The sequence below is a fragment of the Streptomyces sp. 4N509B genome (genome assembly GCF_052245655.1).
GTDB lineage: Bacteria > Actinomycetota > Actinomycetes > Streptomycetales > Streptomycetaceae > Streptomyces.
Window position 1 is genome coordinate 56,745 of record NZ_JBQQBZ010000007.1, and the last position, 56,685, is coordinate 113,429.

The window sequence follows — 56,685 nt, forward strand, 5'->3', positions numbered from 1 at the left end:
GGTCGGTGACGCTCATCTCGTACAGCCCGGAGATGCGTCGGGTTTCGCGTACGCCGACGTGGTTCGCTATCTGGGCGAGGAAGCAGTGCTCGTACCCGGGCACGTGCGCCCGTAGGAACGACTCCACGAACTCCTCGATCTGTTTCCTGCCCTCCAGTTCGGCCAGGGCCAGCAGTCTGTTGTCGGTGCCCTTGGGGACGTGGATCCGGGTGGCGATGAACGAACGCCATCCCGGCCGGTTGATCACGCTGTTGATCGAGGGGTTGCGCCGCTGGTTCCGCCGGACCACGCCGGACTCCTGCAGGCCGTGCCACAGGTCCACGACCGCGCCGTCGGGTGGCGTTCGGCGTTCGTCGATTCCGGCCACCGAGAAGACCAGCGACATGGTCTGCGTGCGTCCGTCGCGATGGCGGCCCATGGGGGTGGTGAGCCCGGCGAGGCGCGCCACCTGCGCGTCTCCGGTGGTGTCGACGAACATCTCCGCGCGGTAGCGCAGAGCCCGCCCGTCCTTGTTGTAGAAAACGGCGTCGCTGATCCGAACGCCGGCGCGGACCGCGGCGAGCAGCGGAGAGTACGTGAGGAGGGAAACACCGGCCGACTCCAGAAGGTCCCCGAGAACCAGCTGCAACTGTTCGGCGTCCACCGCGATCCAGTCGTGACGCGCGAAGTCGTCGCTGACCGCGTTGCGGTGACGCATCACGTCGAGAATCTCGGTGACGAGACCGCGAACGACCAGGAGGTCGGAGTTCCTGGCGCGTAGCCCGCTGACGGGCAGCCCGGTGGTTCCGTTGCCGCCGACGAACGGAAGGGCCTCGGCCAGCAGCGTGCGCGCCCCCGTCCTGGCCGAGGCGACGGCGGCGCACACCCCGCTCAGCCCGCCACCGACGACGATCACCTGGTAGCTTCCGGCCTCCTCGACGGGAACCTCGACGGCGTGACTGCGCTGCGCTGCGGCATGAGCCGCGGAATGTTGTGTCATCTCCCCATGCCCTGGAACGGAGTAGTTTTCGGGACGTGGAATCACGTCAGCCCTTGATGGCGCCCGCGGTCATTCCGGCGATGAAGTAGCGCTGTAGGAAGACGTAGGCCAGCACCACGGGCGCCGAGGCGATGATCACGCCCGTGAACAGCAGGGGGTAGTTCGTGAGGTATTCGCCCTGGAAGTCGAGCAGGGCGAGCGGCAGCGTCTTCTTGTCCGGATCCGTGACGAGCAGCAACGGATAGAGCACGTCGTTCCAGTGAATAACGAACAGGAAGATGGCGGTCGCCGCCAGGGACGGCTTCGACAGCGGCATGACGATCTGCCGGTAGGTTCGCCACGGTCCGGAGCCGTCGAGGGATGCCGCCTCGAAGATCTCGCGGGGCAGCGACCGCATGAATCCGGTCAGGATGAAGACCGCGATGGGCAGGGTGACGACGATGTGGACCAGCACGAGCCCGACGCGGCTGTCGGTCAGTCCGAGGGAGTGGAACAGCACGTACTGCGGGACCATGTTCGTCTGCGCCGGCACGGCCATGCCGAGGATGAGGAAGGCGTAGACCACGCCTATCAGCCACCCGGTGATCCGCGTGGCGGCATAGGCGGCCAGGCTGGCGAGGAAGAGCGTCAGGACCACGGAGCACAGGGTCACCAGCACGCTGTTGACGAAGGCCGTCGTGAGATCGTCCTTGCCGACGAGTTCCGCGTAGTTGTCGAGCCGCAGCGAGGAGGGCAGCCCGTAGGGAGAGGAGAACAACTCGGGTGTGGTCTTGAAGCTGCCGAGCAGCACGACCGTGAGCGGCACGATCACGATCACCGCGTAGGTGAACAGCATGCCTCGGCGGATCAGTTGATAGCCCATTGCGTATCCTTCACGTCCCTGCCTGGAGGATGCGGACGGCGCGACGCTGTAGGAGTGTGACCAGCGCGATCACGATCATGAACAGGACCGACTCCGCGGCGGCGTAGCCGTACTCCGAGTTGGAGAAGGTGCTGAAGATGCGGGTGGACAGAATGTCCAGGGACGGCTTCGGCGGATTGCCGCTGAGGCCCAGGATCAGGTCGAACGCCTTGAACGACTGGATCGTGGTGTAGGCGACGACGATCGCCGTCGCCGGCGCCAGCAGCGGCCACGTCACGAACCGGAACTGCTGCCAGCGGGAGGCGCCGTCCACCTCCGCCGCCTCGTACAGCTCGCGAGGGATGACCTGAAGGCCGGCGATGTAGATCACCATCATCTGGCCGGTGTGGAACCACACCTGTGTCAGGGCGACGAAGTAGATCGCCTGCTGCGGGTCTCCCAGGTACGAACTGCGCAGGCCGTCCAGCCCCACCGCGTCCAGGCCCCGGTTCGCCAGCCCGAAGCCGGGGTCGTAGACGAACCGCCAGACGAAGGCCACCGAGACCGAGGACAGGATGGTGGGAAAGAAGAACAGCGCCCGCAGGAGGACGGAGGCCCGTGACGTTGCCGCCAGGTACACGGCGAACACCAGCGCGAACAGCGTCTGGAGGACTACCACGGTGAACATGAACCTGAGGTTGTTGCCGAGGGCCCGGGAGAACAGGTCGTCGTCGGTGGCCAGCTGGGAGAAGTTCTCCATCCCGACGTCGCGGTAGGTGTCCTCGTATCCGTTCCAGTCCGTGAGCGCGTACTGGAACGCCTGGACCGTCGGTCCGGCGAAGAAGACGACGTACAACACCAGCGCGGGAATCGGGAACAGCCACAGCGCCGGATGCGTCCGCATCGGCCCACGGGTTCTCCCGAATCCGGCCGTTCGCCGCGGCCGTGGCAGCCGTGGCAGCCGCGCGCGGCGCGGCGTGGTGCGCGGCGGGCCGTCGGCGAGGTGCCGGCCCGTCTCCGGCTCTCCCGAGGGGCGGGGGGTCAACGAGGTCGTCATCGCTGCTGCTCGATCAGATCCTGCGCCTGCTGGGCCGCCTGTTCGGGGTCGGCCCCGCCGAGCACCTCGATGCTCGCGTTGTCCAGGACGCGCCGGATCTCCAGACTGCGCACGGGTACGTGCGGGGCCAGCATCGTCTCGGCGGTGAGCCAGTGCGCCGTCGTCCGCAGGTCGGGGTTGTCGTACTCGACTCCGGTGACGCAGCTGTGCTGCACCGTGCCGTCCGCGTAGGTCTTCGCCACCTCCGGCTCGGTGAGGAACTCCACGAACCTCAACGCCGTGTCCATCTCCTCCGTGTCGGACCGGACCCCGACGACGAAGGACTGGTTGTGCACGCCGACGTACCTCACCTCCTCCCGGGAGACCGTGATGGGGGCGACGAGATCGATGGGGAACTCGGCGCCGGCGTGGCGCACCGCACCGATGTGGAACGACCCGGTGGCGAGCATCCCGGCGTCCCCCCGGGCGAACGACTGCTGGAGCGGCTCGGTGGTGGCTCCCAGGGCCTGCGGCTGCACGTAGGGACGCAGCTCCACGAACTGTTCGAGGGTGCGGAGGAACCAGTCGTCGGTGGCCGCCGCCGTGCCGGCCTCGACACGGGCGAAGCTGTCGGGCCAGGGCGCGTTGTTCATCACCATGGTCTTCAGCAGTTGCCCGGCATTGGCCGGCTCGCCGCCGGGCCAGGCGATCGGCACCACACCCAGCCCGAGCAGCGCCTCGCACAGGCTGAGGAAGCCGTCCCAGTCCGCGGGCTGCTCCGAGACGCCCGCGCGCTCCAGCAGGTCCATGTTCGCCAGGGGCATGTGGAAGATGTGCTGGTACGGCAGACCGAGACGGCGGCCGGCGTCGTCGGTGCTCAGGTCGAGCGCGGACGTGCTCACGCGCGACAGGAAGGTCTGCCGGGAGAGGTCCGTGAACAGTCCCGCACGCGTCATGTCCTGGAACTGAGCGCCCACGAACGCGGCGAACACGTCGCCGACGTTGCCGCTGCGAATGCGTTGTAGCGCGGTCGTGAGGTACGAGCCCGAGGACAGGACGTCCTGGCGTACGGCGGATCCCGGGTTGCGCTCCTGGAAGAGCCCGACGAGGTCGTCGAAGACCTCCTTGTCCTCGGCACGCCAGTGCGCGAACGACAGGGAGCCGTCCACGGGACCGGATCCCACGGGACGGGGAGCGGAGGTCTGCGACGAGGGCTCCTCGCCGGTCGTGCCGGGGGGCGCGCATCCGGCGAACGCGCCGGCGGTGAGTATGCCGGCGCTCATGAGGAAGGCGCGGCGGGTCTGCGGTGACCCGTCAGGTGCGGACATGGCGATCTCCTGTGCTGTGTGGGTCAGTAGCCGTGGACACGGGGCCAGGCGAGCTCCACGCCGGCCGCGACGAGACGTTGCTGGAAGGCGTCGAGATGCTCGGGGCTGGCGCGGACCGCGCGCGGCGGCATCCGATGGGTGGTGCAGTGGGAGACGAGATGTGCCGCGACCTCGCCGACGTTCCACTCCACGAGCGGCATGCGGTACGCGCCGTTGGTGATGTGGGTCGTTCCGATGTTCTTCGCCGCGGGCAGCAGGTTGTCGACCCGGACGGGGAGCAACGCGCCGAGCGGGAGCTGGAACGGGCAGCATCCGATGTCGATGTACGGATCGCCGCCCGTGGAGGGGTGCAGGTCGATGCGGTAGGAGCCGACGCCGACGGTGTCGGGGAAGACGACCGCGCCGTGGTCGCCTCGCACGTCGAGGGCGATGTCCTGTTCGACGACGGTGCGCTCGGCCCTGATGCGTCTGGACTCGCGGACGTAGGGCGCTTTGGCGAGGCCGTCCCTGGTGCCGCCCACGACGTCGCCCCGCAGCCGGAGGCCGGGCCAGCCGGTTCCGCCGTCCGGTCGAGGCGCCGCCGTCTGCAACCAGTACAACAGGCTCAGGCTCAGCGCCCTGGCGCGGCGGAGGTGCTCAGCGGCCTGTTCCTCGGCCACCCCGATGATCGGTCCGCCCCAGTAGTCCGTCTGCGGCCAGTTCACCAGCGTGATGTCGGAGTCGTAGGCGCCGGGTGTGAAGTTGTGCCGGTTGGCGATGCGTCGGAACAGCCACAGCTCCCGGTCGCCCTCGCGGGCGGCGTCGGGTGGCGGGTTCGGGCGAAAGCCGCGTGCGACCGGCCGGCGGGTCTTCGGCTCGGGGGCCACAAAGCTCAGCTGGCCCTCCGGCCAGTCGAGCCACCGTCGGGCGAGGAACTCCTCGTACCCGTCCGGCCTGTCGATGGTGAAGTCCCGCCCGGGGAGATGGTCCAGCGCGAAACACACCGACACGGGCTGCATGTTGAGGGGATCGGCACGCTCCGCGGCGTGCGGCTCCCCGGTGTCGGCGCGTGCTTCAGCGCCCGTCACGTGCTCGACCCCGCACAGGGGGAGCAACTCGCCGGTGTCCGTGGCGTCGACGAACCAGTCCGCCACCACGCTCACCCGCTCGCCGCTGCGGGCGTCGGTCAGGACGACCTCCGCCACGCGGTCGCCGTCCGTGTGGGCGGCGGTGGGCCGGTGCTCCCGCAGCACGCGCAGCCGCCCCGAGGAGAGGAAGGGCGCCAGCATCGCCTCGATCACCGCCACACCGACGCGGGGCTCGAAACACAGGGCGGACACCCGGCCGTCGCCGGGGTTCAGATCCGGCCGCCGACGAGCCGAGTCGACGAGTGGGTAATGTCGCCGATAGTAGTCACGGACGTCGTCCCGCAGCCGGCGATACGTCCGGGTGCAGCCGAACTGCTCGATCCACGGGTGTTCGTCCGGCGGCACCGCCTGGCTGGTCAGGACGCCGCCGAGCCAGTCGGTCTCTTCGGTCACTATGACATTGATCCCCTGCTCGGCGGCGGTCAGCGCGGCGGCCACGCCCCCGAGCCCTCCGCCGACCACCAGCAGGTCTGTACGCAGCGTTAGCATGGCGGTAACCGTAGCGACACCGACAAGGCGGACCAATGGCTGAAATGCGTGATTCCATGTCTGAGCTTGATGTCGGTGTCAGCGGCCCGTTCGGCGTCCTCGGGGCTCGTTTCGGCGAGATCACCTATCCCGCGGGCACCGCGACCACTCCGCAGACGCTGCACGAGGTCCTGTTCGTCATCACCCACCGTGGCGCGATGCGCGCCGAGTTGACGGACATGACGTTCCGGGCCGGGACGGGCGAGGTCGCCCTGTTCCTCCCAGGGGACGTCAGCAGGCTGCGGTTCGACGACGACCAGCTCACCCGGCAGTCCTGGTTCGCCGGTCGGCTGCGGGGGCTCACTCCCGCCATGCGCGCACGCCTGTGGCGCCTGCCACGGAGAAAGGCCGCGTCCTCCGCCGTCACCTATCTCGTCCGCGAGGCGTTGACCTGCGAGCTCACCCACCTCACCGCCGACGGCGCCCTGCTCGACGCGCTCGCCACCGCGATTCTGTTGCGCTTTCTGGCCGAGGTGGAATCCGACCCGAAGCGGTTTCCGCAGTCACTCGAACTGGCCCGCCTGCACATCCACACGAACGTGGAACAGCGGCTCACCCTCGCGGACATCGCGCAGGCCGCCGGCGTCACGCCGCCACACCTCATTCGGTTGTTCCGCGCGCATCTCGGCACGACGCCCATGCAGTACCTGTGGAGCAGACGGATCACGCTCGGAATCGAACTGCTCTCGTCCACCGACCTGTCGGTGGGCGCCGTCGCCGCGCACTGCGGCTTCAGCACCAGCTTTCACTTCTCCCGTCGCATCCGCGAAGCGACCGGGTTGAGTCCGACGCAGCTGCGCCAGGGGCTGACCAGGACGGGTCCGGTGCTGGGGGAACCCGGTTCGCCACCGCCGCACTGACACGGCACGGGCCGGGGTCCGCCCGCCCCCCGAGCGGCTGGGGAGGACGTCGCAGGAGTCGCGGGGCGCCGCAGGCCCGCAGGTCATGGCGGGAGAGCCGTTAGCACAGCGGCCACCGTCGGGAGGCGGGTTCCAGCGGATTCCGCCCGTTGGGGCGCTTTGACCACCCGTTCGCGGCACCTTGCTGACGGAACATCAGCTAGCATCGGCTGCTTCACGGGTGGCGACGGCGGCAGGGGGCCTTCCTCATGACACTTTCCGGCACGGGTCTCGTCTGGGTGCTGGCAGGAGCGATTCTGCTCAGCGGCGCCGCGGTGTCCGCGACACTGCTGGCACGCGGCAGGAAGGAGACGGCGCCACGCGCGGAGGCCGGCGACTCGTGGGAGCGGCTGGAGGCCAGGCGCCTGCGCAGGGAACGCGCCTACGCGGCCGTCTCGTACACGCTGCTGTTCTGCTGCGCCGGGGTGGCCGCGGCCCTGTCGTTCCAGGGCCTGGTGGGCTTCGGCCGGGAGAACCTCAACCTCAGCGGCGGCTGGGAGTACCTGGTTCCCGTGGGGCTCGACGGGGCCGCGATGTTCTGCGCCGTGATCGCGGTGCGCGAGGCCAGCCACGGTGACTCCTCGCTGGGTTCGCGCCTGCTGGTGTGGCTGTTCGCCGGCGCCGCGGCCTGGTTCAACTGGGTCCACGCGCCGCGCGGTGGCGGCCACGCGGGTGCGCCGCAGTTCTTCGCGGGGATGTCCCTGTCGGCCGCCGTCCTCTTCGACCGCGCGTTGCGGCAGACCCGCAGGGCCGCCCTGCGCGAGCAGGGCCTGGTGCCGCGACCGTTGCCGCAGATCAGGCTCGCGCGCTGGCTGCGGGCGCCCCGCGAGACGTACGGCGCCTGGTCGCTGATGCTGCTGGAGGGCGTGCGCACGCTCGACGAGGCGGTGGAGGAGGTGCGCGAGGAGCGGCGCACCAAGCGGGTGCGGCAGGACCGGAAGCGCGAGCAGCGCAGGCTGGAGCGGTCGCGGCTGCGGGCCCTGCGCCGTGGGCACCGCGGGTGGGGGCGGTCGCGGGGGCGGCACGTCGACCTCGCGACGGCGTCTTCGAGCGCCGGGCAGGGCGGCGAGCAGCCGGCGCTGGAGGCCGCGGCGATGCGGCCGGCGCTGCACGGCGGCAGCGGCGCCGGGAGCGGCGGCGGCACGGGGGGCGAGGCGGCGGTCGGTGGCTCCGCGGGGACGAGCGCGGGCCTCGGCGACTCGGGTTCGCTCGGGTACGGCGCCGGCCGGCTCGACTCCCTGGAGGAGAAACTGGCCCGCATCGAGCGGCAGTTCAGCTAGCCGACGGGCGGCCTGAACGCGACGTGCCGGCCGGCCGGCCGACGAGGCGCCGGCCGGCCGTCGCGCGCCTCAGGCCGGGTGGGGCAGCACCCCTTCGAGGGCGAGCAGCCGCCGCTTGCGGTCGAGGCCTCCCGCGTAGCCGGTCAGCGCCCCGTTCGCGCCGACGACCCGGTGGCAGGGGCGGACGACGGTCAACGGGTTGGCGCCGACGGCGCCGCCGACGGCGCGGGCGGAGCGGGCCGGCAGGCCGGCCAGGGCGGCGAGTTCGCCGTAGGTCAGGGTGCGGCCGTAGGGCACGCGGTCCAGCGCGGCCCAGACCCGCTCCCTGAAGTCGGAGCCGCGGGCCGCCAGCGGCAGGGTGAACTCCCTGAGCTCGCCGGCGAAGTAGGCGTCGAGCTGGCGGACGGCCTCGCCGAACGCGGCGGGGTCGCGGCGCCAGCCCGCGGCGACGCGGGCGCCGCCCTTCTGTCCCGGCACCGTCACCGAGGCCAGGGTGCCGGGCTCGGGCGCGGCCAGCAGCAGCTCGCCGAGCGGGCTCGGGTGGGTGGTGTAGAGCGTGGTGGCGTCGGTGCTGATCGTGCTCATCGGGTCTCCGTCGTGAGGTGCGCGGAAGGGGTGGGGGCGGTGCGGACGGTGGGGATCGCGGGGACTGCGGGAACTGTGGGGACTGCGGGACCTGCTGGGGCGTCGAGGGCCGTGGCGAGCCACAGCAGGTGCACGGCGTAGGAGCGCCAGGGGCGCCACGCCTCGGTGGATGCGGCGTCGGCGACGGCGTCGAGGCGGCGCAGCCCGTGGCGGATCCCGGCGTCGCCCGGGAGGAAGACGTCGGGGTCGCCCAGCGCCCGCATCCGCACGTAGCCGGCCGTCCACGGGCCGATGCCGGGCAGCGACAGCAGCGCGCGTTCGACCTCCTCGCGGTCGGCGCCGGGGTCGAGGCGGACCACGCCGTCGCGCAGCGCGGCGCACAGGGTGGTGACGGTCCGGCCGCGGGCGGCCGGCATGCCGAGCCCGGTGAGGTCCGCCCGCGCCAGGGCCGTGACGTCGGGGAAGAGGTGGGTGAGCCCGCCGTCGGGCGCGGGCAGCGGGGAGCCGTGGGCGGCGACGATCCGCGCGGCGAGGGTGCGGGCCGCGGCGACCGTGACCTGTTGGCCGAGGACGGCGCGGACGGCCAACTCCTCCGGCTGCGCGGCGCCCGGGGACCTCAGCCCGGGGTGGGCGGCGACCAGGGGCGCGAGCGTGGGGTCCTCGCCGAGGCGCTCGGCGACGGCGTACGGGTCGGCGTCGAGGTCGAACAGCCGCCGCGTCCGCTGCACGGCGGTCGTGAGGTCCCGCGGGTCGGTCAGCCGCAGCCGGCACGGCAGCCAGCGCGACGCCGGGTGCCGCCGGCCGGCCCCGGGTGGGGCCTCGCCGACCTCGACGACGCCGCTGCCGTGGGGCAGCGCGAGGGTGCGGCGGTAGAGCCGGGCTCCGGGCTCACCCCGCATCTCCTCGACGCCGGGGATGGCCCGCAGCCCGAGGAAGTCGAAGACCTGACGGGCGTCGTACGGGCCCCGGTGGGCCAGGCGCAGCTCGATCAAGCCGGCCGGCGCGCCTCCGTCGTCCGCGCCACCCGCGCCACCCGCGCGGCCCTGGCCGCTCGTGCCGTTGGCGGCGCGGGGACGGCCGGTGGCGGCGCGGAGCTCGCTCGGGGTGCGGTCGTAGACGGCCCGCACCGTGTCGTTGAACTGCCGGATGCTCGCGAAACCCGCCGCGAAGGCGACCTCGGTCACCGGCAGCGCCGTCGTCTGGAGCAGCAGTCGCGCGGTGTGGGCGCGCTGCGCCCGCGCCAGCGCCACCGGGCCCGCGCCCACCTCGGCGGTGAGCTGCCGGTGGACGTGCCGGGCGCTGTAGCCCAGCCGGTCGGCGAGCCCCGCGACGCCCTCGCGGTCCACGACGCCGTCGCCGATCAGCCGCATGGCCCTGCCCACGGAGTCGGCCCGCGCGTTCCACTCGGCGGAGCCGGGCACGGTGTCCGGGCGGCAGCGTCGGCAGGCGCGGAAGCCGGCGGACTGGGCGGCGGCGGCCGAGGGGTGGAAGCGGACGTTCTCCCGCTTCGGTGTCATCGCGGGGCAGCTGGGGCGGCAGTAGATGCCGGTGCTGAGGACGGCGACGAAGAAGACCCCGTCGAACCGCTCGTCCCGGCTGCGCACCGCCTCGTACCTGCTGTCATCGTCCATCACGCCGTCCAGTCTGCGCCGTCGGCTCGGCGGTTCCTAGCGGGAATCGGACATGACGGTCGGCGGGGTCGGCCGGGCCGGCGGCGCCGCTGCGCCCGGGGTCAGGAGGGCGCGAGCCGTGCCGGGAAACCACCGGTGGCGACGGGCCCCCAGCGGCGCGGGGTGACGCGGATCAGCGCCTTGCCCTGCCGGACCATGGCCTCACGGTACTCGTCCCAGTCCGGGTGCTCGCCGGCGATGGTGCGGTAGTACGCGACGAGCGGCTCGACCGCCTCGGGCACGTCGAGCACCTCGGCCGTGCCGTCGATCTGCACCCACGGGCCGTCCCACTCGTCGGACAGCACGATGACGCTGACCTCGGCGTCGCGGCGGGCGTTGCGGGTCTTGGCGCGCTCGGGATAGGTGGAGACGACCACCCGGCCCTCGTCGTCCACGCCACAGGTCAGCGGCGATCCCTGGACCGATCCGTCGGCGCGGTGGGTGAGCAGGATCGCGCGGTGGCGGGGACGCACGAACTCCAGCAGCTGCTCCCGGTCGACCCGGGTGGTGGTGGCGATCGAAGGACTCATGGTCGAGAGCCTAGGCTCTCGCGGCCCGCCCGGGGGTGGCGCCCTCCGGGCGGGCCGCTCGGCGTCACGCCGCGACCGTGATCTCGGTCGGCGCCTTCGCCGGCGTGAGCGCCAGCTCCAGCACCTGCCGGACGTCGGTGACGGGGTGCACCTCCAGCGTGGCGAGGATCTCCTCCGGCACGTCGTCGAGGTCCGGCTCGTTCCGCTTCGGGATGATGACCGTGGTCAGGCCGGCCCGGTGAGCGGCGAGCAGCTTCTGCTTGACGCCGCCGATCGGCAGCACCCGGCCGGTCAGCGAGACCTCACCCGTCATCGCCACGTCCGGCCGCACCTGCCGGCCGCTGAGCAGCGAGGCGAGTGCCGTGGTCATGGTGATGCCGGCGCTGGGCCCGTCCTTGGGCACCGCCCCCGCGGGGACGTGCAGGTGGACGCCGCGCTCCTTGAGGTCACCCACCGGCAGCTCCAGCTCGGCGCCCCGCGACCGCAGGTAGGAGAGGGCGATCTGGCCGGACTCCTTCATCACGTCGCCCAGCTGACCGGTGAGCGTCAGCCCCGCCCCGCCCGTCTCCGGGTCGGCCAGCGACGCCTCGATGTGGAGCACGTCCCCGCCGACGCCGGTCACGGCCAGCCCGGTGGCCACGCCCGGCACGGCGGTGCGCCGCACCTCCGGGTCCTGGGCCGCCTCCGGGGTGTGGTGCGGGCGGCCGATCAGCTCGCGCAGGCCGTCCGCCGTGAGGGTGAACGGACTGCCGGGTGTCAGCTCCAGCTCGCCCAGCTCGTGCCGGGCGGCGACCTTCCGCAGCAGCCGCGCGATGGACCGCTCCAGGGCGCGCACGCCCGCCTCGCGGGTGTACTCCCCGGCCAGCCGGCGCAGCGCCTCGTCCTCGATGACCACCTCGTCGGCACTCAGCCCGGCCCGCTCCAGCTGCCGGGGAACGAGGTGGTCACGGGCGATGGTGACCTTCTCGTCCTCGGTGTACCCGTCGAGCGTGACCAGCTCCATGCGGTCGAGCAGGGGCTGCGGGATGGCCTCCAGGACGTTGGCGGTGGCCAGGAAGACCACGTCGGAGAGGTCGAGCTCGACCTCCAGGTAGTGGTCGCGGAAGGTGTGGTTCTGCGCCGGGTCGAGGACCTCCAGCAGCGCGGCGGCCGGATCGCCCCGGTAGTCGCTGCCGACCTTGTCGATCTCGTCGAGCAGCACCACGGGGTTCATCGAGCCGGCCTCCCTGACGGCCCGCACGACGCGGCCCGGCAGCGCGCCGACGTACGTCCGCCGGTGACCGCGGATCTCCGCCTCGTCCCGGACGCCGCCGAGCGCGACGCGGACGAACTTCCGGCCCATGGCGCGCGCCACGGACTCGCCGAGCGAGGTCTTGCCGACGCCGGGCGGGCCGACGAGCGCGAGCACGGCACCGCCCCGCCGACCGCCGACGACGCCGAGGCCCCGCTCACCGCGGCGCTTGCGCACGGCGAGGTACTCGACGATGCGCTCCTTGACGTCCGTCAGGCCCGCGTGGTCGGCGTCCAGCACGGCACGGGCGCCGGGGACGTCGTAGGAGTCCTCGGTGCGGACCTGCCAGGGCAGGTCGAGGACGGTGTCCAGCCAGGTGCGGATCCAGCCGCCCTCGGGGCTGGCGTCGGAGGTCCGCTCCAGCTTGTCGACCTCCTTCAGCGCCGCCTCGCGCACCTTCTCGGGAAGCTCCGCGGCCTCCACCCGCGCGCGGTAGTCCTCGCTCTCGTCGGCGGCGTCCCCGTTGAGCTCGGCCAGCTCCTTGCGCACCGCCTCCAGCTGGCGACGCAGCAGGAACTCGCGCTGCTGGCGGTCGACCCCGTCCTGCACGTCCTTCGCGATGGACTCGGCGACGTCCTCCTCCGCGAGGTGCTCGCTCAGCCACCCCTCGGCCAGGCGCAGCCGCTCGACCGGGTCGACGGTCTCCAGCAGCGTGACGCGCTGCTCCGGCCTCAGGAACGGCAGGTACCCGGCGTTGTCCGCCAGGGCGGGGACCTCCTCGATCTGCTGCACGCGGTCCACGACCTGCCAGGCGCCGCGCTTGCGCAGCCAGCTGGTGGTCAGGGCCTTGTACTCCCTGACGAGCTCGGCGACCTCGGCGGGCAGCGGGGTGGGAACGGACTCCGTGACGGCGGTGCCCTCCACCCACAGGGCCGCGCCGGGGCCGGTCGTGCCGGATCCGATGCGCACCCTGCCAAGGCCCCGCACCAGCGCCCCCGGGTCCCCGCCGGAGAGGCGTCCGACCTGCTCGACCCGACCGATCACACCGATGCCGGCGTAGCTTCCCGCGAGCCGCGGCACGAGCAGCACGCGCGGCTTCTCCCCCCTGGGCGCGGCCGCCTGTGCGGCCTCGACGGCGGCGCGCACCTCGGGCTGGGACAACTCGAGCGGCACCACCATCCCGGGCAGCACAACCTCGTCGTCGAGCGGCAGCACCGGCAGGGTGAGCACATCGAGCGATGAAGACATGACCTCTCCCTCTGCAGGCAACTTGAGTCAGTGAGACTCAAAGACTGCTCTCTCAATGCCCTGGGGGCGGGGGATGTTCCCTCCGGGCGGCGGTGTTCGCTGTGAGCGATCGGGGCACCATGGGCGCGGGGCGCGCCCGCCTCGTACGGTCCCCTCAGCCTCACCGGACCACCACGGCCCGGCCGGGGCCAGCCCAGCGACCGACAAGCCACCGACGAACCACCGACCAGCCACCGACACACACGCCAGCGACCAGCACCGGCGACCGGCCCGTTGCCGGCCGGCAGCCGGCGCGGCGCAGAAGGAGCCCCATGACGACGTCGTCGCCCGTCAGCTTCGGACTCAACGTCGACCCGCACGCCGCCGGCCTCCCGGCCGCGGCGCGGATCACGGAGATCGCCCAGACCACGGGCCTGGAGTACGTCGGTGTACAGGACCACCCCTACGTCTCCGAGTTCGTCGACACCCTCTCCCTGATCACCTGGCTCGCGGCCACGACCGACACGGTGCGCTTCTTCCCCAACGTCGCCAACCTGCCGCTGCGTCCCCCGGCGATGCTGGCCCAGCAGGCCGCCACCATCGACGTCCTCTCGGGGGGCCGCTTCGAGCTGGGCCTGGGCGCCGGCGCCTTCGCCGACCGGATCGCCGCCATGGGCGGCCCCCACCGGTCCCACGGCGCCGCGCGGGCGGCGTTGAGCGAGGCCATCGACGTCATCCGTGCCAGCTGGGCGGGCGAGCCGTTCCGCCACGACGGCACGCACTACCAGGTGCCCGGGGCGCACCCCGGCCCGCGTCCGGCGCACGACATCGGCGTCTGGCTCGGCGTCGGCGGTCCCCGGGCGCTGCGGCTGCTGGGCGAGAAGGCCGACGGCTGGTCGGTCTCCAGCGCCTACGTGCCGCCGGAGGCGCTGCCGGGCATGAACGGCGTCATCTCCGACGCCGCACGCGAGGCCGGCCGCGACCCTGACGCGATCCTGCGCCTGTACAACGTGGCCGGCCTCGTCACCGCCGAGGAGGACGAGGCCGGCGAGAAGGCCGGAGACCCCTTCCACGGGTTCGTCGACCACTGGGTGGACACGCTGGTGCGGCTGCACACCGAGTGCGGGATGAACGCCTTCGTCTTCTGGCCCACCCGCGACCGCGAGCGGCAGTCGCTGCTCTTCGCCCGGGAGGTCGTCCCCGCCGCCCGCGACCGCCTGCGGCGCTGAGCGCCGCCCGGCCGCGGCCGACCGGCTGCCCGCCCGCCCCGGACCGGACCGGGGCGGGCGAGGTGCCCCCCGCCACGGAGCAGCGTGAGGGGGCGAAGCCACGGGAACGTGGCCCCCGGGCCGACAGGGAGGCGGCGAGCGCCTCAGACCTCCCGCAGCATCCGCAGCATCATGTCGCGGCTGCGGTCCGGCGGCGTGGCGTCGACGACGACGCGGTTCATGACGTGCTGGTAGTGCTCGATCTCCGCGTGCTTGTCCGGGTAGACGCCGCCGGTCAGCTGCTCCAGGTAGACCACGTCCGGCAGCTCGTCCCCCGGCGGTCGCAGCACGGTCACCGAGCCGCCGAGCCCGGCGTGGCCCCCCGAGGCGAACGGCATGACCTGGATCGTCACGTGCGGCAGCTCGCTCATCTCCAGCAGGTACGCGAGCTGGCGCCGCATCTCCCCCGAGCCGCCCACCGGCCGGCGCAGCGCCGCCTCGTCGATCACCACCCACAGCCGCGGGGGCGCGTCCCGTCGCAGGACCCACTGGCGCGCCAGCCGCAGCTCCAACCGCCGTTCCAGCACCTCGGGGTCGTCCTCGACTAGGTGGACGACGGCGCGGGCGTAGCCGGGGGTCTGGAGGAGGCCGGGCACGAACTGCAGTTCGTAGGAGCGGATCAGGACGGCCGCCTGCTCCAGCCCGAGATAAACGTTCAACCACACGGGGACGATGTCGTGGTAGATGTGCCACCAGCCCAGGCTGGTGGACTGCTTGGCCAGCGCCAGCAGGGTGGCGCGCTCGCCGTCGTCGGTGACGCCGTAGAGGTTGAGCAGCTCCTCGACGTCCTTGGTCTTGAAGCCGGTGCGGCCCATCTCCAGCCGGCTGATCTTGGAGTGGGAGGCCCGGATCTCCTCCCCGGCCTCCCCGCCCGTGATCCGGCGGGCCTCCCGCAGCTGCCGCAGCCTGGCACCCAGGATCATCCGGGACACGGTGGGCCCGGTGAGCTGGTAGTCCGGGCGGGGGCGCCCGCCTGCCCGGGGGCTCGTTCCCTGACGCCGACGGCGGTGGCCAGGCCGGCCCCCCGAGCGGTGTGCCCGACGTCCTCGACGGCTTCATCCATTTTCATGACTGCATCCATGACTGCTCACGAGTCCGAAGTCGTCCGTCGCCCTGATACGGCCACGCGAACGGCCAACTGTACTAAAAGCCTTCCCTCCGTGACTCCCCCTCAGCGGCGCGTCCCGCATACCGTGGCGTCATGACGCTCCCCACCCCCGGCTCGGGCACGAGCACGCACACCGTGACGAACCAGCCCCCGCCCCTGCGGGGATACGACGTCTTCACCGAGGACGCGGCGCTGCGGGAGGCCGTCGTCCGGCACGTCGACCCGGGCCTGGCGGACGAGGTCACGGCGGAGCTCTCCGAGCTGGGCCGGCTGGCCGGCTCTGCCGAGGCGCAGGAGTGGGGCGTGCGGGCCAACACCCACCCGCCGGTGCTGCACACCCACGACCGGTACGGCCACCGCGTCGACGAGGTCAGCTTCGACCCCGCGTGGCACCGGCTGATGGAGCGGGCCGTGGCCGCCGGCCTGACGGCGGCCTGGGTCCGCCCGGCCGGACAGCTGCGGCGGTCGGCGGCGTTCCTCGTCTGGAGCCAGGTCGAGGCCGGGCACGGCTGCCCGATGTCGATGACGCACTCCGCGGTGCCGGCGCTGCGCGCGGCGCCGGACCTCGCGGCGGTGTGGGAGCCGGCGCTCACCTCCCGCCGCTACGACCCGGGCCTGCGGCCGGTCGCCGAGAAGGCCGGCGCGCTGGCCGGCATGGGCATGACGGAGAAGCACGGCGGCTCCGACGTGCGGGCCAACACCACCCGCGCCGAGCCGCTGGCCGAGCCCGGCACCTACGCCCTCACCGGCCACAAGTGGTTCTGCTCGGCGCCGATGTCGGACGCCTTCCTGGTGCTGGCGCAGGCACCGGGCGGCCTCAGCTGCTTCCTGCTGCCGAGGGTGCTGCCCGACGGCTCGCGCAACGCGTTCCGTATCCAGCGGCTGAAGGACAAGCTGGGCAACCGCGCCAACGCCTCCAGCGAGGTGGAGTTCGACGGCACGACGCTGGCCTGGCTGGTGGGCGAGGAGGGCCGTGGCGTCGCGACGATCATCGGGATGGTGGCGGCCACCCGGCTGGACTGCGTGACGGGCTCGGCCGCGGTGATGCGCCAGGCCGTCGCCCAGGCCGTCCACCACGCCGCGTACCGGGAGGCGTTCGGCGGCCCGCTGATCGACAAGCCGCTGATGCGCAACGTGCTGGCGGACCTGGCGCTGGAGTCCGAGGCCGCCACCACGCTCGCGATGCGGCTGGCCGCGGCCGCCGACGCCGCCGCCTCGGGCGACGAGGGCGAGCGGATGCTGCTGCGGCTGGCGGTCCCGGCGGCGAAGTACTGGGTCACCAAGCGCTGCACCCCGCTCACCGCCGAGGCGCTGGAGTGCCTGGGCGGCAACGGCTACGTGGAGGAGTCGGGGATGCCGCGGCTGCTGCGCGAGGCCCCGCTGAACTCGGTCTGGGAGGGCTCGGGCAACGTCCAGGCGCTGGACCTGCTGCGGGCGCTGCGCCGGGAGCCGCGGGCGCTCACCGCGTACCTGACGGAGGTCGGCCGGGCCGCGGGCGGCGACCACCGGCTGGACGCGGCGATCAAGGAGCTGCTGACGCAGCTGGCCGACCTGGACGGCATCGAGGCCGGGGCCCGCCGGCTGGTGGAGCGCATGGCGCTGGTGCTCCAGGGCTCGCTGCTGGTGCGGTACGCGCCGGCGCCGGTCGCCGACGCGTTCTGCGCCTCGCGGCTCGGCGGCGACTGGGGCGGGGCGTTCGGCACCCTGCCGCACACCCTCGACCTGGCCGCCGTCGTGGAGCGCGCCCGTCCGCTGCCGGCCGGCGCCGCCTGACGCCCGCGCGGGCGCGGCCGTCGGGCGACCCGACCCCGGCGCGACTCGGCCGCCGGTCCGGCTCCGGCCGCCCCGGCGGCCCTACGCGTCGCTCGTGCTCGGCCGGCCGCCGCCGCTCAGCTCGGCCATCCCCGCCGCCGTCAGCCGGCGCGGCTCGCGGCCGGGCTCGACGAGCACCACCGGGCAGGGCGCGGCGTGGGTGAGCGCCGAGGTGAAGCCGCCCTCGGCGAACTGCGCCACCGGCCCGCGCGGCGAACGGCCGACCGCGACGGCCCGCGCCCCGAGTTCGGCGGCGTGCCGGGCCAGCGCCCGGCCGGCGGCGGCGTGGTCGCCGACGCTGGTCAGCACCTGCCCACAGGCGGCGACGCCGTCGGCGGCGAGCCGGTCGAGGTGGGCGGTGACCGCCCGCCGCGCGTCCGCGGCGTCCTCCGGCTCGATGGCGAGTTCCTCCACCACGACCGTCTCGCGGACGTGGACGACCTCCAGCGTGCTTCCCTCGTCGCGGGCGAGGGCGGCGGCGGCGTCCACGGCCGCGGCGGCGTCGCCCGCGGGGCCGACCGCGACGATGACCGGCCGGCCCTCGGGCGCGGGGGCCGGGCCGACGGGTTCGAGGAGGCCGAGGTCCTGCGGCACCGCCTCGCCCGCCGCCGCCCGCCGCTCCGCCGCGCTGATCAGCCGGTGTCCGGAGGCGAGGACGGGGATGGCCAGCAGGAAGGTCACGGCGCCGAGGAGGAAGGGGACGCCGAGGTCGGTGGCGTCGGCGAGCCTGCCCGCGGCGTACGGCGCGAGGCCGCCGCCGACGAAGCGGACGAAGCCGTACGCCGAGGAGGCGACCGGCCGCTCGACCGGCGCGACCAGCATGACGGCCTGTGTGGTGAGGGTGTTGTTGACGCCGATGAACGCGCCGCTGACGATCACCGCCGCGATGACGGTGGAGGGGCTGTCCACGCCGGCCGCGATGACTGCCATCACGACGGCGAGGCCGGCCATGGCGGCGTACAGCACCGGGGCGGTGCCGAACCTGGCCTGGAGGCGGGGGGCGACCAGGACGCTGAAGGCCGCCACCAGCAGGCCCCAGGCGGTGAAGACCAGCCCGATCTCGTGGGCGTCCAGCTCCATCGGGTAGGGCGCGTAGCCGAGCATGGTGAAGAAGCCCCAGTTGTACAGCAGCGCCATGACGCCCATGGTCGCCAGCCCACGGTGGCGCAGCGCCCGCAGCGGCGCGGACAGCGGGGTGCGCCGCCGCGGCCTGGGGAGCGAGGGCACGAACGCGACGGTGGCCAGGAGGGCGACGGCCATCAGGACGGCGACGCCGAAGAAGGGGCCACGCCAGCTGACGCTGCCCAGCTCGCCCCCGAGGAGGGGCCCGACGGCGATACCGAGGCCGAGCGCGGTCTCGTAGAGGATGATCGCGCCTGCGAAGCCTCCGCTGGCGGAGGCGACGATGACGGCGAGGCTGGTGGCGATGAACAGCGCGTTGCCGAGGCCCCAGCCGCCGCGGAATGCGACGATGCCGTCGACGGAGCCGGCGGCGCCGGCGAGCGCGGAGAAGACGACGATGATCGCCAGGCCCGCGATGAGGGTGGGCTTGGCGCCGAGGCGGCTGGAGACCCAGCCGACGCCGAGCATCGCGACGGCGGTGACGACGAGGTAGCTGGTGAACAGCAGCGACACCTGGCTCGGCGTGGCGTCGAGGTTCTCCGCGAGCGAGGGAAGGATCGGGTCGACCAGCCCGATGCCCATGAAGGAGATGACGCAGGCGAACGCCACGGCCCAGACGGCCTTGGGCTGCCGGAAGGGGCTCGCGGCGGGGCGGGGGTGTGGGGCGGTGGAGCGGGTGGACATGTGGGGGGTGCCTCCCGGGCGGACTGCGGTGGTGGAGCGGCGGCGCTGCCGTGTGGGGACGTGGATCGGCTCGGCCGGACGTGTCAGCCGGGCGGCTCGGGTCCGACGAGTCGGGCGAGGGCCGGGAGCGCGGCGGCCAGCGCGGCCCGCTGGTCGGGGTCGAGCCGGTCGATCCGCCGTCGCAGCGCGGCGGCGCGCTCGGCGCGGCGGCGGGCGAGGAGGTCGAGGCCGGCGTCGGTCGCCTCCACCAGCACGCCCCTGCGGTCGCCGGCGCTCGCGCCGCGGCGCACGAGGCCCTCGCGCTCCATGCGGGTGACGAGTTGCGTCATGCCCGGCTGGGAGACGCCCTCGGCGCGGGCGAGCTCGGTCAGCCGCTGCGGGCCCTCGCGCCTGAGGCGACTGAGCGCCGAGGAGGCGGCCGTGCTGAGGCCCCCGAGGGTGGACACCTGGCGCAGGAACCGCACGAGCTGTTCGAGGATCGCGAGAAGCTCCTCGACCGGTTCCCCGTCCTCGCTCCGATCGCTCGCCCAGGTGTCCATAATGCGATTATGTAAATCCGTTCACCCTCCGGCAACGTGACGCCGGTCTCACGGAAGCAAACACACCGGACGTGTGACGCTCACCACGCGAGTCTCGCATTTCGAGACCAGCACGTCCGCATGGTGGTTATTGGTGGACTCGAACGTCACCGCGTGCCACTCTGCCATCATGTTGCGAGCTGGAATTGCCCTGGTGAGTCGGCGCGATGTCGACCTCGGTCGAATGTCCAGCGCCATCTGTCCGGGGTGCTGAGAGCCGCGGCATCGCCGCTCGTGCGCGCCCCCGCCCTCGCGCCGGGTGCCCACCCCCACGCGTCCCTTGACTGATCTCTGCCCTGACGCCTGCGAAAAAGCGCGGGTCAGAGCCCTGCAGCCCGCGGAAGGACTCCGTAGACCATGTCCGAGACCCCGAGGAAGCCCGCCGCTCCCGCCCGTCGCAAGGCCGGACGTCACCGCGGCGAGGGCCAGTGGGCCGCAGGTCACTTCACCCCGCTCAACGGCAACGAGCAGTTCAAGAAGGACGACGACGGTCTCAACGTTCGGACACGCATTGAGACGATCTACGCACAGCGCGGGTTCGACGCGATCGACGCACAGGACCTGCGCGGGCGGATGCGCTGGTGGGGCCTGTACACCCAGCGGCGCCCCGGCATCGACGGCGGCAAGACCGCGATCCTGGAGCCCGAGGAGCTGGACGACGAGTTCTTCATGCTCCGGGTGCGGATCGACGGCGGTCAGCTCACCACCCAGCAGCTGCGCACCATCGCGGAGATCTCCCAGGAGTTCGCGCGCGGCACGGCCGACATCACCGACCGGCAGAACATCCAGTACCACTGGATCCGGATCGAGGACATGCCCGAGATCTGGCGCCGGCTGGAGTCCGTGGGCCTGTCCACCACCGAGGCGTGCGGCGACACCCCGCGCGTCATCATCGGCTCGCCCGTCGCCGGCATCGACGCCAGGGAGATCATCGACGGCACCCCCGCCCTGGAGGAGATCCAGCGCCGTGTGGTGGGGAACAAGGCGTACTCGAACCTTCCGCGGAAGTTCAAGTCGGCCATCTCCGGATCGCCGCTGCTGGACGTCGCGCACGAGATCAACGACGTCTCCTTCGTCGGCGTCGTCCACCCCGAGTTCGGCCCCGGCTTCGACGTCTGGGTCGGCGGCGGGCTGTCGACGAACCCCCGCCTCGGCGTCCGGCTCGGCGCCTGGGTGCCGCTGGAGGACGTCGCCGACGTTCACGAGGGCGTGGTCGGCATCTTCCGCGACTACGGCTACCGCCGGCTGCGCACCCGCGCCCGCCTGAAGTTCCTCGTCGCCGACTGGGGACCGGAGAGATTCCGCCAGGTGCTGGAGGACGAGTACCTGCTGCGGCGGATGGCCGACGGACCCGCGCCCGAGCAGCCGCCGCACGCCTGGCGCGACCACGTCGGCGTCCACCGCCAGCAGGACGGGCGGTACTACGTCGGCTTCGCGCCGCGCGTCGGCCGGGTCGACGGCACCACGCTGGCCAAGATCGCCGATCTCGCCGAGGCCCACGGCTCGACACGGGTCCGCACCACCGTCGAGCAGAAGATGATCATCCTGGACGTGGCCGAGGAGCAGGTCACCGCGCTCACCGAGGGCCTCCAGGCGCTGGACCTCACCACCACGCCCTCGGCCTTCCGGCGCGGCACCATGGCCTGCACCGGCATCGAGTTCTGCAAGCTCGCCATCGTCGAGACCAAGGCGCGCGGCTCCTGGCTCATCGAGGAGATGGAGCGCCGCCTGCCCGCCTTCGACGAGCCGCTCACCATCAACATCAACGGCTGTCCCAACTCCTGCGCCCGTATCCAGATCGCGGACATCGGTCTCAAGGGCCAGCTGGTCACCGACGCCGACGGCCGCCAGGTCGAGGGCTTCCAGGTTCACCTCGGCGGCTCCCTCGGCCTCGACGCCGGCTTCGGCCGCAAGGTCCGTGGCCTGAAGGTCACCGCGGAGGGCCTCGCCGACTACGTGGAGCGGGTGCTCAGGGCCTACCTGGACCAGCGCGAGGAGGGCGAGCGCTTCGCCCAGTGGGTCGCGCGCGCCGACGAAGGATCACTGACATGAGCGAGCGGGCGGCCCCGTTCTACTGCCCCTACTGCGGGGAGGAGGACCTGCGCCCGAGCGAGGCCGGACACGGCACCTGGGAGTGCGCGGCGTGCAACCGCGCCTTCCGCCTGTCGTTCCTCGGCCTGCTGGCCAGCGGGCTCGCCCGCCCGGCCGCCGGAGGAGCTGTCAGCGACGACAGCGACTCCGACGGAAGCGGAGAAGGAAGCTGAGGGAGCTCCTTGAACACCACCGCAGCAGTCACCACCGTCCCCACCGCCACCCCCACCCCCACGAGCGGCGCCACGCCGGAGTCCCGCACCCCCGAGGAGCTGCGCGCGCTCGCCGAGCGCGCCGGCAGGGAGCTGGAGGACGCGCCCGCGCTGGAGATCATCCGCTGGGCCGCCGACACCTTCGGCCCGCGGCTGTGCGTCACCTCCTCCATGGAGGACGCCGTCGTCTCCCACCTCGCCTCCCGCGTGCTGCCCGGCGTCGACGTGCTCTTCCTCGACACCGGCTACCACTTCCCCGAGACCCTGGGCACCCGGGACGCCGTCGCGGCCGTGATGGACGTGAACGTCATCACACTCAGCCCTCGCCTGAGTGTGGCCGAGCAGGACGCCAGGTACGGCCCCAGGCTGTACGAGCGCGACCCCGACCTGTGCTGCGCCATGCGCAAGGTGAAGGTGCTGGAGGAGGGACTGCGCGAGTACGATGCCTGGGCCACCGGGCTTCGCCGCGACGAGTCCCCCACCCGCGCCAACACCCCCGTCGTGGGATGGGACGCCCGACGTGAAAAGGTGAAGGTCGCCCCGATCGCACGGTGGACCAGCGCCGACGTGGAGGCGTACGTCGCCGAGCACGGTGTCCTCACCAACCCCCTGCTACAGGAGGGCTACACCTCCATAGGGTGCGCCCCCTGCACACGCCGTATAGCGGAGGGCGAGGACCCCCGTGCCGGCCGCTGGGCCGGGCTGGCGAAGACCGAATGCGGTCTGCACACCTGACCGGAGAACCCCTAGGGTTCACCCAGAGCCCGGCAACACGGGGCAACACAAGGACATCAATCTACGGATAGCGAGGACGCCGGAGATGAGCGAGACCGGCCAGGGTGCCACCATCTGGCTCACCGGCCTGCCCAGCGCGGGGAAGACCACCATCGCCCGCGCCCTGGCGAAGCGGCTGGAGAGCGACGGACAGCGGGTGGAGGTGCTGGACGGCGACGAGATCCGCGAGTTTCTCTCCGCCGGACTGGGCTTCGCCCGTGAGGACCGGCACACCAACGTGCAGCGCATCGGCTTCGTCGCCGAGTTGCTCTCCTCTCACGGCGTGAAGACGCTGGTCCCGGTCATCGCGCCGTACGCCGCGAGCAGGGAGGCGGTGCGCAAGCGCCACCAGGAGGCCGGCACCGGGTACGTGGAGGTCCACGTGGCCACGCCGGTCGACGTCTGCTCCCAGCGCGACGTGAAGGGCCTCTACGCCAAGCAGGCCGCCGGCGAGCTCTCCGGTCTGACCGGCGTGGACGACCCCTACGAGGTGCCGACCGATCCCGACCTGCGGATCGCCACCCACGAGCAGACAATCGAAGAATCCGCCGAGATGCTCCACAGGCTCCTCGCCGAGCGAGGTCTGTTGTGAGCGGAGCGTACGAGAAGGCCCACCACCCGGGCATGACCGTGACGCCGGTGACGGCGGTGGTTACAGTATCGAGGCTGCGGGGGTGCAGGAGCGAGCGAAGGGAAGACGCAGCATGACGGCAGCCCAACCATCCCCCGAGGACGTGAACGCCTTCGCGCTCTCGCACCTTGACGTGCTGGAGTCGGAGGCGGTGCACATCTTCCGCGAGGTGGCAGGCGAGTTCGAGCGGCCGGTGATCCTCTTCTCCGGCGGCAAGGACTCCATCGTCATGCTGCACCTCGCGTTGAAGGCGTTCGCCCCCGCCCCGCTGCCCTTCGGGCTGCTGCACGTGGACACGGGACACAACTTCCCCGAGGTGATCGCGTACCGCGACCGCGTCGTGGAGCGTCACGGCCTGCGACTGCACGTGGCCTCCGTGCAGGAGTTCATCGACCGCGGCCAGCTGCGCGAGCGCCCCGACGGCACGCGCAACCCGCTCCAGACCGTGCCGCTGCTGGACGCCATCGAGAGGAACCGCTTCGACGCGGTCTTCGGCGGCGGCCGGCGGGACGAGGAGAAGGCCCGCGCCAAGGAGCGCGTCTTCTCGCTGCGCGACGAGTTCGGCGGCTGGGACCCGCGCCGGCAGCGCCCCGAGCTGTGGCAGCTGTACAACGGCCGCCACGCGCCGGGCGAGCACGTGCGCGTCTTCCCGCTCTCCAACTGGACCGAGCTGGACGTCTGGCAGTACATCGCCCGCGAGCGGATCGAGATCCCCGAGATCTACTTCGCCCACGAGCGGGAGCTGTTCCTGCGCAGCGGCATGTGGCTGGCCCCCGGCGAGTGGGGCGGCCCGAAGGACGACGAGACCGTCGAGACGCGCCTGGTGCGGTACCGCACGGTAGGTGATATGTCTTGTACGGGAGCGGTCGAGTCCGACGCGAAGTCGATCGATCAGATCATCGCCGAGATCGCCACCTCCCGCCTGACCGAGCGCGGCGCGACCCGTGCTGACGACAAGATGTCGGAGGCTGCGATGGAAGACCGCAAGCGCGAGGGGTACTTCTGAGCATGACCAGTCCAACCATCGAGATCAACGACACCTCGCTGCTGCGCTTCGCCACCGCCGGCTCGGTCGACGACGGCAAGTCCACGCTCGTGGGGCGGCTGCTGCACGACTCCAAGTCCGTGCTGGCCGACCAGCTGGAGGCCGTCGAGCTCGCCTCGCGCAACCGCGGCCAGGCCGCCCCGGACCTCGCGCTGCTGACCGACGGCCTGCGGGCCGAGCGCGAGCAGGGCATCACCATCGACGTCGCCTACCGGTACTTCGCGACACCCCGCCGCCGGTTCATCCTCGCGGACACCCCGGGCCACGTGCAGTACACGCGGAACATGGTCACCGGCGCCTCCACCGCCGAGCTCGCCATCATCCTCGTCGACGCGCGCAACGGCGTGGTCGAGCAGACCCGCCGGCACGCCGCCGTCGCCGCGCTGCTGCGCGTGCCGCACGTGGTGCTCGCGGTCAACAAGATGGACCTGGTGGACTACGCCGAGACGGTCTTCGCGGCGATCGCCGAGGAGTTCACCCGGTACGCCACCTCCCTCGGCGTCCCCGAGGTCACCACCATCCCGATCTCCGCCCTCGCCGGGGACAACGTCGTGACTCCCTCGTCCGTCATGGACTGGTACGGCGGCCCGACGGTGCTGGAGCACCTGGAGACCGTCCCGGTCAGCCACGACCCGGCTCCGGACCCGGCGCGCTTCCCGGTGCAGTACGTGATCCGACCGCAGACGACCGAGCACCACGACTTCCGCGGGTATGCCGGGCAGATCGCCTCCGGCGTGCTGCGGGTCGGCCAGCAGGTCGTCGCGTTGCCGTCGGGCCGGACCAGCACCATCGAGAGCATCGACGTCCTCGGGCGGCCGGTGACGGTGGCCGCGGCCCCGCAGTCGGTGACGATCACCCTCGCCGACGACCTCGACATCTCCCGTGGCGACATGATCGCCCCGGCCGAGGGCGCGGCCGAGCCGGTGCGGGACATCACCGCCACGGTCTGCCACCTGCACGACCGGCCGCTGACCCCGGGCGCCCGGGTGCTGCTGAAGCACACCACGCGCACGGTGAAGGCGATCGTGAAGGAGATCCCCTCCCGGCTGACGCTGGACGACCTGTCCCAGCATCCGGAGCCGGGACAGCTGGTGGCCAACGACATCGGCCGCGTGGTGATCCGCACCGCGGAGCCGCTGGCGCTGGACGCCTACGCGGACTCCCGTCACACCGGAGCGTTCCTGCTCATCGACCCGTCCGACGGCGCCACCCTCACCGGGGGCATGGCCGGCGACGCGTTCGCCGAGGCCGCGGCCAAGACGGCGCCCGCGCCGCGGCCGGACGACGAGGGGTGGGACTTCTAGATGACCCAGGCGGTGCCCGCCGTGCTCACCCGACTCGGGAGCACCGGCGGGCACCGCCTTTTGGATGTATTTTCCACCTTTGCCAAGGAGGGGGGCCGCGTCGGAGGCGGCACCCTCGGCAGTGGGCAGGGCGGCATCGCCCGATGTGCGGGCTGACGCCACCCCGGCCGTAGCGGCTCGGGGGCGCACGCGTGCCCGCGTGCGCGGAGCCTGTCACGTGTACACCGAACCCCACCGGGCCTTTTCGTTTGTCTCCGCCAGGCCGGTGACCGTTCGGTTCCCCTGTTGCCCGATCTCTGACGCCTGACCGCTGACGCCCTCGCACGGTCACTGCGTGCTGCCTTCCGATCACCGACGGCTGAGTGGTCCTGTCGGTGATCGCCGATCGCGGGTCGCCGACCACGGGTTGTCAGCGCCGAGCCCTGCCGAGATCCGACGCGCGCCGCCGTGCCGCTCGCGCGCGCCGGGCTGCCGAGAGGACGTCCTGCTGTGCAGTCTGCTGCCTTCCCCTTCCCCTTCCGCTCCGGCTCCCCCTCCCCCGCCTCCGCACGTTCCCGCCGCCTTCTCCTCGCCGCCGCCGCGCTGCTGCCGCTCCTGGCCGCCTCCGCCTGCGGCTACGGCTCCCGCGCCGAGGCCGACGAGTCCACGACCCTCCCGGCGGGCTCCGGCCCCGCCCTATCCACCGACGAGGTGTCGATCGGATACTTCGCGAACATCACCCACGCCACGGCCGTGGTCGGCCTGGCCGAGGGCGGCGTCATCCACCAGGAGCTCGGCGGCACCGCCGCCACGACCCAGATATTCAACGCGGGCCCCTCGGCCATCGAGGCGCTGAACTCCGGCGACGTGGACCTCACCTTCATCGGGCCGAACCCCACGCTCAACGGCTGGGCCCAGTCCGGCGGCGAGAACCTCCGGATCGTGGCCGGCGCCGCCTCCGGAGGCGCGTCCCTCGTCGTCAACCCGGACACGGTCTCGGGCCTCGACGACCTGGCGGGCCGGACCCTGGCCAGCCCCCAGCTGGGCAACACCCAGGACGTCGCCCTGCTGAACCACCTCAGGGAGAGCGGCTTCCACGTCGACCCCGTCGACGGCTCCGGCGACGTGACCGTCCTGCGGGTCCCCAACGCCGAGATCCCGGCCGCCTTCAGCAACGGAGACATCGACGGCGCCTGGGTCCCCGAACCCACCGCCTCGCTCCTCGTCGAACGCGGCGCGACGACGCTGCTGGACGAGGGCGAGCTGTGGGAGGACGGCCGCTTCGTCGTCACCCACCTCATCGCCTCGCAGTCCTTCCTCGCCGAACACCCCGACGTCGTCGAGGCCGTGGTGCGCGGCGTGGTGCGGACGGGCGCCTGGATCACCGAGCACCCCGAGCAGGCGAAGTCCACGTTCAACGCGCAGATCGCCGCCCTCCCCGGCGGCAGCGAGCTCCCGCCCGAGGTCCTGGACCCCGCCTTCGACCACGTCGAGTTCCTCCACGACCCGCTGGCCGGCACCCTCCTGGCGAGCGCCGAACACGCCACCGCCGTGGGCCTGCTGGAGGACGTGGACCTGACGGGGATCTACGACCTCTCCGTCCTCAACGCGGTGCTCCGGGAGGAGAACCTCCCGGAGATCTCCGACGACGCCGGGCTCGGCGTCGAGTGACCCACCACGCAGCCGCGTGACCCACGCAACCCACGCGGCGGGGAAACCGCTCCATCCCCTTCACCTGGAGGTGCCTCGATGGCCTTCACACTCGACAAGCCCGACGGGACGGCGGGCGAGGCGGCGCGACGCGCGGGCTACGCCGTCCGCTTCGACCACGTCTCCAAGTCCTTCGGCCGCGCCGGAACCCACCAGCTCGTGCTGGACGACATCAGCCTGGACGTCGGTCCGGGGGAGTTCGTGACCCTGCTCGGGGCCTCGGGCTGCGGCAAGTCGACGCTGCTCAACCTCGTCGCCGGGCTCGACCAGCCGTCCTCGGGGACGATCTCGGTGCCCGGTGGCCGTCCGGCCCTGATGTTCCAGGAGCACGCGCTCTTCCCGTGGCTGACCGCCGGCGGCAACATCGAGCTCGCGCTGCGGCTGCGCGGCGTCGCGAAGAACGAACGCCGCACCGAGGCCGAGCGCCTGCTGGACCTGGTCAGGCTCACGGGTGCCCACGGCAAGCGGGTCCACGAGCTGTCCGGTGGCATGCGGCAGCGGGTCGCGTTGGCCCGCGCGCTGGCCCAGGACAGCCAGCTCCTGCTGATGGACGAGCCGTTCGCGGCCCTCGACGCCATCACGCGCGACGTGCTCCACGAGGAGCTCAGCCGCATCTGGACCGAGACCGGCGTCTCGATCCTCTTCGTGACCCACAACGTCCTGGAGGCGGTGGTGCTCGCCGAGCGCATCGTGCTGCTCTCCTCCCGGCCGGGACGGGTCGTCCAGCAGTGGGACGTCCACCTCAAGCGGCCCCGCCGCGTGCAGGACCACGACGTCTCCGAGCTCTCCGTCGAGATCACCGAACGCCTCCGGGAGGAGATCCGCCGCCATGGCCAGCGCTGACACCCACACGACCCCGAGGCCCGGAGACGGGGACGACGCCGAGCTCGCGGGCCTGGGGGCCGGGCTCGACGCCCTCGACAGCCGGGGCGAGGCCGAGCGCACGCCGTTCGGCCGGATCCTGCTCACCCGGGCCCTCCCGCCGATCGTGGCGATCGCCGTCGTCCTGACGGCGTGGCAGCTCGCCTACTGGGCGGAGGTCAAGCCGGACTACGTCCTGCCGAGCCCGCTCGACGTGGGCGGGACGGTGCGGGAGATGTGGCTGGAGGGCACGCTCCACGAGTACGTGTGGACCAGCGTCTCCCGTGGCATCCTCGGGTTCCTCGTCGCGATCGCCGTCGGCACCCCGCTCGGCCTCGTGGTCGCGCGCGTGAAGGTGGTGCGGGCGGCGATCGGCCCGATCCTCACCGGTCTCCAGTCGCTGCCCTCCATCGCCTGGGTCCCGGCCGCGATCCTGTGGTTCGGGCTGACCAACGGCACGATCTACGCCGTGGTGCTGCTGGGCGCGGTGCCCTCCATCGCCAACGGCATCGTCGCCGGCGTCGACCAGATACCGCCGCTGTACCTGAGGGCGGGCCGGGTGCTGGGCGCCCGGGGTCTGGCCAGCGTCCGGCACGTGCTGCTGCCGGCCGCGCTGCCCGGATACCTGGCGGGGCTCAAGCAGGGCTGGGCGTTCTCCTGGCGCTCGCTGATGGCGGCCGAGCTGATCGTGAGCTCCCCGGCGCTCGGGACGGGTCTCGGACAGCTGATGGAGAACTACCGCACGATGCAGAACATGGCCGGGGTGCTGACCGCGATCACCCTGATCCTGCTCGTCGGCGTCGCCATCGACCTGCTGTTCTTCTCCCCGCTGGAACGCCGTGTCCTGCGCGGTCGGGGACTGCTGGCACGCGTCAGCTGACCCCGGTCCGCCCCGTGGGCGCGCCGTGACGGGTGCGCCTATCGGACAATAGGGACATGGATCCGCCCGCTCCCGCGATGCTCATCGTCGCCCACGGCAGCCGCGACCCGCGGCACGCGGCCACCGTGTCGGCGCTGGCCGCGCGGGTGCGGGCCCTGAAACCCGCGCCGCGGGTGGCGGTGAGCTTCCTGGAGTTCGACGTCCCCGGCGTGCCGGCGGCGCTCGCCCGCCTGCACGCCGGGGGCGAACGGCGCGTCGTGGTGCTGCCGCTGCTGCTCAGCCCCGGCTTCCACGCCAGGACCGACATCCCGGCCGTCCTCGCCGAGCAGGCCGCCCGCCTGCCCGGCGTCTCCCTGCGCCAGGCCGCGGTGCTCGGGCAGCGCCCCACGACGCGCGACGCCGCCGCCGGGCTGCTGGCCGCCGCCCTCCAGCGGCGGCTGGCCGAGGCCGGGCTGCCGGAGGCGGGAGGGCCGCCGGGCGACCGGGCCGCGACGGGCGTGGTGCTGGCCGCCGTCGGAACCCGGGACGAGGCGGGGACCGCGGCGATCGAGCGGTTCGCCCGCGTCTGGCAGCGCGTCGCGGGCTGGGCCGCGGTGCGGCCGGCGTACGCCACGTCCACGCCGCCGCGCACCGCGGACGCCGTCCACGCCCTGCGCGCGGCCGGCGTCCGTCGGTGCGCCGTCGCGCCCTACGTGATCGCTCCCGGTCTGCTGCCCGACCGCATCGAGGCGGGCGCCCGACGCGCCGGGGCGGACGTCGTGGCTCCCGTGCTCGGCGACGCCCCGGAACTCGCGCGCCTGATGCTGCTGCGGTACCACGAGGCAGCCGGGGACGGCGCCGGCCTGGACGGGGCCCCGGGCCGGCGGCCCCCGCGGAGCTAGCGGCCCGCCCGCGCCGCGGGGACGTACTTGTACCCAACCCGACGGACCGTCACGATCCGTTCCCGGTACGCCACGCCGAGCTTGCGTCGCAGCCGGGCGATGTGCACGTCCACGGTGCGCTGCTCCCCCACGGGCCCGTAGCCCCAGATGGTGGCGACCAACTGCTCGCGGGTGTAGACCCGGTGCGGGTGGCGCACCAGGTGGGCCAGCAGCTCGAACTCCAGGTACGTCAGGCGCAGGGTCCTGCCGTCGACGCTGACAGTGCGCCGGTCCAGGTCTATGTCCAGCCCCGAGGAGGCCGGCGGCGGCTCCGGGTCCCCGGCGGCGTCCGCGAGCCGCAGGGGCTCCGGCGGCTCGCCGTCACCGTCGGGCTCCGTCGGCGACAGCAGCTCCGTCAGCTGGGAGAGCTGCGTGCCGGCGGGGGCCAGCACCAGGTACCCGACGAGCGGCACGGTGCCGTCCGGGCCCTCCTCGCCGTGCTGCGGGCCGGCGGCGAACCCGGCCGGAACGCCGTCGGGCGCCAGGGTCAGGGCTGCCTCCGGCGACACGGACGGCCGCGCCAGTCCGGCGAACTGGGCCGCCGCGTCGGACAGTGTCGATACGGGAACGGCTGCGAGCTTCCGCATGGTCGTCTCCTTCCTCGGTTTTCTCGCGCCGTTCACGCGACGGCTGCTGACGCCTGGTGCGTGGCCTCGTCACCCTCGACGAGGGTGCTGCGCTCTCCGTCGATGCCGGCCGGGACGTCGCCCGCGACGGTGACCCGGTGCAGCAGGCGTGGCAGCTCGCCGTGGTCGGCGGGCGTGTACCGCTGGGTGACCCGGTTGTCGACGACGAGCAGGTCACCCGGGGCCCAGCCGACGCGGACCACGTTCTCGGGCCGTGTCACGTACGACTGGAGGATGCGCAGGATGTCGCGGGACTCGTCGGCGGACAGGCCCAGCACGCGCCGGGCGAAGGAGCCGATGAACAGGCCGCGTTCCCCGGTCTCGGGGTGGACGCGCACGACGGGGTGCGCGGCGCGCCAGGGCCCCGGCGCGGCCTCGTCGTGGGCGTCGGGGACGTGCACCGCCCAGAGCTGCTCGGCCAGCCGGCGCAGCGGCAGCGGCAGGGCCTGGTAGGCGGCGGTGGCGCTGGCGACCAGGGTGTTGCCGCCGTAGGGCGGGACGATGAGGCTGCGCAGCGTCGTCACCTTGGGAGGGCTGCGCAGGTAGGACGCCTCGCCGTACCACTGGCTGGTCCGTCCCCGCGTCGCCTCCTCGCTGCTGACGCGGCGGGGGTCGGACTGCCCCTCGCCGAACAGCGAGGCGATGCGGAGCTGGGCGGCGTCGTCGAGCCGCTGGCCGCGGAAGAGGAGGGCCTTGTGTTCGAGCAGGGCCGCGTTGATCTCGGCGACGACGCGGGCGTCGAGGTTCTCCGAGAGGTCCACGCCGGTGAGTTCCGCTCCGACGCGCCCACCCAGGCGGCGGATGTCGAAGGGGCTGTCGGCGGACCCGCCGGAGGGACTGTCGGCGGGGCCGTCGGGAGAACTGTCGGGGGGAGGGGTCACGGTGGGTGCTGCCTTTCGGTCATCGCGCCGCCCCGGGTCCTCGGGGGCGATGGATGTCTGTGCCGGGTGAGCGCGGAGTGTCACGGATGTGGCCGGGCGCCGGCACCCGTCGGGCGGGCGCCGGTCGTTCTCACGGGGTCGTCACGTCACCGGCTCTGGCCGCGCCGCGCTGGACGAACAAGCCGCGGGCAGGCGGGGGTGAGAGGGGCCGGGCGTGGCTCAGCGGCCCGTGGCACAGATCGCGCTGGCCTGACGTCGCAGATCGACGTGCAGGCGGGCTACGAGAAAGTCAGCTTGACTCACGGTATATGACCATGCCAGCCATGTGACACGACCGTCAAGGTACGACGGTGGCATCTCGGACAGTGGGACGCGATGGTCCACCGCGTGTCCGTGGCCGGGCACCGCCCGGCCAGCGGTCCCGAAGCTCCGGGCGTTCGCCGGTCAGGACCGCCGGCCGGGCGGCCCACCCCGGGACGGGGGCCCATCGTAGTGGAACATTCACGTCCCGTATGCATCGACGGACACGTCGCGTCCGTCCGGCCGAGGATGGCCGTTCCTCGTCCACGGACGCCGGGCGGCGGCGGCCGGACGGCGGCCGAGGAGCCCGTCCCGGGCCCCGCGCCGCACGGGCGTGAGGTCGCTCCGACGACACGCCGTCACGCCGGGTGCCGGGGGCGGCCGTCCACATCGCCGGAGGCGGCGGACCGCCGCCGGGTGCTCCGCCCTCCCCACGCGCACGGGGAGACGCCGTACGGGACGGCGTCGAGGCGGCGCCCCGCGTACTCCGGGGGGAGCCGCCTGCGTCCGAGCCGTTGGGCGGCCCGGCTCCGCGCCTGTGGCCCGCGGATCGTCCGACGGTGACCGGACGCCGGTGCCGAGGCCCGGCCCGTCACCGCCGACGCGCGTCAGCCCGCCGCCAGCAGACGCTCCTCCGTGGCACGGTCCAGACCGACCGGCGCCAGGCCCTCCGGCGGCGGTGGCGGGCCGCCCACGGACTCCAGCCACGCCCAGGTGTCCGCGACCGTCTCGGTGACGGGACGGCAGCGCAGCCCGGCGGCGAGCGCCTTCGCCACGTCGGAGCGGTGGATGGAGTCGTGGAACGGGCCCGGCGGGGTCCAGACCGGCAGCTGCGTCCAGGGCGCGATCCCCGCGTCGAGAATCCGCTGGGGGTCGGTCCAGCGCAGCGTCGCGTCGGAGCCGGTGACCTCGACGCAGGCGTCGAGCAGCCCACCCATCGTGGTGTGCCCGGACGGGCTCACCACGTCGAACGCGCCGCCCAGGCTCTGCTCGGCCGCGTCGAGCAGGAAGGCCGCCAGGTCCCGCGCGTCGACCAGCTGCAGGGGCAGCTCACGCGGCCCCGGGGCCAGCACCGGCCCGCCGCGGGCGACGCGGTCGAGCCACCACGGCAGCCGGCCGACGTCCTCGCGGGGGCCGAGGATGAGCCCGCAGCGCAGCAGCAGGGCCCGCTCCCCGAAGGACTCCACGGCCGCCAGCTCGCCGCCGCGCTTGTCCTCGGCGTACGCCGTGGCGGGGGCGTCGGGCGAGGAGGCGACGACGGGCCCCTCCTCCGTGAGCCCGGCCGGCATCGGCCAGGTGTACACCGACCGGCTGGAGACGTACGCGTACCGTTCGGCGCGCCCGGCCAGCAGGCGCGCGGCGTGCCGCACGGCGCGCGGCGCGCCGTTCCAGGTGTCCACCACCAGGTCCCAGCCGCCGTCCGGGAGTGCCGCGAGACCGTCCTCGGCGGCGCGGTCGGCCCGTACGACGCGGACCCCTGGCGGCGGCGGCTGCCTCCCGCGGTTGACCACGGTGACCTCGTACCCCAGGGCCTGGGCCCGCGCCACCACGGCCGGCCCGACGAACCCCGTGCCGCCCAGCATCAGCAGTGTCCGCTTCGTGTCCGTCATGCCGTCAAGACTGGCCCACCCGCGGCCTCCGCGTCCCGCCGTGACGCTCTCAGCGAAGTCGCCGAGAGCAGAGAACTCCGGCACCGCCGGGCGCGCCCGGCCCGTTCCGGCCCACCGCTCACTCCTGCGCCATGAGCTCCAGCAGCCGCGTCACCGTGCGCCAGTTCCGCGCGGTGGCGGTGAAACCCCGGCCCGGTGCCGCCAGTGCCTGCCCGAGGCGGCTGCGGCCCGAGCCGTGGGGGTAGTAGGCGAAGATCTCCCGCTCGCCGACGCGGAACTCGTCCGGCGCGAAGCGCGCCGGGTCGGCGCGCGCCACCGGGTGGTCGCCGGGCGGCCCGTCGAGGAAGACGACCATCAGACGGGAGGGGTCGAGCTCGTCGGCCGGGAAGGGGCAGCGCGCCACGGCCGCGGCCAGTTGGGCGCGGCTGAGGACCAGGCAGCCCACCTCGAAGCCGAAGCGTTCCGCCATCGCCGCCGTCAGGTCGGCCGCCCGTTCGTCGGCCGGTCGCTCGGGGGCGGTGAAGACGACGTTCCCGCTCTGGAGGTAGGTGCGGACCCCGCCCAGGCCGAGCCCGGTCAGCAGGGCCCGCAGCTCCGCCATGGGCACCCTGCGATGGCCCCCGACGTTCACCCCGCGCAGCAGCGCGGCGTGGGGAACCGGCTGGGAGGGCCCGGTCGGGGCCGTCGGGGCGGTCATGGTGTCAGCGTAGGGGTGTCGTTCGCGGAGACGCGGGAGCGACGTGGGGGCAACGCCCGCGGTGGGTTGGGACGGTGACGTGGCGGGAGGGCGGGCAGGTCACGACACGGGGCGCGAGTGCTCCCAGGCCCACTCGAACTCCTCCCGGTACGTCTCGAAGAGGCTCTCTCCCTCGGCCGCGGGCCCCTCGGGCCGCACGATCTGCCGTCCCGTCCGCCGCAGCACCAGCGCGGGCGCCTCCACGCCCCTGCTGCGCCTGAGGTAGGACTGGACCACGGCGACCCCGTCGGGACCGTCGGCGTCCACGAAGTACGCCGAGAAGCGCGGGGTCTCGTCGAAGACGTGGATCTCGAACGCCTCCGGGTCCCGCACCCGGCTGCGCACGCGCCGCACGTGCAGGATGTTCGTCTCCACCGAACGGGCCAGCTCGCCGCGCTTCAGACCCAGCTCCCGCTCCCGCCGCCGCGTCGCGCCGCTGGCCGGGTTGAGGAAGAGCAGCCGCACCCGGCAGCCCGACTCGGCCAGCCGTGCCAGCCGCCGTCCCGGGTAGTTCTGGACGAGCAGGCCCAGGGCTATGCCGACCGCCTCCAGCCGCCGGGCCCCGCCGAACAGCTCCTCGGCCGGCAGCTGCCGTTGCAGCCGGACCCGGTCGGGGTGCACGCCCACCACGTCCGTGAAGCGGTCCCCGACCAGCCGTTCCACCGCGTCCGCCGGCAGCCGCGCCGCCGCCACGCCGGGACCCGCGTCGAGCAGCCGCAGCAGCCGGGCGCAGCCCCGTTCGGCCTGTTCGAGCACGGCGCGGCTCAGCCCGCGGTTGCGGCTGACCGCGGCGCGGGCGACCTCCAGCTCGTCGAGGGTCAGCTCCAGCTCGCGACGATTGTCGAAATACGGCGCGAAGCACGGCCAGTGCTGCACCATGAGTTCACGAAGCTGTGGAAGCGTCAGAAAGGCGAGGACCGTGTCGTCGGCCGGATCGAGCACATGCCCCTTGCGGCGGCTGACCTCCCGAAGGGCGGCGGCCCGCTGCACCCACTCCTGCCCGGTGGGGCCGGCGGCCGCCGTCTCCCACTCCGGGCCGTGCACCGGCTCGTACACCGGCCGCAGCACCGCCCCCACCACGGCGCGCAGCCGCTGCTCCACGAGGTTCAGCCAGACGTACGCCCGACCCGCCCGCTCCACGCGGGTGCGCACCTCGGCCCAGTCCTCGGCGGTCCACTCCAGGTCAGCGCCGATCTCGACCGGGCGCGGCACGGGCACCGCCCCGGCCGTCGCCGGGGCGGCCTCACTTCCGCTCCCCGAGGGCCCCGAGGGCAGTTCCAGCCCCGAAGAGCTCACCGCCTGCACCGCCTTCCACTCCCCCTGTGATGGATCAAGGAAGCGTACTGCGGGCCGCCGCGGGAGCGCAGCCCGGTGCGCCACCGGTCACCGCGCTTGCCCGCACGACGCCCCGGGCAGAGGGTCTGCATGACGCCCGATCACCGAGCGCCCAGCGCCACCTACCGGGTGCAGCTGCAGCCGGACTTCCCGTTCGCCGCCGCCGAGGAGATCGTGCCCTACGCCGCCTCGCTGGGGGTGAGCCATCTCCACCTCTCGCCCGTGCTGGAGGCCGTACCCGGGTCGACGCACGGCTACGACGTCACCGACCACTCCAGGATCCGCGCGGAACTCGGCGGCGAGGACGGGCTGCGGCGCCTGTCGGACGCTGCGCGCTCCCGGGGCCTCGGGCTCGTGGTGGACGTCGTGCCCAACCACATGGCGCTGCCCGCCGACACCGAGCTCAACGGGCCGCTGTGGGAGGTGCTGCGCGACGGCCCCGCCTCGCGCCGGGCCCGCTGGTTCGACGTCGACTGGGAGGCCGGCGGCGGCAGGCTGCTGCTGCCGGTGCTCGCCGCGCCGCTGGGCGAGGAGCTCGCGGCCTCCTCCCTCACCGTCGCCGACGGCGTCCTGCACTACGGCGAACACCGCTTCCCGCTCCGCGAGGGCACGGCCCACCTGCCGCTGCCCGAGCTGCTGGCCGCCCAGCACTACCGCCTCGCATGGTGGCGGCTCGCCCGCACCGAGCTGAACTACCGTCGCTTCTTCTCCGTCTCCGGCCTGATCGGGCTGCGCGTGGAGGACCCGGAGGTCTTCGAGGCCAGCCACGCCACCGTGCTGCGGCTGCTGGCCGAGGGCGTCGTCGACGGGCTGCGGGTGGACCATCCGGACGGCCTGGCCGACCCCGCCGGTTACCTGGGGCGGCTCGCGGAGCACGGCCGCGGCGCCTGGGTCGTCGCGGAGAAGGTCCTCGCCCCCGGCGAGCAGCTGCCCGCCGGCTGGCCCGTGGCGGGCACCACCGGGTACGACGCCCTGCGCCACGTCGACGGCGTCTTCCCCGACCCCGAGGGCTGCGCCGAGCTGACCGAGACCTACCGGGCGTTCACCGGCGCGCCGCCCGACCACGGCGGGGAGTGGGCCGCGACGGTGCGGCGCGCCGCGTACCGGGTGATCAGCCACGAGCTGGCCGCCGAGTGCGAGCGTCTGGTCCGCACCCTCGAGCGGGTCTGCCGCGCCGACCCCGAGCTCGCGCTGCGCGACCACGCGCCCTGGGCGCTGCGCACCGCCCTGGTCGAGACGATGGTGCGGCTGCCGGTGTACCGCACCTACGTGCCCGAGGGCGGCGCGGCGGGCCCGGTCGACGCGGCGCTGCTGGCGGCCGCCGCCGAGGGCGCCCGCGGCACCTTCGAGGTGGAGCGGGAGGCGGCGGCCGTCGAGACCGTGCGGGAACTGCTGCTCGGCCGCTACGGCGAGGGTCCCGAGCTGACGGACCTCCGGGTGCGGTTCGCGCAGGTCACGGCGGCACTGCGGGCCAAGTCCGTGGAGGACACCGCGTGTTACCGGTACACGCCGCTGCTGTTCGCGGCCGAGGTGGGCGGCGACCCGGACGCGCCCGCGCTGGACCCGGCGGGCTTCCACGCCTTCTGTGCCCGGGTCCAACGCGACTGGCCGCTGACCGGAACGGCCCTCACCACGCACGACACCAAGCGCAGCGCGGACGTGCGGGCCGCCCTGGCGGCGTTGACGGAACACCCCCGCGGCTGGGCCGAGGTGGTGACGCGGGCGACCGAGCAGACCGCCCGCGCCGGCGTCCGCGCCCCCGACCCCCACCTGGCGTGGACGGCCTGGCAGACCGCGTTCGCGATGGGCTTCCCCGAGCCCGAGCGGCTGCTGGCGACCATGCGGAAGAGCGCCCGCGAGGCCGGGCTGCACACGAGCTGGACGGAGCCGGACGCGGCCTACGAGGCGGCGGTCGAACGCTTCGTGCTCGCCGGCCCCTGCGGGCCCGCGCTCTACACCCTCGCCGAGTTCGCCCGCGAACTCGCCCCGCAGACGCGGGCGAACACCCTGGGGGCCGCGCTGCTGCACCTGACCATGCCGGGCGTCCCCGACGTCTACCGCGGCAGCGAGCGGCAGTACCTCGCGCTGGTGGACCCCGACAACCGCCGGCCGCCCCAGCTGCCGGCCGCCCAGCTCGCCGCGCTGGACGCCGAGACGGCCAGGACCGCGGGCGCGGGCCCGGCCCCGTACGACCTGGACACGGAGAAGCTGTGGGTCACGGCCACGGCGCTGCGGCTGCGCCGACGCCACCCCGAGTGGTTCGGAGCGCGGGCCGGCTACGAGCCGCTGGCCGCGGAGGGGCCCGCCGCGCGTCACTGCCTGGCGTTCGGGCGCTCGGGGCGGGTCATCGCCGCCGTCACGCGCCTGTCGCGCCGCCTGGCGGCCTCGGGTGGCTGGAACGGCACGCACCTGCCGCTGCCGGGGGGCACCTGGCGGGACGCGTTCACCGGGAGGACGCGGACGGGCAAGGTGGGGCTGGCGGATCTCTTCGCCGAGGGGCCGGTCGCGCTCCTGGTCTCCGACGGCGTTCGACGGGGTGCCTGAGCGCGGCTGAGGACGGATGACGGCGGCCGAGGACGGGAGGGGAACGGGGCCCGGGGCGGCTCGCCGTGACCTCGCCGGGGCAGAGACTCACGTTGGGGCTGTCAGGAGTCTTTACAGGAGGAGGTGCGCGGCGCTACGGTCCAACAGTGGGAGCGCTCCCATTGGTACCCCCACCCTCATCACGGCGAAGGGACACGCAACGCGATGAGAGACCAGGATCGACTCCGGGCGCGACTGCGAGAGCCGGCCACGCCGACGGCGTGGGTCAGCCTCCCGGCCACCGCCGGACCGATGGTCACGGCCGCCTCCGCGGCCGCTCATGGCGCGCCGCGTCAGCCCGGCCGCCGTACCGAGACCCCCCACACGACCGCCATGGAACACCGCAGGCGCTGCGTCCCTCCACGACAGCGCCGTGCGTGAGGTGTCGCCGGGCCGGCCGATGACGCCCTGAGCGTCCGAGGCCGACTCGCGCGACACGACCGGAACTCCGGCCTGCCGCCCCACCTCCCAGCCCCCGCTTGGGCGGCAGGCCGGCTTCCGGTCACCCGGGACGCCACGGTCCCGGGACCCTTCCTCCGGCCCTCTTCCCCTCCGTCCGGGACGCCCGCCACCGGCCGTCCCGTCGACTCGGGCCCTTCCGAAGTCCTCTCGCCCCCACTCCGCCGGCCCTGGCGGCCCTGGCGGCTACCCCTCGCTCGGCGAGGCGAGACGGAACGTCATCGCCCCGAAGCTGACATGGTCTCCCGGCCGCACCCGCACGCACTCCACGACGCGACGGCCGTTGACCCACGTGCCGTTGGCCGAGCCGAGGTCCCTCAGCAGCCAGCCCGTCCCCGTGCCGTGCAACACCGCGTGACGCCGCGAGACGCTGGCGTGGTTCAGCCGCAGGCCGGATCCCGTGGCGCGGCCGATGGCCAGCGGCGTGGGGCCGGGGAAGGGCAGCACCAGCTGCGGCAGCCGCTCGGCCTGCCAGGCCCGGCGCAGCCGCTCGTTGAACGCCGAGACGCGGGTGATGGCCTGTGTCAGCCAGTTGGAGCGGGAAGGGGAGCCCTCCGCGTACGGCAGGTCGACGAGCACGAGGTGAAGCTCCGACACCTGCCGTGCCGCCAACACCCGCTCCATCCTGTGGACGAAGGTCTCCTGCGAGACCCTTCCCTCCACCAGGCCCCGCCGCAACAGGCCGAGCGCGTGTTCCCGTTCCGCGTCCGAGACGCGCGGGGAGGGGAAGCTGTACTCGACCGATGTCATGCGGGAATTGTCCGCGACCGGAGCGGACCCTGTCCAGATCTCCGGTCTTTACCCGCCAGAGTCCGTGGGTTATGGTGCCGGCACGCCCAATCCGGACGAGAGAGGAGGCGTCGACATGTCATCCATCGACACGTTCTGCGCGTTCCTTCACCGTCCTTCCCAGGGGCGTTCGCCGGACTGACCGGCGGGGCCGGCCGGAGGAGCGCGATCTTCTTCGGTAAGGATTCCCCTTCATGACCGAGTTGGTCATCCGCGCGCTCGCCGAGGGCGAGGCGCGCCAGCTGTTCACCTCCCTGGACGACCCGAGCGCCCGCGTCGTGGGCCGGGCCCTGTTGGACCCGCCCCACAACGGCTACGACACGGTCGCGGCCGGCGGCGAGTACCGACCCGAGTGGACCTGGGTCGCGCTGCGCGACGGGCGGGTCGTCGCCCGCGCCGCGTTCTGGGGCGCGCCCGAGGACGCGGCGCCGCGCACCCTCGACTGGTTCGACTTCACCGACCCGGAGGCGGGCAGCGCCCTGCTGCGCGCCCTCCCCGAGAAGCTGCACGCCGACTACGAGATGATCCTGCCGGCCGGCTGGCGCGACGCGCCGGCGGCGCGCGCGGGGGCCGAGGCGCGCATCGCGGCCGCCGAGGCGGCCGGGTACCGCCCGCTGGTCGAGCGGTACCGCTACCTGTGGACGCCCGACCGCGGGCTGCCGCAGCTCCCCGACCGCCTCGTCTTCCGCCCCGAGCCGGACGACGACGTCGTCCTGGACGTGCTGCGCCGGGTGCACAGCCAGACCCTCGACCAGCACGCCCAGCGTGCCGTCGCCGAGGGCGGCGTCGAACAGGCCGCCAGGGAGGAGATGGAGTTCTTCGCCTGGTGCGCCTCGCCCCGTGCGTGGCTGCGCCTGGCGTACACCCCGGAGGGCGAACTGGTCGGCCTCCACGTCCCGGCCCGGAACCAGCACGCGCCGATCATCGGGTTCATCGGGGTCGTCCCCGAGCAGCGCGGCCACGGCTACGGCTACGACCTGCTGGCGGCCTGCACCCACGACCTGGTGGCGACGGGCGCCGACCGGGTCGTCGCCTCCACGGACGTGGGCAACGCGCCCATGGCCGCGGCGTTCGCCCGAGCGGGTTACCCGGTGGTGCAGCACCGGTTCTGCATGACCGCACCCTGACGCGCGGTGGCGGGCGCGGCGGGAAGGATGGTGCCCATGGACTCCGAGGAATCCGCGGCATCCGAGGTCTTCCGGGTGTGGGCACCGCGCGCCCGCCAGGTGACGCTCCACCTGTCCGGCCGGTCGCGGGCGATGGCGCCCGTGGCCGGCCGGGACGGCTGGTGGGCGGTGACGGCCCGCGCCGCGCCGGGCGCGCGGTACGGCTTCGCGCTCGACGACGGGCCCGTGCTGCCCGACCCGCGCGGTCGGCGCCTGCCGGACGGCCCGGAGGGGCTGAGCGCGCTGTACGACCCGGCGGCGTACCGCTGGCGTCACTCGTGGCGGGGCCGCGGCCTGCCGGGCGCGGTCCTGTACGAGCTGCACGTCGGCACCTTCACCCCCGAGGGCACCTTCGAGGCGGCCGTCGCGCGCCTCCCCCACCTGGCGCGCCTGGGCGTCACCCACCTCCAACTGATGCCGGTCAGCCCCTTCCCCGGCCGGCACGGCTGGGGCTACGACGGGGTCGCGCCGTGGGCGGTGCACGAGCCCTACGGCGGTCCCGAGGGCCTACAGCGGCTGGTCGACGCGGCGCACGGCCACGGCCTCGGGGTGGTCCTCGACGTGGTCCACAACCACCTGGGGCCCTCGGGCAACCACCTGCCGGCCTTCGGCCCGTACTTCACCGACCGGCACCACACCCCGTGGGGCGCGGCGGTCAACCTCGACGGCCCCGGCTCCGCCGAGGTGCGCGCCTACCTCGTCGACAGCGCGCTGTCGTTGCTGCGCGACTTCCGGCTGGACGGGCTGCGGCTGGACGCCGTGCACCAACTCGCCGACGACTCGCCCACGCACGTCCTGGCCGAGCTGTCGGCGGCCGTGGACGCGCTGGCGGCCACGTTGGGCCGTCCGCTCTTCCTGGTCGCCGAGTCGGACGAGAACGACCCGGCGACCACGACGCCGCGCGGCGCGGGCGGGCGGGGCCTTTCCGCCCAGTGGAACGACGACGTCCACCACGCGCTGCACACCGCGCTGACCGGGGAGTCCCAGGGCTACTACGCCGACTTCGCGCGTGCGCCGCTGGACGCGCTCGCCCGGACGCTGACCGGGGCGTTCTTCCACGACGGCGGGTTCTCCAGCTTCCGTGGCCGGCCGCACGGCCGGCCGGTGGACCGGGCGGCCACGCCCGCCCACCGCTTCGTGGGCTACGCCCAGACCCACGACCAGGTCGGCAACCGGGCGCGCGGCGAGCGGCTCGCGGCGCTGGCGGGGCCCGAGCGGGCGGCGATCGCGGCGGCGATCGTGCTGTGCGGGCCGTTCACGCCGATGCTGTTCATGGGTGAGGAGTGGGGCGCCACCTCGCCCTGGCTGTACTTCACCGACCACCGGGACCCGGCGCTCGCCGCCGCGGTGACCGAGGGCCGGCGGCGCGAGTTCGCCTCCCACGGCTGGCCGGCCGAGGACGTTCCCGACCCGCAGGACCCGGCGACCCGCGACCGTTCCTGCCTGGTGTGGCCGGACGAGGGGCCCGAGCCGTGGCTGCTGGGCTGGCACCGGCGGCTGCTGGCGATCCGCCGTGACCGTCTGCCCGAGGACCTGCGGCTGTCGGAGGTCTCGGTCCGCCACGACGGGGCGGAGGGGTGGCTGGTGGTGTGTCCGGGTCCGCTGGTGGTGGCGGTCTGCCTGGCCGAGGACCGTGCGGCGCGGGTCCCGCTGCCGCCCGGCCGCCTCCGGCTGCTGGCCGCGACCCACCGCTGTCCGGAGCCGGACGGCTCGGGATGGCTGCGGCTGCCGCCGCTGTCGGCGGCGGTGCTCGTGGCGGAGCCAGGCGACAGGGAGGGGACGGGGGACGAGGCCGGGTCGGCGAACGAGCACGAGGCGGGACGACGGGGCGGGAGGACGGTCAGAGCCGGGCGTCCGACACCGCCAGCTGAAGACCGAGCGCGATGAGGACACCGCCGGAGACCTGCTCAAGACGGCGGCGCACCAGCGGACGCGAGAGCCACACGCGCAGCCGGCCGACGCCCCAGACGTACGTCGCGTAGTACCCGACCTCGAAGACCGCCCAGACGGCCGCCAGCGCCACCATCGTCGCCAGGTGCGGCGCGTCGGCGGGCACGAACTGCGGCAGGAAGGCCATGGCGAACAGGCCGGCCTTGGGGTTGGCGAGGTTCAGCAGCAGGCCGGCGCGGTAGGAGCGCCAGGCCGAGCCGCCCGGGGAGCCGACGGCGGTGCCGGCGTCGGCCGCCACCAGGCCCTCGGCGCCCGCCCTCCGGGCGGCGCGCAGCGTCTGGACGCCGAAGCCGACGAGCACGACGACCCCGAGGAGGCGCATCACGTCGTAGGCCAGCTGGGACGCCTGGAGCAGCGTGGTGAGGCCGAACGCGGCGGCCAGGCCCCACAGGAAGACGCCCGACTCGTTGCCCAGCACCGTCCAGAGACCGGCGCGCCGGCTCCGCAGGGAGTTGCGGATGATCAGGACCGTGCTCGGCCCCGGAGAGGCCGCGATCAGCAGACAGGCGCCGAGGAAGGCCGGCAGGACGGCCGGCAGGGTGCTCGTCATGCCGTCATGCTGGCTTTGCCGGGCCACCGGCGGCCACCGGTTTTCGCGTGTGCCCGCCCCGGCGGCCCGCCCGCCGGGACGGACCGCCGGGTGGTGGTCACTCGGCCGGGGTCAGGCGCAGGCTCACCGAGTTGATGCAGTACCGCAGGTCCGTGGGCGTGCCGTACCCCTCGCCCTCGAAGACGTGCCCCAGGTGGGAGCCGCAGGTGGCGCAGAGCACCTCGGTGCGCGGGCGGCCCGGCAGCGAGTGGTCGGGGCGGGTCTCGACCGCGTCGGTGGCGGCCGGGTCGTAGAACGAGGGCCAGCCGCAGTGCGACTCGAACTTGGTCTCGGAGCGGAACAGCTCGGCGCCGCAGGCACGGCAGGCGTAGACGCCGACGGTCTTGGTGTCGGTGTACTCGCCGGTGAAGGCCCGCTCGGTGCCGGCCTCGCGCAGCACGTGGTACTCCTCGGGGCTGAGCTGCGCGCGCCACTCCTCGTCGGACTTCTCGACCTTGTACGTCATGTCAGCCTCCTTGTGCCGGTGGGGACGAGGGCGCCGCCAGGTGGGCGAGGATCTCGGGACCGAGGTCGGTCACGTCGCCCGCGCCCATGGTGAGAACGAGGTCGCCGGGGCGGGCCATTCCCGCGACGAGCCGGACGGCGGCGTCCCGGTCGAGCCCGGTGTGGGCCCCGGTGCCGGGCCCCTGGACGGCGTCGGCGACGATCCTGCTGGTGACGCCGGGGATCGGGTCCTCGCGTGCCGGGTAGACGTCGAGGATCACGGAGGCGTCGGCGGCGGTCAGCGCACGGCCCATCTCGGCGCCGAGCTCCCGGGTGCGGCTGAAGAGGTGCGGCTGGAAGACGACGAGGATCCGCCCGCCGTCCGACGCGGCCGCGCGCAGGGCGGCGAGGTCGGCGGCCATCTCGGTGGGGTGGTGGGCGTAGGTGTCGATGACGCGGACGCCGCCCGCCTCGCCCTTCGGCTGGAGGCGGCGGCGGACGCCCGTGTAGCTCGCGAGGGCGCGGGCCAGCTCGGTGGCGTCGACGCCGGCGGCGACGCCGGCCGCGAGGGCGGCCACGGCGTTGTGCGCGTAGTGCCGGCCGGGGACGGAGACGGGGACGGTGAGCCGACGGCCGTCGAGCTCGACGGTGACCTCGCTGCTCAGGCCGGTGCCGGTGGGCGTGACAGCCAGGACGCGGACGTCGGCGTCGTCGGCCTCGCCGTAGGTCACCAGGCGCAGGTCCTCCCGGCCGAGCAGCCGGGCCGTCAGCTTGCGGGCTCCCTCCTGGTCGGCGTTGACCACCAGGGTGCCGCCGGGCTGGATCCGTTCGGCGAAGGTCTCGAACGACGCGTGGAGTTCGTCCATGGAGGCGTACGTGGCGTGGTGGTCGAGCTCGACGTTCAGGACGATGGCGACCTCGGGCGCGTACCGGTGGAAGCTGCGGTCGCTCTCGTCCGCCTCGGCGACGAACAGCTCGCCCTCGCCGTGCTCGGCGTTGGACGCGGGGGTGTCGAGGTCGCCGCCGATGGCGTACGACGGGCGCAGGCCGAGGGTGCGCAGCGCGACGGCGAGCATGGAGGTCGTCGTGGTCTTGCCGTGGGTGCCGGCGACGGCGATCGCGCGGCGGTCGGCCATGAGCGCGGCCAGCGCCTCGGACCGGTGCAGCACGGGGATGCCGCGCCCACGGGCGGCGACGAGCTCGGGGTTGCCGTCGCGGATGGCGCTGGAGACGACCACGCAGCTGGCGCGCTCGTCGAGGTGGGCGGCGTCGTGGCCGACGCGGACGGTGGCGCCGAGGGCGCGCAGCGCCGCGGTGGTCTCCGACTCCCGCGCGTCGCTGCCGGCCACGCGGGCGCCCCGCAGGGTGAGGATCTTGGCGATGCCCGACATCCCCGCGCCGCCGATGCCGATGAAGTGGGGCCGTTCCAGGGTGGCCGGGACCGCCGGTGTCATCGAGCTCTCCTTGGCAGGTGGCTTGGTGGGCGGGGCGCGCTCGCACGCCGTCTCGCGGACGATTGTCGCATCCCGCCCCCGGCCGCGGACCGCCTCACTCGGCGTGGGCGAAGAGCCGGAGCACGGGGACGCCGACCCGGTGGCGGGCGCGGGAGGCCCAGTCGCGGTGGAAGAGCTCCTCGACGTAGTGCGGCGCGGTCAGGACGATGACCTCGTCGGCGCCGGTCTCCTCCACCACGGCCGAGAGGTGGTCGAGCGGCCGGTCCTCCACGAGCCGGCCGACGGCCTCGGCCCCGGCCGCGCGCAGCGCGTGGACGGAGTGGTCGAGGGCGCGTTGCGCGGGTTCCCTGGCGTGCTCGCCCTCCGGCTCGTCGGCCTCGCGCACGGCGTCGCCGAACTCTCCGAGCGCGACGTCGTCCAGTGCCCGCAGCAGCCGGTCCTGGTCGCCGCGGGGCTGCATCAGCACCACGAAGGACTGCTGCTCCCCGTCGTGCAGGGTGGTGACGAGTTCGAGGTCCGTGGGCACCAGGGGTTTCTCGATCATGAGAACTGTCGTGATCACAGCAAACGCCCTCCGGGTGCGGGCCGGGTCGCGTCCGCCCCGGCGATCACCCGGCACAGGACCCGGCAGTAGCCATCCTCCCCGCGACGACACGGGGCATTGCGCGCATAGTCTGCCCTCAACAGCATAAGCGGAACGTAGCATTCCGCCGATTTTCAGACTCTTCGATACCTGCTGAACACATATCCGGATTCGGTCAGCAGATCGGTGAGGACCAGCTCCGACGGCAGCGGGAGCTCCTCGCCGTACGCCACCCGGGGAGCCGAGCCGAGGGCCAGCTTGGGGGCCGTCGTCAGGCACAGCTCGTCCAACGCCCCGGCCGCTACCAGCTGCCCCAGCAGCCGCGGGCCGCCCTCGCACAGCAGCCGCGTGTGGCCGCGCTCGGCCAGCACGGGCTTGACGCGCCGCGGGTCCACCCCGGCGCCGTCGCCGGCCACCAGCACCTCCACGCCGGCGGCGCGGACCGCCGCCACGGCGTCGCGCGGCGCGCCGGCACCGGTCAGGACGAGGGTGGGGACGGCCGGCTCGGCGAAGAGGGGGAGCGTGAGGTCCAGCGCCAGGCTCGCGCTCACCACGGCGATCGCCGGGGTCGGCCCCTGGCCGGCGGCGGCCCGACGCGCGGCGAACTCCGTGCGGACGCGGGCCGGGCGGTACCCCTCCCGCCGCACCGTCTCCGCGCCCACGACCACGACGTCGGACAGCGCCCGCAACACCCCGAAGACGCGCTTGTCGGCGGGGCCCGAGAGCCGCTCGGAGAGGCCGCCGTGGTGGGCGGCGCCGTCCAGCGAGGTCACCATGTTGGCCCGGAGCCAGGCTCCGTCGGACGGCGGTCGCTCCGGGTAGGCGTAGGCGTCCGCCAGCTCCTCGCGTGTCCAGGGCCGGTCCTCGGCGACGCCCGGCGCGCTGGTGCCGGTGGGGCTGGTGGGAGTGGGCGGGGGGAACAGGCGGCGCATGGGGCGCAGTGTGGCACACCCGCCCGTCGCGTATCCGTCTTGTCCTACAGTGGGACAACGTGTCCCCCGCCTCCCCCGTCCCCCCGCCCACCGCCGACCGGCTCGTACCACCGCCGCCCACCCCGCCCCTCGCCCTGGTGGACCGCGCGCCGCGGGTGCCCGCCGAGGAGCTGGTCGCCGGGCTGGTGCCGCCGCCGCGGTTCGCCACGGCCCGCTTCGAGGGGTACGTTCCCGACCCGGCGCAGCCCACGCAGCGGCAGGCCGTGACGACGCTGGAGGCGTTCGCCGCCGGCCTCGCATCCGGTCCCGGCTCCTCCGCCACCGCGCACCGCCGCGGTGTGCGCTGGCCCCTCCCCCGCCCCCGCGCGGCACGCCCCGCGCCGGCCGCCCCCGCCGAGTCACGCGGGCTCTATCTCGACGGCGGCTTCGGCGTCGGCAAGACGCACCTGCTGGCCTCGCTGTGGCACGCGGCCCCGGCCGCGCCGGCGGCCAAGGCGTTCTGCACCTTCGTCGAGCTCACCCACCTCGTCGGGGCGCTGGGCTTCGCCGGCAGCGTCCGCGCGCTGGCGGGGCACCGGCTGCTGTGCGTGGACGAGTTCGAGCTCGACGACCCGGGCGACACGGTGCTGGTCTCCTCGCTGCTCGACCGCCTGGTGGGCGAGGGCGTGGCCCTGGCGGCCACCTCCAACACCCTGCCGGGCCGGCTCGGCGAGGGACGCTTCGCCGCCGCCGACTTCCTCCGGGAGATACAGGGCCTGGCCGCCCACTTCACGACCGTCCGCGTCGAGGGAGAGGACTACCGCCACCGCGGCCTCCCCACCCCGCCGCCCCCACTGACCGAGCCCGAGGTGACGCGGTGGGCCCACACCCTGCCGGGCGCGAGCCTGGACGCCTTCCCCGCGCTCCTCGCCCACCTGTCGACGATCCACCCGAGCCGGTACGGCGCGCTCTGCGACGGCGTGCGCGCCGTGTGCCTGACCGGCGTGGCCCCGGTGCCCGACCAGGCCACGGCGCTGCGGCTGGTGGTGCTGGCCGACCGGCTCTACGACCGGCAGGTCCCGGTGCTGACCTCGGGCGCGGGGCTGGAGTCGCTCTTCCCCGAGGCGATGCTGCGCGGCGGCTACCGCGCGAAGTACCACCGCGCCCTCTCCCGCCTCACGGCGCTGGCCCGCGAGGGCGCCACGCTCACCGACGGCGCCGCCCGGGACGGCGACGGCTGACCCGACGCCCGGGCCGTGAAATCGTCCCGCGGGCGTCTCAGGCGAGGCCCGCCACGAGCTCCGCGAGCGGCTTGCGCCGGCCGGTGAAGAACGGGACCTCCTCGCGGACGTGGCGCCGGGCCTCCGAGGCACGCAGGTGGCGCATCAGGTCCACGATGCGGTGGAGCTCGTCCGCCTCGAAGGCGAGGATCCACTCGTAGTCACCGAGGGAGAAGGAGGCCACGGTGTTCGCCCGCACGTCGGGGTACCCGCGGGCCATCCTGCCGTGGTCGGCCAGCATCCGCCGACGGTCCTCGTCCGGCAGCAGGTACCAGTCGTAGGAGCGGACGAAGGGGTAGACGCTGACGTAGGCACGGGGGGTCTCGTCGGCGAGGAACGCGGGGATGTGCGACTTGTTGAACTCGGCGGGGCGGTGCAGCGCCATGTTCGACCACACCGGCTCCAGGGCACGGCCGAGGAGCGTCCTGCGGAGGAGGTTGTACGCCTCCTGGAGCGCGTCGGCCGTCGGCGCGTGCCACCAGACCATCACGTCGGCGTCGGCCCGCAGCCCGGAGACGTCGTAGGTCCCCCGCACGGTGACGTCCTTCTCGGCGAGCTGCTCGAAGAGCTCGTCCACCTCCTCGGCGTACCCGCCACGCTCCTGCGGCAGCGGCTCCCGCAGCCGGAAGACCGACCAGAGGGTGTAGCGGATGGTGTCGTTGAGATCCCTGGCGCGCTTGCCGGCGTTCGTGGTGCGGTCCGTCATGGCGCCATTCTCCCTCGCCGCCCCGCCTACTCCGCCACCGGCTCCGGGACGTCGGCGAGGGGGCCGGGACGCAGCGTCGCCAGCAGCTCGCGGGCGGCCCGCTGGCCGCTGGCGACGCAGGCCGGGACGCCGACCCCGTCGTAGGCGGCGCCGGCCAGCCGCAGCCCCGGCAGGGCGGAGAGGTATCCGCGGATGCGGCCGACGCGGGCGTCGTGGCCGACCAGGTACTGCGGCAGGCCGTCCCGCCAGCGGGTGACGAGCGCGTCGACCGGGCCCGCGACGACGCCCGCGGCGTCCGACAGGTCCGTGAGGGCGGCCCGCACCAGGTCGGCGTCGTCCCAGTCCAGTGGCGCGGCCGAGCCGTGGCGGCCGATCGAGACGCGCAGCACGAACAGCGAGGGGTCGGCCGCCGCCGCCCAGTCCCACTTGGCGCTGGTGAAGGTGGCGCCCTTGATGACGCGGCCGTCGGCGGCCGGCACCAGGAAGCCGCTGCCGCGCGGCAGCCGCGCCAGGTCCCCTCGCCGGAAGGCCATCGTCACGATCGCCATCGACGCGTACTCGACCGAGCCGAGCTCCCCCGCCGCCGCGGGCGCCTCGGCGGCCAGCAGCCGGGCCGCGACGGAGGCGGGCGTGGCGAGCACCACGCCGTCGGCGGCCAGCGAGTGGCCGTCGGCCAGGGCCACCGCCCAGCCACGGGCGGTGCGCCGCAGGCCCGTGACGGCGACGCCGCCGAGCAGCTCGCCGCCGGCCGCGCGGCAGGCGGCGACGACCGCGTCCGGCAGCGTGCCGAGCCCGCCCTCCAGGCCGGCGAAGACCGGGTCCCCCGGCTTTCCGACGGCGGCGGGCTGCCGCAGCACGGCGCGGACGGCCCCGAGCAGCGAGTCGTGCTCGCGCGTGGCCTCGAAGAGGCGAGGCACGGCGGAGCGCAGCGAGATGCGGTACGCGTCACCCGCGTAGACGCCGCCGAGCAGCGGCTCCACCAGCCGGTCGACGACCTCGGCGCCCATCCGCTCGGCGACCAGCTGGCCGACGGCGACGTCCTCGCCGACGGCGGTGGCCAGCCGCAGCGGCGGCAGTTCGGCGTCGCGCGCGACGCGGGCCAGGCCGGCGTCGGAGAGCACCCCCGTCAGCGCGGCGGGCGTGCCCGGCACCCCCATGACGTGCTCGGCCGGCATCGGGCGCAGCGCGCCCTGGCTGAAGATCGCGGCACCGCCGATCGCGGGCGAGCGCACCGCGTCACCGAGCCCGACGGCGTGCGCGAGGTCCACGCCCTCCGGGCGGCGGGCGAGCATCGACTCCGCGCCCAGGTCCACCGTCACGCCCGCGACCTGCCCGGAGCACAGCTTCCCGCCGAAGCGGCCCGCCGCCTCCAGCACGGTGACGCGGGCGCCGGCGGTGAGCAGCCGGTGGGCGGCGGCCAGGCCGGCGACACCGCCGCCGACGACGATCACATGCATGGCTCTGCTCTCCCCACTTCCCCAGGATGCGTCTCGCGGCCGCGGGCCTCAGCGCGCGGTGCGCTCGTGCACGTACGCCACGAGGCGGGTGAGGGCGTCGGGGTCGGTGTCGGGGAGCACGCCGTGGCCGAGGTTGAACACGTGTCCCTCCAGGCCGGCGGCTGCCTGGAGCACCCGGTTGGCCTGCTCCTCGACGGCCCGGCGCGGCGCGAACAGCACGGCGGGGTCGAGGTTGCCCTGGAGGGCGCGGCCCGGTCCGACGCGGCGGGCCGCCTCGTCCAGGGGCACCCGCCAGTCCACGCCGACGACGTCGGCGCCCGCCTCGCCGAGGGCTCCCAGCAGCTCGCCGGTGCCCACGCCGAAGTGGATGCGGGGCACGCCGTGGTGGGCGACGGCGGCCAGGACCTTCGCGGAGGCGGGCAGGACGGCCCGGCGGTAGTCGGCCGGGGAGAGCGCGCCGACCCAGGAGTCGAAGAGCTGCACGGCCCGGGCGCCGGCCTCGATCTGGACCGTGAGGAAGGCGGCGGTGATGTCGGCGAGGCGGTCCAGCAGCTCGGCCCAGAGCTCGGGGTCGCCGTACATCATGGCCTTGGTGTGCTCGTGGTGGCGCGAGGGGCCGCCCTCCACGAGGTAGCTCGCGAGGGTGAAGGGCGCGCCCGCGAAGCCGATGAGCGGGGTGGCGCCGAGTTCCGCGGTGAGCATCCCCACGGCCTCGGTGACGTACGGGACGTCGTCGGGTTCGAGGGGGCGCAGCCGGTTGAGGTCGGCGCGGCTGCGGATCGGCTGGTCGACGACGGGGCCGACGCCGGGCTTGATGTCGAGCTCGACGCCCACGGCCTTCAGCGGGACCACGATGTCGCTGAAGAGGATCGCGGCGTCGACGCCGTGGCGGCGCACCGGCTGGAGGGTGATCTCGGTGACCAGGTCGGGGCGCATGCAGGAGTCGAGCATGGCTATGCCCTCGCGGACCTTGCGGTACTCCGGAAGCGAACGCCCGGCCTGACGCATGAACCACACCGGGGTGTGCGGCACCGGCTCGCGGCGGCAGGCCCTGAGGAAGGGTGAGTCGGTCACTGTCACACGAAGCAGTCTCCCATGCCGCGGGGGGCGACTCGCGCGCCACGGGTGTGGCTGCGGGCCGACGGCGCCGGGGCGTCCTAGGGTTACCGGCCATGGCACCGTCTCGACCTCACCCCACGGAGGACCCCGACGACATGCACGAGCCCGGGTCGGCGGCGCCTCCGGCGTTCCGCCGCGCCGTGGCGGCACTCGCCGCGGCCTCGCCTCGGCCGGAGGTGGAGCTGGCGCCGATGCCCGCGCCGCGCCGGATGGCGCCGTTCGCCCACGCCCTCCAGGCGACGATCGTCGAGGACGGGGAGGAGCTGGCCGACGGCCGGTTCGTGCTGCTGCACAACCCCGCGGGCGAGGAGGCGTGGCGGGGGGACTTCCGTGTCGTCACGCTCGTCAGGGCGGACCTGGACCCGGAGCTCGGCACCGATCCGCTGCTGCCGGAGGTGGCGTGGTCCTGGCTGACCGAGGCGCTGGACGTGCGGGAGCTGGCGCGGGTGGAGCCGAGCGGCACGGTGACGCGGGCGGGCTCGACGTTCTTCGGCGGGCTGGCCGACCGGCCGCCGAGGAACGAGCTGGAGCTGCGGGCGTCGTGGACGCCGGTGGACCCGACCGCCCTGGGCGGGCACCTGCTGGCCTGGTGCGGCCTGCTCGCCCAGTGCGCGGGGCTGCCGCCGGAGGGCGAGGGCCCCGTGACCTCGCTGCCGCGCCGCCGGGGACACCGCTGGCGGTGACGGCCCCGTGGCGCCGTCCGGTGTCCCACGACGGGGTGAGGGTGACGGGCGATGACGTGAAGCGGTGTCACCGGTTAGTGATCATTCTCTAAAGCCACCGGGTGGACCTGCCGAAGGAGTCAGTGACCCTTCCCTCGCCCATCGTCAGGAGGCCTGGTGTCTGTTCTACTCGAGCACCCCACAAGCCTGGTCGCCTACCGCCCCACCAAGCCGACCGCCATGGTCGTCGTGGCCGACCCTCGTGTCCGCTCCACCGTGACCCGCCATCTGTGGGCTCTCGGGGTTCGGGACGTGATCGAGGCGTCGTCCGTCGCGGAGGCCCGCCCCCGAGTCGCCCACCCACGCGACATCTGTGTCGCCGACGTTCACCTTCCCGACGGGTCAGGACTGGCCCTGCTGTCCGAGACCCGCGCGGCGGGCTGGCCCAACGGGCTCGCCCTCTCGGCCGCCGACGACATCGGCGCCGTCCGCACGGCGCTGGCCGGGGGCGTCAAGTGCTACGTCGTCACCGGCACGCGCAACACGCTCGGCCCGCCGGTGCGGCACGGCGCCGCGCACATCGGCGCCGCCTCGCGGATGCACCGCCGCCAGCCGGGCGCCCCCCGGCACCAGGGCGGGTACCGCGAGCTGTCCGGCCGGGAGGTCGAGGTCCTCCGGCTCGTCGCGGAGGGCCAGTCCAACAAGGCCATCGGCGTGTCCATGGGGCTCTCCGCGCTCACCGTCAAGAGCCACCTGGCGCGGATCGCCCGGAAGCTCGGCACGGGAGACCGTGCCGGCATGGTCGCCGTCGCCCTGCGGACCGGCATCATCCACTGAGGAGCCCGTCCCGCCCGTCGTCCATCCGTCGCCCACCCGCCCGTCGTCCATCCGTCGCCCACCCATCCGTCACCCACCCGTCCGAGTCCGCCCAGGTCACGCCGGCCGCGGACGCCACCGCCACCGGCGGCGCGCCGCCGGTCCGCACCGCCCACGCCCCTCCCAGGACCGTCTCCCGCCCCGTTCCCCTCGCCGCCGTGTCCCCGCGCCCCGTCACCGGGGCACGGGGACACGTTGTGCGCCGTGCGCACACAGTTACGCTTGACGTTACTCTTGACAGGTGACCGACGCTCAACAGACCGCCGAAGCCGCCCACGAAGCCGCCACGCGTGAGCCGTCGGGTCCCGCGCCCGTCCCTCTGTTGAGCCCCCGGGAGGGGGTACCGCCGGTCACGGCCGACGCCGCGGCGCTCGAGCGGGTCGTGGCCGCCTTCGCCGACGGCAGCGGTCCCGTCGCCGTGGACGCCGAGCGCGCCTCCGGATACCGGTACGGTCAGCGCGCGTACCTCGTGCAGCTGCGCCGCCAGGGCGCGGGCACCGCCCTGGTGGACCCGGCCGCCTGCCCCGACCTCTCCGCGCTCGGCAGCGCCCTCGCCCCGAGCGAGTGGGTGCTGCACGCCGCCACCCAGGACCTGCCCTGTCTGCGGGACATAGGCATGGTGCCCACCCGCCTCTTCGACACCGAGCTGGCCGGCAGGCTGGCCGGCTTCGCCCGGGTGGGCCTCGGGGTGATGGTCGAGACGGTCCTCGGCTACAGCCTGGAGAAGGGGCACTCGGCGGTGGACTGGTCCACGCGGCCGCTCCCGGAGCCCTGGCTGCGGTACGCGGCGCTCGACGTGGAGCTGCTGGTGGACCTGCGGAACGCCCTGGAGGAGGAGCTGCGGGGCCAGGGGAAGCTGGAGTGGGCGCGCGAGGAGTTCGCCGCCATCGTCACCGCTCCCCCGCCGCCGCCGCGCAAGGACCCGTGGCGGCGCACCTCGGGCCTGCACAAGGTGCGCCGCCGTCGCCAGCTCGCCGTGGTCCGCGAGCTGTGGACCGCGCGGGACCAGCAGGCGCGGCGGCGTGACCTGTCGCCGGGCAAGGTCCTCTCCGACGCCGCGATCGTGGCCGCCGCCCAGGCGCTCCCCTCCGACGTCAGGACCCTCGCCGGGCTCCACGGCTTCGGGCACCGGATGGGCCGTCGCCAGCTCCAGCAGTGGCAGTCGGCGATCGACCGGGCCAAGGAGCTGCCGGAGGCGGAGCTGCCACAGCCGGGCATGCCGGCGGAGGGCCCGCCGCCCCCGCGGGCCTGGGCCGACCGGGACCCGGCGGCCGCGGCCCGGCTGACCGCCGCGCGCGGCGCCGTCACGGCGCACGCGGAGCGTCTGCGGCTGCCCCAGGAGAACCTGCTGGCCCCCGACGTGGTGCGCCGGCTGTGCTGGGAGCCGCCCGCCGACCTCGGCCGGGACGCGATCGTCACCGTGCTCCGGCGGCTCGGGGCGCGCGAGTGGCAGATCGAGCAGACCGCCGACGCGCTGGCGGAGGCGTTGGCGGCGCAGGCGTAGGGTGCGAGCGGGGCGGGCACCGCTCGCCGCAGCGGGTCGAGGGCAAGCCTTGCCACCCTGTTACCCACGAGTAGCATGGTCGGCAGACACCGGGACAAACGCTGGAGGAGAGCCATCGTGCCTCGTACCGTCAGGGACGTCGTCTTCGTGGACGGCGTCCGCACCCCGTTCGGCAAGGCGGGTCCCAAGGGGATCTATCACGAGACCCGCGCCGACGACCTGGTCATCAAGTGCATCCGCGAGCTGCTGCGCCGCAACCCGCAGCTGCCGCCCGAGCGCGTCGACGAGGTCGCCGTCGCGGCCACGACCCAGACCGGCGACCAGGGCCTGACGATCGGGCGCACGGCCGCACTCCTCGCGGGCCTGCCCCAGACCGTCCCCGGGTACGCCGTGGACCGCATGTGCGCCGGCGCGATGACCGCGGTGACGAACGTCGCGGGTGCCATCGCCTTCGGCGCGGCGGACGTCGCCGTCGCCGGCGGCGTGGAGCACATGGGCCGCCACCCGATGGGTGAGGGAGTGGACCCCAACCCGCGCTTCGTCGCGGAGAAGCTCGTCGACGAGTCGGCCCTGTTCATGGGAATGACCGCGGAGAACCTCCACGACCGGTACCCGGAGATCACCAAGGACCGCGCCGACGAGTTCGCGGTGCGCAGCCAGGAGAAGGCCGCGAAGGCGTACGCGGACGGCAGGATCCAGCCCGACCTGGTGCCCGTCTCCGTCCGCCGCACCAACCCCGAGGCCGGTGAGACGGGCTGGGGCCTGGCCACGGCCGACGAGCCGATGCGTCCGGGCACCACCCGGGAGGGGCTGGCGGGCCTGAAGACGCCGTTCCGCCCGCACGGCCGCGTCACCGCGGGCAACGCCGCGGGCCTGAACGACGGCGCCACCGCCTCGATCGTGGCCGCCGAGGACGTCGCCCGCGAGCTCGGCCTGCCGGTGAAGATGCGCCTGGTCACCTTCGCCTTCGCGGGCGTGGAGCCGGAGGTCATGGGCATCGGCCCGGTGCCGTCTACCGAGAAGGCGCTGGCCAGGGCCGGCCTGACCATGGACGACATCGGCCTGCTGGAGATCAACGAGGCCTTCGCCGTCCAGGTGCTGGCGCTGCTCGACCACTACGGCATCGACGACGACGACCCGCGGGTCAACCAGTACGGCGGCGCCATCGCCTTCGGTCACCCGCTCGCCTCCTCCGGGGTGCGGCTGATGACGCAGCTGGCGCGCCAGTTCGAGGAGCAGCCCCAGGTCCGGTACGGGCTGACGACGATGTGCGTCGGCATGGGCATGGGCGGCACGGTCATCTGGGAGAACCCGCACTGGGAGGGCAAGTGAGCGAGACCGTCGACATCGCCGAGCTGTTGAAGCGGGCGAGCGAGCAGTTCCCCGGTGAGGTCGTCACCGAGGCGCACGTGAGGCACCTGGACCTGCCGGGCGGCGGTGGTCGCTTCGCACTGATCACCCTCGACAACGGTTTGGACCACACCAAGCCCTCCACCTTCGGCCCGCAGTCGCTGGCCAACCTCAACGCCGCGATCGACCAGGTCGACGCGGAGGCACGGGCGGGCGAGATCGTCGGCGTCGGCGTGACCGGCAAGCCGTTCATCTTCGTCGTCGGCGCCGACCTCAAGGGCATGCGGCGGCTGACCCGGCACGAGGACGCCATGGCGCTGGGCCACGGCGGCCAGGAGGTCTTCCGCCGCCTCGGCGCCCTGTCCGTGCCGAGCTTCACGTACTACAACGGCGCGGCCATGGGCGGCGGCGTCGAGGTGGGCCTGCACTGCACGTACCGCACGATCTCCCGTTCGGTGCCCGCCTTCGCGCTGCCCGAGGTCTTCCTCGGCCTGGTCCCCGGCTGGGGTGGCTGCACCCTGCTGCCGAACCTGATCGGCGCGGACCGGGCGGTCACCGTGATCGTCGAGAACGCCCTCAACCAGAACCGCATGCTCAGGGCCCCGCAGGTCCACGAGCTGGGCATCGCCGACGCGATCTTCGACGGCGCGGACTTCCTGGAGCAGTCGCTGGCCTGGACCTCCGCGGTGCTGCGCGGCGAGATCGAGGTCGCGCGCCAGGAGCCCGACCGCGGCGAGGGCTGGGACCAGGCGGTGGCCCGTGGCCGGGCGATCGCCGACGAGAAGGTGCACGGCGCGGCTCCCGCCGCGTACCGGGCGCTGGACATCATCGCGCGGGTGAAGTCCGGCGACCTCCGCGACGGCTTCGCCGCCGAGCAGCAGACGCTGGCGGACCTGGTCATGACGGAGGAGCTGCGCGGCGGCCTGTACGCCTTCGACCTGGTGCAGCGGCGCGCGAAGCGCCCTGTGGGGGCGCCGGACAAGTCCCTGGCCCGGCCGGTCACCAAGGTGGGCGTGGTGGGCGCGGGCCTGATGGCCTCGCAGCTCGCGCTGCTCTTCGCGCGGCGGCTCCAGGT

50 protein-coding genes (2 of these 50 running past the window's edge) are annotated in these 56,685 nt (G+C 73.9%); 23 read left to right on the forward strand and 27 right to left on the reverse strand.

All coding sequences use genetic code 11. The features are described from left to right. The 5 genes in view from ACTWP5_RS09910 to ACTWP5_RS09930 are tightly spaced (at most 46 nt apart) and all read right to left on the reverse strand, a layout consistent with a single transcriptional unit that may run on beyond the window. Positions 1–979 carry the 5' portion of an FAD-dependent oxidoreductase gene (locus ACTWP5_RS09910; protein WP_443220443.1) on the reverse strand. Its footprint begins 356 nt before the window's first position, so only the first 979 of its 1,335 coding nucleotides appear in the window; its start codon is at positions 977–979; its stop codon lies off the left edge, out of view. A 46-nt stretch (positions 980–1,025) separates the two neighbouring features. Next, on the reverse strand, positions 1,026–1,841 hold the full coding sequence (locus ACTWP5_RS09915; RefSeq protein WP_443220444.1) for a carbohydrate ABC transporter permease: 816 nt from the start codon (positions 1,839–1,841) through the stop codon (positions 1,026–1,028). A 10-nt stretch (positions 1,842–1,851) separates the two neighbouring features. Further along, positions 1,852–2,877 carry a carbohydrate ABC transporter permease gene (locus ACTWP5_RS09920; protein WP_443220445.1) on the reverse strand — a complete coding sequence of 342 codons (1,026 nt, stop codon included), beginning with the start codon at positions 2,875–2,877 and terminating at the stop codon, positions 1,852–1,854. After that, a complete protein-coding gene (locus tag ACTWP5_RS09925) occupies positions 2,874–4,184 on the reverse strand; it encodes an ABC transporter substrate-binding protein (RefSeq protein ID WP_443220446.1) in 1,311 nt (436 codons plus the stop codon). Before ACTWP5_RS09925 ends, ACTWP5_RS09920 begins: the two co-directional genes overlap by 4 nt. Positions 4,185–4,207: 23 nt before the next feature. Continuing rightward, a complete protein-coding gene (locus ACTWP5_RS09930; protein WP_443220447.1) occupies positions 4,208–5,800 on the reverse strand; it encodes an FAD-dependent oxidoreductase in 1,593 nt (530 codons plus the stop codon). Between the two features lie 56 nt (positions 5,801–5,856). Between ACTWP5_RS09930 and ACTWP5_RS09935 the strand changes: the two genes are divergently transcribed. Both ACTWP5_RS09935 and ACTWP5_RS09940 read left to right on the forward strand, forming a co-directional pair. Continuing rightward, positions 5,857–6,699 carry a helix-turn-helix domain-containing protein gene (locus tag ACTWP5_RS09935; protein WP_443220448.1) on the forward strand — a complete coding sequence of 281 codons (843 nt, stop codon included), beginning with the start codon at positions 5,857–5,859 and terminating at the stop codon, positions 6,697–6,699. A 248-nt stretch (positions 6,700–6,947) separates the two neighbouring features. Continuing rightward, positions 6,948–8,018 (forward strand): DUF2637 domain-containing protein, encoded by a 1,071-nt coding sequence (locus ACTWP5_RS09940; protein WP_443220449.1) that lies wholly within the window; start codon positions 6,948–6,950, stop codon positions 8,016–8,018. A gap of 69 nt (positions 8,019–8,087) precedes the next feature. Here the strand turns inward: ACTWP5_RS09940 and ACTWP5_RS09945 are convergent, their stop codons facing one another. The 4 genes from ACTWP5_RS09945 to lon form a co-directional block, all read right to left on the reverse strand. Beyond that, positions 8,088–8,603, reverse strand: a complete 516-nt coding sequence (locus ACTWP5_RS09945) for a methylated-DNA--[protein]-cysteine S-methyltransferase (RefSeq protein WP_443220450.1) — start codon at positions 8,601–8,603, stop codon at positions 8,088–8,090. After that, on the reverse strand, positions 8,600–10,234 hold the full coding sequence (locus ACTWP5_RS09950) for an AlkA N-terminal domain-containing protein (RefSeq protein ID WP_443220566.1): 1,635 nt from the start codon (positions 10,232–10,234) through the stop codon (positions 8,600–8,602). Before ACTWP5_RS09950 ends, ACTWP5_RS09945 begins: the two co-directional genes overlap by 4 nt. A gap of 101 nt (positions 10,235–10,335) precedes the next feature. Further along, positions 10,336–10,803: a PPOX class F420-dependent oxidoreductase gene (locus ACTWP5_RS09955; protein ID WP_443220451.1), complete on the reverse strand. Its 468-nt coding sequence runs from the start codon at positions 10,801–10,803 to the stop codon at positions 10,336–10,338. A 64-nt stretch (positions 10,804–10,867) separates the two neighbouring features. Then, positions 10,868–13,282 (reverse strand): endopeptidase La, encoded by a 2,415-nt coding sequence (gene lon, locus ACTWP5_RS09960; protein WP_443220452.1) that lies wholly within the window; start codon positions 13,280–13,282, stop codon positions 10,868–10,870. 311 nt (positions 13,283–13,593) lie between these two features. Between lon and ACTWP5_RS09965 the strand changes: the two genes are divergently transcribed. Further along, the gene (locus ACTWP5_RS09965; protein WP_443220453.1) at positions 13,594–14,490 is read left to right on the forward strand and encodes an LLM class flavin-dependent oxidoreductase; all 897 of its coding nucleotides are present in this window, start codon (positions 13,594–13,596) and stop codon (positions 14,488–14,490) included. Positions 14,491–14,633: 143 nt separating this feature from the next. On the opposite strand, the gene ACTWP5_RS09970 is transcribed toward ACTWP5_RS09965, so the two are convergent. Beyond that, entirely contained in the window at positions 14,634–15,452 is an 819-nt protein-coding gene (locus ACTWP5_RS09970) for a helix-turn-helix domain-containing protein (protein WP_443220454.1), read from the reverse strand. A 278-nt stretch (positions 15,453–15,730) separates the two neighbouring features. Here ACTWP5_RS09970 and ACTWP5_RS09975 point away from each other — a divergent pair, with 278 nt between their 5' ends. Next, the gene (locus ACTWP5_RS09975) at positions 15,731–17,410 is read left to right on the forward strand and encodes an acyl-CoA dehydrogenase family protein (protein WP_443220455.1); all 1,680 of its coding nucleotides are present in this window, start codon (positions 15,731–15,733) and stop codon (positions 17,408–17,410) included. An 81-nt stretch (positions 17,411–17,491) separates the two neighbouring features. On the opposite strand, the gene ACTWP5_RS09980 is transcribed toward ACTWP5_RS09975, so the two are convergent. Beyond that, positions 17,492–19,255, reverse strand: coding sequence for an MFS transporter (locus ACTWP5_RS09980; protein ID WP_443220456.1), 1,764 nt, complete (start codon positions 19,253–19,255; stop codon positions 17,492–17,494). Between the two features lie 83 nt (positions 19,256–19,338). Then, complete coding sequence (locus ACTWP5_RS09985; RefSeq protein WP_443220457.1) at positions 19,339–19,794, reverse strand: MarR family winged helix-turn-helix transcriptional regulator; 456 nt, start codon at positions 19,792–19,794, stop codon at positions 19,339–19,341. A 396-nt stretch (positions 19,795–20,190) separates the two neighbouring features. Here ACTWP5_RS09985 and ACTWP5_RS09990 point away from each other — a divergent pair, with 396 nt between their 5' ends. The 10 genes from ACTWP5_RS09990 (at position 20,191) to ACTWP5_RS10035 (ending at position 30,201) form a co-directional block, all read left to right on the forward strand. Further along, the gene (locus ACTWP5_RS09990) at positions 20,191–21,885 is read left to right on the forward strand and encodes a nitrite/sulfite reductase (protein WP_443220458.1); all 1,695 of its coding nucleotides are present in this window, start codon (positions 20,191–20,193) and stop codon (positions 21,883–21,885) included. After that, positions 21,882–22,097, forward strand: coding sequence for a hypothetical protein (locus ACTWP5_RS09995; protein WP_443220459.1), 216 nt, complete (start codon positions 21,882–21,884; stop codon positions 22,095–22,097). Before ACTWP5_RS09990 ends, ACTWP5_RS09995 begins: the two co-directional genes overlap by 4 nt. 9 nt (positions 22,098–22,106) lie before the next feature. Then, positions 22,107–22,871 carry a phosphoadenylyl-sulfate reductase gene (locus ACTWP5_RS10000; RefSeq protein ID WP_443220460.1) on the forward strand — a complete coding sequence of 255 codons (765 nt, stop codon included), beginning with the start codon at positions 22,107–22,109 and terminating at the stop codon, positions 22,869–22,871. Positions 22,872–22,956: 85 nt separating this feature from the next. Beyond that, positions 22,957–23,502, forward strand: a complete 546-nt coding sequence (gene cysC / locus ACTWP5_RS10005; RefSeq protein ID WP_443220461.1) for an adenylyl-sulfate kinase — start codon at positions 22,957–22,959, stop codon at positions 23,500–23,502. A 112-nt stretch (positions 23,503–23,614) separates the two neighbouring features. Next, positions 23,615–24,547, forward strand: coding sequence for a sulfate adenylyltransferase subunit CysD (gene cysD, locus ACTWP5_RS10010; protein WP_443220462.1), 933 nt, complete (start codon positions 23,615–23,617; stop codon positions 24,545–24,547). Between the two features lie 2 nt (positions 24,548–24,549). Next, positions 24,550–25,890: a sulfate adenylyltransferase subunit 1 gene (locus ACTWP5_RS10015; protein WP_443220463.1), complete on the forward strand. Its 1,341-nt coding sequence runs from the start codon at positions 24,550–24,552 to the stop codon at positions 25,888–25,890. Between the two features lie 489 nt (positions 25,891–26,379). Beyond that, the gene (locus ACTWP5_RS10020; RefSeq protein ID WP_443220464.1) at positions 26,380–27,540 is read left to right on the forward strand and encodes an ABC transporter substrate-binding protein; all 1,161 of its coding nucleotides are present in this window, start codon (positions 26,380–26,382) and stop codon (positions 27,538–27,540) included. Positions 27,541–27,618: 78 nt separating this feature from the next. Continuing rightward, entirely contained in the window at positions 27,619–28,422 is an 804-nt protein-coding gene (locus tag ACTWP5_RS10025; RefSeq protein WP_443220465.1) for an ABC transporter ATP-binding protein, read from the forward strand. Beyond that, the gene (locus ACTWP5_RS10030) at positions 28,409–29,320 is read left to right on the forward strand and encodes an ABC transporter permease (RefSeq protein WP_443220466.1); all 912 of its coding nucleotides are present in this window, start codon (positions 28,409–28,411) and stop codon (positions 29,318–29,320) included. The genes ACTWP5_RS10025 and ACTWP5_RS10030 overlap by 14 nt, the downstream gene beginning before the upstream one ends. Before the next feature lie 56 nt (positions 29,321–29,376). Beyond that, a complete protein-coding gene (locus ACTWP5_RS10035; RefSeq protein ID WP_443220467.1) occupies positions 29,377–30,201 on the forward strand; it encodes a sirohydrochlorin chelatase in 825 nt (274 codons plus the stop codon). Here the strand turns inward: ACTWP5_RS10035 and ACTWP5_RS10040 are convergent. The 6 genes from ACTWP5_RS10040 to ACTWP5_RS10065 all read right to left on the reverse strand — a co-directional run bounded on the left by ACTWP5_RS10040 (position 30,198) and on the right by ACTWP5_RS10065 (position 35,689). Then, positions 30,198–30,827: a winged helix-turn-helix domain-containing protein gene (locus ACTWP5_RS10040; RefSeq protein ID WP_443220468.1), complete on the reverse strand. Its 630-nt coding sequence runs from the start codon at positions 30,825–30,827 to the stop codon at positions 30,198–30,200. The two genes, ACTWP5_RS10035 and ACTWP5_RS10040, sit on opposite strands and share 4 nt — an antisense overlap. A gap of 32 nt (positions 30,828–30,859) precedes the next feature. Beyond that, a complete protein-coding gene (locus ACTWP5_RS10045) occupies positions 30,860–31,669 on the reverse strand; it encodes a TauD/TfdA dioxygenase family protein (RefSeq protein WP_443220567.1) in 810 nt (269 codons plus the stop codon). Between the two features lie 297 nt (positions 31,670–31,966). Next, the gene (locus ACTWP5_RS10050) at positions 31,967–32,104 is read right to left on the reverse strand and encodes a putative leader peptide (RefSeq protein ID WP_443220568.1); all 138 of its coding nucleotides are present in this window, start codon (positions 32,102–32,104) and stop codon (positions 31,967–31,969) included. 551 nt (positions 32,105–32,655) lie between these two features. After that, the gene (locus ACTWP5_RS10055; protein WP_443220469.1) at positions 32,656–33,657 is read right to left on the reverse strand and encodes an NAD-dependent epimerase/dehydratase family protein; all 1,002 of its coding nucleotides are present in this window, start codon (positions 33,655–33,657) and stop codon (positions 32,656–32,658) included. Positions 33,658–33,775: 118 nt separating this feature from the next. Then, positions 33,776–34,354, reverse strand: coding sequence for a DUF1697 domain-containing protein (locus ACTWP5_RS10060; RefSeq protein ID WP_443220470.1), 579 nt, complete (start codon positions 34,352–34,354; stop codon positions 33,776–33,778). 99 nt (positions 34,355–34,453) lie between these two features. Beyond that, positions 34,454–35,689 carry an SAV2148 family HEPN domain-containing protein gene (locus ACTWP5_RS10065; RefSeq protein ID WP_443220471.1) on the reverse strand — a complete coding sequence of 412 codons (1,236 nt, stop codon included), beginning with the start codon at positions 35,687–35,689 and terminating at the stop codon, positions 34,454–34,456. Between the two features lie 129 nt (positions 35,690–35,818). Between ACTWP5_RS10065 and treY the strand changes: the two genes are divergently transcribed. Beyond that, a complete protein-coding gene (treY, locus tag ACTWP5_RS10070; protein WP_443220472.1) occupies positions 35,819–38,272 on the forward strand; it encodes a malto-oligosyltrehalose synthase in 2,454 nt (817 codons plus the stop codon). Between the two features lie 684 nt (positions 38,273–38,956). Here treY and ACTWP5_RS10075 read toward each other — a convergent pair. Then, positions 38,957–39,520, reverse strand: a complete 564-nt coding sequence (locus tag ACTWP5_RS10075; RefSeq protein WP_443220473.1) for an FHA domain-containing protein — start codon at positions 39,518–39,520, stop codon at positions 38,957–38,959. 233 nt (positions 39,521–39,753) lie between these two features. On the opposite strand from ACTWP5_RS10075, the gene ACTWP5_RS10080 reads away from it, so the two are divergent. Both ACTWP5_RS10080 and treZ read left to right on the forward strand, forming a co-directional pair. Next, positions 39,754–40,686, forward strand: a complete 933-nt coding sequence (locus tag ACTWP5_RS10080) for a GNAT family N-acetyltransferase (RefSeq protein WP_443220474.1) — start codon at positions 39,754–39,756, stop codon at positions 40,684–40,686. Positions 40,687–40,722: 36 nt separating this feature from the next. Beyond that, entirely contained in the window at positions 40,723–42,612 is a 1,890-nt protein-coding gene (treZ, locus tag ACTWP5_RS10085) for a malto-oligosyltrehalose trehalohydrolase (protein WP_443220475.1), read from the forward strand. On the opposite strand, the gene ACTWP5_RS10090 is transcribed toward treZ, so the two are convergent. The 5 genes from ACTWP5_RS10090 to ACTWP5_RS10110 form a co-directional block, all read right to left on the reverse strand. Next, positions 42,566–43,213 carry a LysE family translocator gene (locus ACTWP5_RS10090; protein WP_443220569.1) on the reverse strand — a complete coding sequence of 216 codons (648 nt, stop codon included), beginning with the start codon at positions 43,211–43,213 and terminating at the stop codon, positions 42,566–42,568. The genes treZ and ACTWP5_RS10090 overlap by 47 nt on opposite strands. Positions 43,214–43,322: 109 nt before the next feature. Continuing rightward, entirely contained in the window at positions 43,323–43,730 is a 408-nt protein-coding gene (msrB, locus tag ACTWP5_RS10095) for a peptide-methionine (R)-S-oxide reductase MsrB (RefSeq protein WP_443220476.1), read from the reverse strand. Between the two features lies 1 nt (position 43,731). Further along, positions 43,732–45,162: a UDP-N-acetylmuramate--L-alanine ligase gene (gene murC, locus ACTWP5_RS10100; RefSeq protein WP_443220477.1), complete on the reverse strand. Its 1,431-nt coding sequence runs from the start codon at positions 45,160–45,162 to the stop codon at positions 43,732–43,734. Between the two features lie 94 nt (positions 45,163–45,256). Next, positions 45,257–45,724: an indole-3-glycerol phosphate synthase gene (locus ACTWP5_RS10105; protein WP_443220478.1), complete on the reverse strand. Its 468-nt coding sequence runs from the start codon at positions 45,722–45,724 to the stop codon at positions 45,257–45,259. A 155-nt stretch (positions 45,725–45,879) separates the two neighbouring features. Further along, positions 45,880–46,677 (reverse strand): pyrimidine reductase family protein, encoded by a 798-nt coding sequence (locus ACTWP5_RS10110; RefSeq protein WP_443220479.1) that lies wholly within the window; start codon positions 46,675–46,677, stop codon positions 45,880–45,882. 59 nt (positions 46,678–46,736) lie between these two features. Here ACTWP5_RS10110 and zapE point away from each other — a divergent pair, with 59 nt between their 5' ends. Continuing rightward, positions 46,737–47,897: a cell division protein ZapE gene (zapE, locus tag ACTWP5_RS10115; protein ID WP_443220480.1), complete on the forward strand. Its 1,161-nt coding sequence runs from the start codon at positions 46,737–46,739 to the stop codon at positions 47,895–47,897. A 37-nt stretch (positions 47,898–47,934) separates the two neighbouring features. On the opposite strand, the gene hemQ is transcribed toward zapE, so the two are convergent. The 3 genes from hemQ to hemE are packed head-to-tail and all read right to left on the reverse strand — an operon-like array spanning position 47,935 to position 51,179. Further along, on the reverse strand, positions 47,935–48,642 hold the full coding sequence (hemQ, locus tag ACTWP5_RS10120) for a hydrogen peroxide-dependent heme synthase (protein ID WP_443220481.1): 708 nt from the start codon (positions 48,640–48,642) through the stop codon (positions 47,935–47,937). A 26-nt stretch (positions 48,643–48,668) separates the two neighbouring features. Beyond that, on the reverse strand, positions 48,669–50,099 hold the full coding sequence (gene hemG, locus ACTWP5_RS10125; protein ID WP_443220482.1) for a protoporphyrinogen oxidase: 1,431 nt from the start codon (positions 50,097–50,099) through the stop codon (positions 48,669–48,671). A gap of 48 nt (positions 50,100–50,147) precedes the next feature. Continuing rightward, on the reverse strand, positions 50,148–51,179 hold the full coding sequence (gene hemE / locus ACTWP5_RS10130; RefSeq protein ID WP_443220483.1) for a uroporphyrinogen decarboxylase: 1,032 nt from the start codon (positions 51,177–51,179) through the stop codon (positions 50,148–50,150). Positions 51,180–51,271: 92 nt separating this feature from the next. On the opposite strand from hemE, the gene ACTWP5_RS10135 reads away from it, so the two are divergent. The 5 genes from ACTWP5_RS10135 to ACTWP5_RS10155 all read left to right on the forward strand — a co-directional run. Then, entirely contained in the window at positions 51,272–51,901 is a 630-nt protein-coding gene (locus ACTWP5_RS10135; protein ID WP_443220484.1) for a DUF3000 domain-containing protein, read from the forward strand. A gap of 156 nt (positions 51,902–52,057) precedes the next feature. Next, positions 52,058–52,717: a LuxR C-terminal-related transcriptional regulator gene (locus ACTWP5_RS10140; RefSeq protein ID WP_443220485.1), complete on the forward strand. Its 660-nt coding sequence runs from the start codon at positions 52,058–52,060 to the stop codon at positions 52,715–52,717. A 280-nt stretch (positions 52,718–52,997) separates the two neighbouring features. Further along, positions 52,998–54,260: an HRDC domain-containing protein gene (locus ACTWP5_RS10145; protein ID WP_443220486.1), complete on the forward strand. Its 1,263-nt coding sequence runs from the start codon at positions 52,998–53,000 to the stop codon at positions 54,258–54,260. A gap of 117 nt (positions 54,261–54,377) precedes the next feature. Continuing rightward, the gene (locus ACTWP5_RS10150; protein ID WP_443220487.1) at positions 54,378–55,592 is read left to right on the forward strand and encodes a thiolase family protein; all 1,215 of its coding nucleotides are present in this window, start codon (positions 54,378–54,380) and stop codon (positions 55,590–55,592) included. Then, on the forward strand, positions 55,589–56,685 hold the 5' portion of the coding sequence (locus tag ACTWP5_RS10155) for a 3-hydroxyacyl-CoA dehydrogenase NAD-binding domain-containing protein (protein ID WP_443220488.1). 1,033 nt of this gene lie beyond the right edge of the window; the window shows 1,097 of its 2,130 coding nt (coding positions 1–1,097); its start codon is at positions 55,589–55,591; its stop codon lies off the right edge, out of view. Before ACTWP5_RS10150 ends, ACTWP5_RS10155 begins: the two co-directional genes overlap by 4 nt.

Bases quoted from the DNA above. Each gene is read 5' to 3' on its own strand.
- ACTWP5_RS09915 (WP_443220444.1), bottom strand. From the start codon at position 1,841: ATGGGCTATCAACTGATCCGCCGAGGCATGCTGTTCACCTACGCGGTG.
- ACTWP5_RS09920 (WP_443220445.1), bottom strand. From the start codon at position 2,877: ATGACGACCTCGTTGACCCCCCGCCCCTCGGGAGAGCCGGAGACGGGC.
- ACTWP5_RS09925 (WP_443220446.1), bottom strand. From the start codon at position 4,184: ATGTCCGCACCTGACGGGTCACCGCAGACCCGCCGCGCCTTCCTCATG.
- ACTWP5_RS09930 (WP_443220447.1), bottom strand. From the start codon at position 5,800: ATGCTAACGCTGCGTACAGACCTGCTGGTGGTCGGCGGAGGGCTCGGG.
- ACTWP5_RS09935 (WP_443220448.1), top strand. From the start codon at position 5,857: ATGTCTGAGCTTGATGTCGGTGTCAGCGGCCCGTTCGGCGTCCTCGGG.
- ACTWP5_RS09940 (WP_443220449.1), top strand. From the start codon at position 6,948: ATGACACTTTCCGGCACGGGTCTCGTCTGGGTGCTGGCAGGAGCGATT.
- ACTWP5_RS09945 (WP_443220450.1), bottom strand. From the start codon at position 8,603: ATGAGCACGATCAGCACCGACGCCACCACGCTCTACACCACCCACCCG.
- ACTWP5_RS09950 (WP_443220566.1), bottom strand. From the start codon at position 10,234: ATGGACGATGACAGCAGGTACGAGGCGGTGCGCAGCCGGGACGAGCGG.
- ACTWP5_RS09955 (WP_443220451.1), bottom strand. From the start codon at position 10,803: ATGAGTCCTTCGATCGCCACCACCACCCGGGTCGACCGGGAGCAGCTG.
- lon (WP_443220452.1), bottom strand. From the start codon at position 13,282: ATGTCTTCATCGCTCGATGTGCTCACCCTGCCGGTGCTGCCGCTCGAC.
- ACTWP5_RS09965 (WP_443220453.1), top strand. From the start codon at position 13,594: ATGACGACGTCGTCGCCCGTCAGCTTCGGACTCAACGTCGACCCGCAC.
- ACTWP5_RS09970 (WP_443220454.1), bottom strand. From the start codon at position 15,452: ATGATCCTGGGTGCCAGGCTGCGGCAGCTGCGGGAGGCCCGCCGGATC.
- ACTWP5_RS09975 (WP_443220455.1), top strand. From the start codon at position 15,731: ATGACGCTCCCCACCCCCGGCTCGGGCACGAGCACGCACACCGTGACG.
- ACTWP5_RS09980 (WP_443220456.1), bottom strand. From the start codon at position 19,255: ATGTCCACCCGCTCCACCGCCCCACACCCCCGCCCCGCCGCGAGCCCC.
- ACTWP5_RS09985 (WP_443220457.1), bottom strand. From the start codon at position 19,794: ATGGACACCTGGGCGAGCGATCGGAGCGAGGACGGGGAACCGGTCGAG.
- ACTWP5_RS09990 (WP_443220458.1), top strand. From the start codon at position 20,191: ATGTCCGAGACCCCGAGGAAGCCCGCCGCTCCCGCCCGTCGCAAGGCC.
- ACTWP5_RS09995 (WP_443220459.1), top strand. From the start codon at position 21,882: ATGAGCGAGCGGGCGGCCCCGTTCTACTGCCCCTACTGCGGGGAGGAG.
- cysC (WP_443220461.1), top strand. From the start codon at position 22,957: ATGAGCGAGACCGGCCAGGGTGCCACCATCTGGCTCACCGGCCTGCCC.
- cysD (WP_443220462.1), top strand. From the start codon at position 23,615: ATGACGGCAGCCCAACCATCCCCCGAGGACGTGAACGCCTTCGCGCTC.
- ACTWP5_RS10015 (WP_443220463.1), top strand. From the start codon at position 24,550: ATGACCAGTCCAACCATCGAGATCAACGACACCTCGCTGCTGCGCTTC.
- ACTWP5_RS10025 (WP_443220465.1), top strand. From the start codon at position 27,619: ATGGCCTTCACACTCGACAAGCCCGACGGGACGGCGGGCGAGGCGGCG.
- ACTWP5_RS10030 (WP_443220466.1), top strand. From the start codon at position 28,409: ATGGCCAGCGCTGACACCCACACGACCCCGAGGCCCGGAGACGGGGAC.
- ACTWP5_RS10035 (WP_443220467.1), top strand. From the start codon at position 29,377: ATGGATCCGCCCGCTCCCGCGATGCTCATCGTCGCCCACGGCAGCCGC.
- ACTWP5_RS10040 (WP_443220468.1), bottom strand. From the start codon at position 30,827: ATGCGGAAGCTCGCAGCCGTTCCCGTATCGACACTGTCCGACGCGGCG.
- ACTWP5_RS10050 (WP_443220568.1), bottom strand. From the start codon at position 32,104: ATGCCACCGTCGTACCTTGACGGTCGTGTCACATGGCTGGCATGGTCA.
- ACTWP5_RS10055 (WP_443220469.1), bottom strand. From the start codon at position 33,657: ATGACGGACACGAAGCGGACACTGCTGATGCTGGGCGGCACGGGGTTC.
- ACTWP5_RS10060 (WP_443220470.1), bottom strand. From the start codon at position 34,354: ATGACCGCCCCGACGGCCCCGACCGGGCCCTCCCAGCCGGTTCCCCAC.
- treY (WP_443220472.1), top strand. From the start codon at position 35,819: ATGACGCCCGATCACCGAGCGCCCAGCGCCACCTACCGGGTGCAGCTG.
- ACTWP5_RS10075 (WP_443220473.1), bottom strand. From the start codon at position 39,520: ATGACATCGGTCGAGTACAGCTTCCCCTCCCCGCGCGTCTCGGACGCG.
- ACTWP5_RS10080 (WP_443220474.1), top strand. From the start codon at position 39,754: ATGACCGAGTTGGTCATCCGCGCGCTCGCCGAGGGCGAGGCGCGCCAG.
- treZ (WP_443220475.1), top strand. From the start codon at position 40,723: ATGGACTCCGAGGAATCCGCGGCATCCGAGGTCTTCCGGGTGTGGGCA.
- msrB (WP_443220476.1), bottom strand. From the start codon at position 43,730: ATGACGTACAAGGTCGAGAAGTCCGACGAGGAGTGGCGCGCGCAGCTC.
- murC (WP_443220477.1), bottom strand. From the start codon at position 45,162: ATGACACCGGCGGTCCCGGCCACCCTGGAACGGCCCCACTTCATCGGC.
- ACTWP5_RS10110 (WP_443220479.1), bottom strand. From the start codon at position 46,677: ATGCGCCGCCTGTTCCCCCCGCCCACTCCCACCAGCCCCACCGGCACC.
- hemQ (WP_443220481.1), bottom strand. From the start codon at position 48,642: ATGACGGACCGCACCACGAACGCCGGCAAGCGCGCCAGGGATCTCAAC.
- hemG (WP_443220482.1), bottom strand. From the start codon at position 50,099: ATGCATGTGATCGTCGTCGGCGGCGGTGTCGCCGGCCTGGCCGCCGCC.
- ACTWP5_RS10135 (WP_443220484.1), top strand. From the start codon at position 51,272: ATGGCACCGTCTCGACCTCACCCCACGGAGGACCCCGACGACATGCAC.